This is a genomic window from Paenibacillus gorillae, assembly GCF_000513275.1.
Classification (GTDB): domain Bacteria; phylum Bacillota; class Bacilli; order Paenibacillales; family Paenibacillaceae; genus Pristimantibacillus; species Pristimantibacillus gorillae.
Window position 1 is genome coordinate 1 of the sequence record NZ_CBVJ010000102.1, and the last position, 57671, is coordinate 57671.

General features: G+C 50.9%; 57 protein-coding genes and 2 riboswitches (1 of these 59 running past the window's edge). Of the genes, 8 read left to right on the plus strand and 49 right to left on the minus strand.

Annotation, left to right across the window (positions count from 1 at the left end):
- Positions 1–368: 368 nt before the first annotated feature.
- The 3 genes from TY10_RS19060 to TY10_RS19070 all read right to left on the minus strand — a co-directional run bounded on the left by TY10_RS19060 (position 369) and on the right by TY10_RS19070 (position 2218).
- The gene (locus tag TY10_RS19060; RefSeq protein WP_042167000.1) at positions 369–1040 is read right to left on the minus strand and encodes a DNA alkylation repair protein; all 672 of its coding nucleotides are present in this window, start codon (positions 1038–1040) and stop codon (positions 369–371) included.
- 87 nt (positions 1041–1127) lie between these two features.
- Positions 1128–1721: a P-loop nucleotide/nucleoside kinase family protein gene (locus TY10_RS19065; RefSeq protein WP_042166879.1), complete on the minus strand. Its 594-nt coding sequence runs from the start codon at positions 1719–1721 to the stop codon at positions 1128–1130.
- Positions 1718–2218: a CYTH domain-containing protein gene (locus TY10_RS19070; protein ID WP_042166881.1), complete on the minus strand. Its 501-nt coding sequence runs from the start codon at positions 2216–2218 to the stop codon at positions 1718–1720. Before TY10_RS19070 ends, TY10_RS19065 begins: the two co-directional genes overlap by 4 nt.
- Positions 2219–2395: 177 nt before the next feature.
- Here TY10_RS19070 and TY10_RS19075 point away from each other — a divergent pair, with 177 nt between their 5' ends.
- Together TY10_RS19075 and TY10_RS19080 are read left to right on the plus strand one after the other, a co-directional pair.
- A complete protein-coding gene (locus tag TY10_RS19075; protein WP_202903205.1) occupies positions 2396–3250 on the plus strand; it encodes an SDR family oxidoreductase in 855 nt (284 codons plus the stop codon).
- Positions 3251–3331: 81 nt separating this feature from the next.
- Complete coding sequence (locus tag TY10_RS19080; protein WP_042167003.1) at positions 3332–3511, plus strand: hypothetical protein; 180 nt, start codon at positions 3332–3334, stop codon at positions 3509–3511.
- A gap of 62 nt (positions 3512–3573) precedes the next feature.
- Here TY10_RS19080 and TY10_RS19085 read toward each other — a convergent pair whose 3' ends face one another.
- The 19 genes from TY10_RS19085 to TY10_RS19175 form a co-directional block, all read right to left on the minus strand.
- Positions 3574–4098, minus strand: coding sequence for a hypothetical protein (locus TY10_RS19085; RefSeq protein ID WP_042166882.1), 525 nt, complete (start codon positions 4096–4098; stop codon positions 3574–3576).
- A 147-nt stretch (positions 4099–4245) separates the two neighbouring features.
- Positions 4246–6636: an ABC transporter permease gene (locus TY10_RS19090; RefSeq protein ID WP_042166884.1), complete on the minus strand. Its 2391-nt coding sequence runs from the start codon at positions 6634–6636 to the stop codon at positions 4246–4248.
- Positions 6633–7397 carry an ABC transporter ATP-binding protein gene (locus tag TY10_RS19095; protein WP_042166887.1) on the minus strand — a complete coding sequence of 255 codons (765 nt, stop codon included), beginning with the start codon at positions 7395–7397 and terminating at the stop codon, positions 6633–6635. Before TY10_RS19095 ends, TY10_RS19090 begins: the two co-directional genes overlap by 4 nt.
- 90 nt (positions 7398–7487) lie before the next feature.
- The gene (locus TY10_RS19100; RefSeq protein ID WP_042166888.1) at positions 7488–8945 is read right to left on the minus strand and encodes a sensor histidine kinase; all 1458 of its coding nucleotides are present in this window, start codon (positions 8943–8945) and stop codon (positions 7488–7490) included.
- Positions 8938–9660, minus strand: a complete 723-nt coding sequence (locus TY10_RS19105; RefSeq protein WP_042167004.1) for a response regulator transcription factor — start codon at positions 9658–9660, stop codon at positions 8938–8940. The genes TY10_RS19100 and TY10_RS19105 overlap by 8 nt, the downstream gene beginning before the upstream one ends.
- 198 nt (positions 9661–9858) lie before the next feature.
- Positions 9859–10071, minus strand: a complete 213-nt coding sequence (locus TY10_RS19110; RefSeq protein WP_042166892.1) for a hypothetical protein — start codon at positions 10069–10071, stop codon at positions 9859–9861.
- A gap of 384 nt (positions 10072–10455) precedes the next feature.
- Positions 10456–10878 (minus strand): VOC family protein, encoded by a 423-nt coding sequence (locus TY10_RS19115; protein ID WP_042166894.1) that lies wholly within the window; start codon positions 10876–10878, stop codon positions 10456–10458.
- A 62-nt stretch (positions 10879–10940) separates the two neighbouring features.
- Positions 10941–11765, minus strand: coding sequence for a bifunctional hydroxymethylpyrimidine kinase/phosphomethylpyrimidine kinase (gene thiD, locus TY10_RS19120; RefSeq protein WP_042166896.1), 825 nt, complete (start codon positions 11763–11765; stop codon positions 10941–10943).
- A gap of 31 nt (positions 11766–11796) precedes the next feature.
- Positions 11797–12909 (minus strand): glycine oxidase ThiO, encoded by a 1113-nt coding sequence (gene thiO / locus TY10_RS19125; protein ID WP_042166898.1) that lies wholly within the window; start codon positions 12907–12909, stop codon positions 11797–11799.
- A gap of 100 nt (positions 12910–13009) precedes the next feature.
- Positions 13010–13789 (minus strand): thiazole synthase, encoded by a 780-nt coding sequence (locus tag TY10_RS19130; RefSeq protein ID WP_042166901.1) that lies wholly within the window; start codon positions 13787–13789, stop codon positions 13010–13012.
- 4 nt (positions 13790–13793) lie between these two features.
- The gene (gene thiS, locus TY10_RS19135) at positions 13794–13991 is read right to left on the minus strand and encodes a sulfur carrier protein ThiS (RefSeq protein WP_042166904.1); all 198 of its coding nucleotides are present in this window, start codon (positions 13989–13991) and stop codon (positions 13794–13796) included.
- Positions 13992–13995: 4 nt separating this feature from the next.
- A complete protein-coding gene (gene thiE / locus TY10_RS19140; protein ID WP_042166907.1) occupies positions 13996–14619 on the minus strand; it encodes a thiamine phosphate synthase in 624 nt (207 codons plus the stop codon).
- 22 nt (positions 14620–14641) lie between these two features.
- Entirely contained in the window at positions 14642–15700 is a 1059-nt protein-coding gene (locus tag TY10_RS19145; protein WP_042166909.1) for a ThiF family adenylyltransferase, read from the minus strand.
- A gap of 55 nt (positions 15701–15755) precedes the next feature.
- Entirely contained in the window at positions 15756–16778 is a 1023-nt protein-coding gene (locus TY10_RS19150) for an ABC transporter substrate-binding protein (RefSeq protein ID WP_042166913.1), read from the minus strand.
- 45 nt (positions 16779–16823) lie between these two features.
- Positions 16824–17585: an ABC transporter permease gene (locus TY10_RS19155; protein ID WP_042166915.1), complete on the minus strand. Its 762-nt coding sequence runs from the start codon at positions 17583–17585 to the stop codon at positions 16824–16826.
- A complete protein-coding gene (locus TY10_RS19160) occupies positions 17582–18451 on the minus strand; it encodes an ABC transporter ATP-binding protein (RefSeq protein WP_238327790.1) in 870 nt (289 codons plus the stop codon). Before TY10_RS19160 ends, TY10_RS19155 begins: the two co-directional genes overlap by 4 nt.
- Positions 18448–19131: a thiaminase II gene (gene tenA / locus TY10_RS19165; protein WP_155985970.1), complete on the minus strand. Its 684-nt coding sequence runs from the start codon at positions 19129–19131 to the stop codon at positions 18448–18450. Before tenA ends, TY10_RS19160 begins: the two co-directional genes overlap by 4 nt.
- Before the next feature lie 93 nt (positions 19132–19224).
- A riboswitch (TPP riboswitch) is annotated at positions 19225–19334 on the minus strand.
- A gap of 262 nt (positions 19335–19596) precedes the next feature.
- The gene (locus TY10_RS19170; RefSeq protein ID WP_042166918.1) at positions 19597–20367 is read right to left on the minus strand and encodes a WGR domain-containing protein; all 771 of its coding nucleotides are present in this window, start codon (positions 20365–20367) and stop codon (positions 19597–19599) included.
- Positions 20368–20449: 82 nt separating this feature from the next.
- On the minus strand, positions 20450–20644 hold the full coding sequence (locus TY10_RS19175) for a DUF3934 family protein (RefSeq protein WP_042166920.1): 195 nt from the start codon (positions 20642–20644) through the stop codon (positions 20450–20452).
- A gap of 137 nt (positions 20645–20781) precedes the next feature.
- A riboswitch (ZMP/ZTP riboswitch) is annotated at positions 20782–20868 on the plus strand.
- A 78-nt stretch (positions 20869–20946) separates the two neighbouring features.
- Here TY10_RS19175 and TY10_RS19180 point away from each other — a divergent pair.
- The 3 genes from TY10_RS19180 (at position 20947) to htpG (ending at position 24950) form a co-directional block, all read left to right on the plus strand.
- Positions 20947–21807: a bifunctional 5,10-methylenetetrahydrofolate dehydrogenase/5,10-methenyltetrahydrofolate cyclohydrolase gene (locus TY10_RS19180; RefSeq protein ID WP_042166922.1), complete on the plus strand. Its 861-nt coding sequence runs from the start codon at positions 20947–20949 to the stop codon at positions 21805–21807.
- Positions 21804–22442: a cyclodeaminase/cyclohydrolase family protein gene (locus tag TY10_RS19185; RefSeq protein WP_042166925.1), complete on the plus strand. Its 639-nt coding sequence runs from the start codon at positions 21804–21806 to the stop codon at positions 22440–22442. Before TY10_RS19180 ends, TY10_RS19185 begins: the two co-directional genes overlap by 4 nt.
- Positions 22443–23069: 627 nt before the next feature.
- A complete protein-coding gene (gene htpG / locus TY10_RS19190; RefSeq protein WP_042166927.1) occupies positions 23070–24950 on the plus strand; it encodes a molecular chaperone HtpG in 1881 nt (626 codons plus the stop codon).
- Between the two features lie 119 nt (positions 24951–25069).
- On the opposite strand, the gene TY10_RS19195 is transcribed toward htpG, so the two are convergent.
- Positions 25070–25471: a VOC family protein gene (locus tag TY10_RS19195; RefSeq protein WP_042166929.1), complete on the minus strand. Its 402-nt coding sequence runs from the start codon at positions 25469–25471 to the stop codon at positions 25070–25072.
- 87 nt (positions 25472–25558) lie between these two features.
- Positions 25559–26470, minus strand: coding sequence for a cation diffusion facilitator family transporter (locus TY10_RS19200; protein ID WP_042166931.1), 912 nt, complete (start codon positions 26468–26470; stop codon positions 25559–25561).
- A gap of 354 nt (positions 26471–26824) precedes the next feature.
- Here TY10_RS19200 and TY10_RS19205 point away from each other — a divergent pair, with 354 nt between their 5' ends.
- Complete coding sequence (locus tag TY10_RS19205) at positions 26825–27568, plus strand: MBL fold metallo-hydrolase (protein ID WP_042166934.1); 744 nt, start codon at positions 26825–26827, stop codon at positions 27566–27568.
- Between the two features lie 75 nt (positions 27569–27643).
- Here the strand turns inward: TY10_RS19205 and TY10_RS19210 are convergent, their stop codons facing one another.
- From TY10_RS19210 to TY10_RS19270, 13 genes are all read right to left on the minus strand, one after another.
- Positions 27644–28465 carry an SPL family radical SAM protein gene (locus TY10_RS19210; RefSeq protein ID WP_042166937.1) on the minus strand — a complete coding sequence of 274 codons (822 nt, stop codon included), beginning with the start codon at positions 28463–28465 and terminating at the stop codon, positions 27644–27646.
- A 101-nt stretch (positions 28466–28566) separates the two neighbouring features.
- The gene (locus TY10_RS19215) at positions 28567–29115 is read right to left on the minus strand and encodes a methylated-DNA--[protein]-cysteine S-methyltransferase (protein WP_042166939.1); all 549 of its coding nucleotides are present in this window, start codon (positions 29113–29115) and stop codon (positions 28567–28569) included.
- Positions 29099–29701 carry a bifunctional transcriptional activator/DNA repair enzyme AdaA gene (locus tag TY10_RS19220; RefSeq protein WP_042166942.1) on the minus strand — a complete coding sequence of 201 codons (603 nt, stop codon included), beginning with the start codon at positions 29699–29701 and terminating at the stop codon, positions 29099–29101. Before TY10_RS19220 ends, TY10_RS19215 begins: the two co-directional genes overlap by 17 nt.
- A gap of 191 nt (positions 29702–29892) precedes the next feature.
- Positions 29893–31482 carry a helix-turn-helix domain-containing protein gene (locus tag TY10_RS19225; RefSeq protein ID WP_042166945.1) on the minus strand — a complete coding sequence of 530 codons (1590 nt, stop codon included), beginning with the start codon at positions 31480–31482 and terminating at the stop codon, positions 29893–29895.
- A complete protein-coding gene (locus TY10_RS19230) occupies positions 31457–33376 on the minus strand; it encodes a cache domain-containing sensor histidine kinase (protein ID WP_042166948.1) in 1920 nt (639 codons plus the stop codon). Before TY10_RS19230 ends, TY10_RS19225 begins: the two co-directional genes overlap by 26 nt.
- Positions 33377–33460: 84 nt before the next feature.
- Complete coding sequence (locus TY10_RS19235; RefSeq protein ID WP_042166951.1) at positions 33461–34825, minus strand: ABC transporter substrate-binding protein; 1365 nt, start codon at positions 34823–34825, stop codon at positions 33461–33463.
- A gap of 103 nt (positions 34826–34928) precedes the next feature.
- A complete protein-coding gene (locus tag TY10_RS19240; RefSeq protein WP_238327792.1) occupies positions 34929–35780 on the minus strand; it encodes a carbohydrate ABC transporter permease in 852 nt (283 codons plus the stop codon).
- A 16-nt stretch (positions 35781–35796) separates the two neighbouring features.
- The gene (locus TY10_RS19245; RefSeq protein ID WP_042166953.1) at positions 35797–36720 is read right to left on the minus strand and encodes a carbohydrate ABC transporter permease; all 924 of its coding nucleotides are present in this window, start codon (positions 36718–36720) and stop codon (positions 35797–35799) included.
- A gap of 110 nt (positions 36721–36830) precedes the next feature.
- Positions 36831–37931, minus strand: a complete 1101-nt coding sequence (locus TY10_RS19250; protein ID WP_063510452.1) for a LacI family DNA-binding transcriptional regulator — start codon at positions 37929–37931, stop codon at positions 36831–36833.
- 125 nt (positions 37932–38056) lie between these two features.
- Positions 38057–39400 (minus strand): ABC transporter substrate-binding protein, encoded by a 1344-nt coding sequence (locus TY10_RS19255; RefSeq protein WP_042166955.1) that lies wholly within the window; start codon positions 39398–39400, stop codon positions 38057–38059.
- A gap of 47 nt (positions 39401–39447) precedes the next feature.
- Positions 39448–40320 (minus strand): carbohydrate ABC transporter permease, encoded by an 873-nt coding sequence (locus TY10_RS19260; protein ID WP_042166957.1) that lies wholly within the window; start codon positions 40318–40320, stop codon positions 39448–39450.
- Entirely contained in the window at positions 40317–41213 is an 897-nt protein-coding gene (locus TY10_RS19265) for a carbohydrate ABC transporter permease (RefSeq protein ID WP_042166960.1), read from the minus strand. The genes TY10_RS19260 and TY10_RS19265 overlap by 4 nt, the downstream gene beginning before the upstream one ends.
- A 271-nt stretch (positions 41214–41484) precedes the next feature.
- Positions 41485–41880: a winged helix-turn-helix transcriptional regulator gene (locus TY10_RS19270; protein ID WP_042166962.1), complete on the minus strand. Its 396-nt coding sequence runs from the start codon at positions 41878–41880 to the stop codon at positions 41485–41487.
- A gap of 122 nt (positions 41881–42002) precedes the next feature.
- Here TY10_RS19270 and ahlS point away from each other — a divergent pair, with 122 nt between their 5' ends.
- On the plus strand, positions 42003–42851 hold the full coding sequence (gene ahlS, locus TY10_RS19275) for an AhlS family quorum-quenching N-acyl homoserine lactonase (RefSeq protein ID WP_042166965.1): 849 nt from the start codon (positions 42003–42005) through the stop codon (positions 42849–42851).
- A 73-nt stretch (positions 42852–42924) separates the two neighbouring features.
- Here ahlS and TY10_RS19280 read toward each other — a convergent pair whose 3' ends face one another.
- Positions 42925–43272 (minus strand): hypothetical protein, encoded by a 348-nt coding sequence (locus TY10_RS19280; protein WP_042166967.1) that lies wholly within the window; start codon positions 43270–43272, stop codon positions 42925–42927.
- A 185-nt stretch (positions 43273–43457) separates the two neighbouring features.
- Between TY10_RS19280 and TY10_RS19285 the strand changes: the two genes are divergently transcribed.
- Positions 43458–44405 carry a DNA-3-methyladenine glycosylase family protein gene (locus TY10_RS19285; protein ID WP_042166970.1) on the plus strand — a complete coding sequence of 316 codons (948 nt, stop codon included), beginning with the start codon at positions 43458–43460 and terminating at the stop codon, positions 44403–44405.
- 72 nt (positions 44406–44477) lie between these two features.
- Here TY10_RS19285 and melA read toward each other — a convergent pair whose 3' ends face one another.
- The 11 genes from melA to TY10_RS19335 form a co-directional block, all read right to left on the minus strand.
- A complete protein-coding gene (melA, locus tag TY10_RS19290; RefSeq protein WP_042166973.1) occupies positions 44478–45788 on the minus strand; it encodes an alpha-glucosidase/alpha-galactosidase in 1311 nt (436 codons plus the stop codon).
- A gap of 48 nt (positions 45789–45836) precedes the next feature.
- Positions 45837–46721 (minus strand): carbohydrate ABC transporter permease, encoded by an 885-nt coding sequence (locus TY10_RS19295; RefSeq protein WP_042166977.1) that lies wholly within the window; start codon positions 46719–46721, stop codon positions 45837–45839.
- Between the two features lie 15 nt (positions 46722–46736).
- Positions 46737–47636: an ABC transporter permease gene (locus TY10_RS19300; protein WP_042166979.1), complete on the minus strand. Its 900-nt coding sequence runs from the start codon at positions 47634–47636 to the stop codon at positions 46737–46739.
- Positions 47637–47709: 73 nt separating this feature from the next.
- Positions 47710–49233, minus strand: coding sequence for an extracellular solute-binding protein (locus tag TY10_RS19305; RefSeq protein WP_081735369.1), 1524 nt, complete (start codon positions 49231–49233; stop codon positions 47710–47712).
- On the minus strand, positions 49205–49369 hold the full coding sequence (locus TY10_RS30815) for a hypothetical protein (RefSeq protein ID WP_162160641.1): 165 nt from the start codon (positions 49367–49369) through the stop codon (positions 49205–49207). Before TY10_RS30815 ends, TY10_RS19305 begins: the two co-directional genes overlap by 29 nt.
- A gap of 268 nt (positions 49370–49637) precedes the next feature.
- The gene (locus TY10_RS19310) at positions 49638–50693 is read right to left on the minus strand and encodes a response regulator transcription factor (RefSeq protein ID WP_042166982.1); all 1056 of its coding nucleotides are present in this window, start codon (positions 50691–50693) and stop codon (positions 49638–49640) included.
- A gap of 2 nt (positions 50694–50695) precedes the next feature.
- Positions 50696–52411 carry a sensor histidine kinase gene (locus tag TY10_RS19315; protein WP_042166984.1) on the minus strand — a complete coding sequence of 572 codons (1716 nt, stop codon included), beginning with the start codon at positions 52409–52411 and terminating at the stop codon, positions 50696–50698.
- A gap of 166 nt (positions 52412–52577) precedes the next feature.
- Positions 52578–54674, minus strand: a complete 2097-nt coding sequence (locus TY10_RS19320) for an alpha-galactosidase (RefSeq protein WP_155985971.1) — start codon at positions 54672–54674, stop codon at positions 52578–52580.
- A 74-nt stretch (positions 54675–54748) separates the two neighbouring features.
- The gene (locus tag TY10_RS19325; RefSeq protein ID WP_042167019.1) at positions 54749–56380 is read right to left on the minus strand and encodes an ABC transporter substrate-binding protein; all 1632 of its coding nucleotides are present in this window, start codon (positions 56378–56380) and stop codon (positions 54749–54751) included.
- 105 nt (positions 56381–56485) lie between these two features.
- Complete coding sequence (locus TY10_RS19330) at positions 56486–57373, minus strand: carbohydrate ABC transporter permease (protein ID WP_042166987.1); 888 nt, start codon at positions 57371–57373, stop codon at positions 56486–56488.
- A gap of 26 nt (positions 57374–57399) precedes the next feature.
- Positions 57400–57671, minus strand: the final stretch of a protein-coding gene (locus TY10_RS19335; protein ID WP_052350648.1) for an ABC transporter permease. It continues 712 nt past the right edge of the window; the window shows 272 of its 984 coding nt (coding positions 713–984); its start codon lies off the right edge, out of view; its stop codon occupies positions 57400–57402.

A 57671-nucleotide genomic window follows, 5' to 3' on the forward strand; every position in this document is an offset into this window, starting at 1 on the left:
GTGACCGATTAAATCGGTTAATTGAAAGTCGAGGATGTTGATTGCTCATTACTTTGTTTTATCGCTTTTTCTTACGAATGGCGAACCATTCATAAGGGCAGTTTTGCTCGTTGTTCAGTTTTCAAAGAACAATTTCTTTTGTGACAACGAAAGTTATCTTACCACATCCGTTATCTCGATGCAAGCTTTTTTTTTCGAAAGTTTCAAGCCGTTCAGCTTGTCCCATTCGCTCTTGCTCGCCTCGCCGACCGCATCTCTCTCGGCCGGAATTAGAATATACCATAGATGAATTACACAATGCAACTGTTTTTTTAAAAAAAACTTTAAAAAAGTTAAACCGACACCTCTGAACCCTCATAATAGAAAGATTAAGCCTTTATATGCTTCAAGGCTTCCTTCACACTTAATGGAGACAACCCAGCTCCCTGTACATACCTTACTACAGCCTCTTCATCGCTTTTCGCATATTCGCGCAGCGCCCACCCAATCGCTTTCCTTATAAAAAACTCCTCTTCATGCTTGCAGCTTTCCATATAACGGAACAATCTCTCCGTATCTGTACTTTCCTTATATCTTAATTGATACAACAATGCCGTCCGGCGCAGCCACATATTGTCCGATTGAATCCATCTCTCGGTGTAGTCAGACACCAGCTCCGGATATTTACGCAATAAGCTGCCGATAGAATGAGCTGCAAGAATATCTACCGTATCCCACCACGAATGCTCGACGATGAGCTTTCCCAATACTTTAATGTCCGAGATCTCTGCCGTCTTCTTGCGTTTATCCAGCAAATTCAGCGCCGTGTAGTGAAACTCACGCTCGGGTAAACTCCACAGCTCTACAGCAGCAGTTAATAACTCCTCTCCTTTCGGTACTCCATGTTCTTTCCAAAATGATTTGACCAATTCTACCCGCTCCGGCGACTTTAACCCCAGGAATGGGAATTGATTGCGCATATACGCCTGCATCGGAACGGCTTGTTCCGGATTGGCATGCTTCCTCAACCATTGTTCTAATGCTTCTATATATTCACTCAAGAACAAGACACCTCGTCCTTCATTAAGCTTCTAATAAAAAGAGGACTCAAGTCCACACACAGCCCGAGTCTCTCACGATAAATCCTTTCAGCCTTCGCCATCAATAAAACCCTCCAGCCGCGCGATTGTCAACTCACTAAACGGTTCGGAGTTGTCGAACTGCAGAAGCGAGCTCTCTGGAAGATTCCAGGCGAGTTCTCTTCGTTCCAGAGACCGGCTAAATTCACTCCAATGCTCCAGCTTCCACTCATCCAGCTTCAGCCCCCGCTGACTGATTCTGCCACGGTAGCTCTCTTGATCGGGAAGATAGACGATGACGACTTTCACATCCACGTCTTCGAATGAAGCGCCTATGCTGGAAAGCTCCTGTTCGATCCATAGCGGATCATTTAATTCCTTTGTAAAAGGCCCGATGACAACCGTATCGGTTCCAAGAGCGACATTCTCCAGTGCAGCGTCCATCGTAATCCGGTAACCGAGATCTCTGCAAAGCTTCTTATATTCTGCAGAATCACGGTCATAAGGATCTAGGCCGGCGGCCGTCATAATTGCTTTAGCCGCAGGCTGCAGCAACGTATCCATATCGAAGAGCGCCATACCCCGCTTCCCGGCCAGGGCCTTGGCGAGCGTTGTTTTGCCCGCACCAGCCCCGCCTACGAAAAATACAAGCTTGCGGGTCATGCGAATCCGCCTCCGGCTTGCAGCTGCTTCCACACTGCCTTATTGCTGTATTGCCTTTCCGTGCTAATATCTTGTCCGAACCAATCCGGGGCTGCAAACGCGTTCGCCTGCTCGACGGAATCAAATTCCACCTCAGCCACCGTTAATTGAATTTGATCGTAGATGTCGATTTCAATGACGATTCCGTTCCACTCCGCCGTAATCCGGTTTTTCGTAAGCGGTACGGCACCAAATGCTTGAATGATTTGCGTATAGATCCCTTCCGAGATGGAATATTCAATTTCCTCGCGTGCGAGGCCATTGCCTTTTTTGAATGTATGGGTAAAAGTCACTTCGCCTGTTGCCAGATCCGTTATCCGCCGCACTCTCAGTTCCTGATTGGCGTCCAGCGCCAAATACGTTTGCTCAATTCGCTGCTCCGACCGTTTAACCAGCTTGTCCGCTATCGCTTCCAGCGGCTGTGCAAGCAGAAACTTCCGTTCAATCTCAAGTGCCATCTGTCATTCTCCTTCTTTATGAAATAACCTTATTCTCATCATATCATAACGCGGTTTTGGAACGTCAGCGCAATTGTACTATATATAGAAGAAGATGTCGTAAGCCTCTACTTCTCTCTATATAAATAGAAAGATTGAGACATTCATTCTTTAATAAAAGAAAGGAGAGCTGCTGATATGGGGTTGTTTGCAGACGATTTATTGCAGGACAAGGTCGTTCTGATTACAGGAGGCGCAACAGGACTAGGACGGGCCATGGCGGAAAAATTCGCAGCGCTTGGAGCAAAGCTTGCCATTGCAAGCCGGCGTGAAGAGACACTGCGGCAAGCAGCATTGGAGATGAGCACCGAACATAACCCGGTCTTCTATAAAAGCTGCGACGTTCGTGATCCCGCTCAAATTGAGGAGCTTGTTAAGGCGGTGGAGCATCATTTTGGCCGGATCGATGTGCTAGTGAACAACGCGGCAGGCAATTTCATCAGCCCAACGGAGAAGCTTTCACCACGCGCAGTGGATGCGGTATTGAACATTGTGCTGCATGGCACATTTTACACGACGCTTGAAGTAGGCAAACGATGGATTGAACAGGGGCATCACGGTACGATGCTCAATATTGTAACGACCTATGCCTCCACCGGTTCCGGTTATGTCGTACCTTCCGCTGCAGCAAAAGCCGGCGTATTGGCCCTGACCCGGTCACTTGCTGTAGAATGGGCGCGGTACGGCATTCGCCAAGCGGCAATAGCTCCAGGACCCTTTCCTACAGAAGGCGCATGGTCCAGACTGTCTCCCACACCTGAATTCGAGCAAAAGATGATCGCCCGCATTCCCCTTGCGCGTACCGGGGATAAGGAGGAGCTTGCGAATCTCGCAGCATACCTGATCTCTGACTATGCCTCCTACATTAATGGAGAAGTGGTCACTATCGACGGTGGCGAATGGCTTCAAGGGGCCGGGCAGTTCAACGGACTATCAGATGTAACCCCAGAGCAATGGGACATTCTCTCCGAATTAACGCGTAAAGGTAAATAGCCATCATCATCCCGAGCAGAAGCAGCAGGCAGCCGCTTTATGATATACTGCAAAATAAACGTGTATATGGAGGGTTTTAAGGTGAAAATTTATGTCATTCTCTCATTTAATGAAGAAGGGATGGACAATGTGTACGTCGGCGACGACGAGGAAAAGGCGCTGGCATTCAAACCGGCCGATTTCGAGAACTGCGATGCGCTATTCGTAGAGATATGGGAAGACGGCGAGAAGGTCGACGACTACCGCTTGGAGAACGAATAAACAGCCAAAGAGGAATGAATGGAGCTTAACGCCCCTTTCATTCCTCTTTTCTTCCCTATAACTCAAATTTCAGACACAGTAAGGAGAGCCGACAGCGTCTTCACCATATGCTCCAGCAGCTCCGGAATGTCCTCCATTTGATCCTCATTGATTTTACGCTGGAATGCCAGCTCGATTGTATTCGAATATTGAGGGATTTGCTGCCCGTAAGCGAATGACAAAGTTTGAACAGGCGGCTCTTCGGGCTGCCATATATCCTGAATGATCGCCTCGACTTGCGCGCACTGCCTGTCCACATTCTCTATCGGCATATGGAAAAACAAACGCAGCGTGCAGGCAGGGTTCTCGCCTTCCACCGCCAGCAGCTCCGAAGCCAAATCTTTCAATGAAGCCTCTAGCTGCAGCTCTGCCGATAAATCACTTGAATCGGCTAATGTAAACCGAAGGGCAAACAGCCTCGACATAATGGCCATCTCCAGCCGGTCAACCCGATGCGTAATCCGAATCGTGCTGTCGAGATTATCGAGATCATAAGCGTAATTTTCGATGGCCACTTTCAAATTATCGAACACGGTAGGATCGAACAAGCGCATCCTCTCCTTCAATGTAATGGATACCCGATTTGCTTAGCTAATAGTATAAATGCTGAGAAGCTAACTTGCATAAAAAAATAGAACCAAACCTCGCCCCTATCGGAACGATGTCTAGTTCTATTTCAGTAGCTAGTATTCCTTCTATTCAATAATTAATATTCTCGGAGAAGTCCGGGTCAGCCAGCGGGATGCATGCCATGCCCCAAAGCTGGCAGCAGCCGCGCTAACGACGGACGCCACTGCAATGCCAATCGGGGGTAAGATAAGCGGAAGCTTGGCGATACCGTAATCCAGCAGCAAAGATTTCAACAAGCCCGGCATGCCGAAAATGCCGATCACGATGCCTAGTCCCGCTCCAATAAGAGTCAGAATGGCGACGCCTAGTGTAATTGCACCTCGAATAGATGCATTCGTCATGCCCAGCGATTTATAGATGCCGTATGTTCCGCTTTCCTTCCATACTGCTATACGGCAAACGCTATAGATAATCATAAAGGTTACGCCTACGAACAGTAATGCAAGCATTCCTAAGGGGACAATTAATACGGCCGATGCCTCTGTGAATACCGAATCCAGCAGCGTCTGCTGCGTTGCGGCCGTGACGGATTGCGGGTATTTGCCGTTTAATTCGGTGACAACCTGCTCTGCAATCCGGTAATCATGCAGATTAATAAAAGCGACATCTGCGTCATGCTTCCCCGTCTCATCACTCGCATTCAATGCATCAGCCATTATTCTGGCCGAATTGGACATGTTGGCAATGGCCTGATAGATTCCGCTCACCAGCATCGTGTGCTTACGGCCTTCAATGTAAACGTCCATCGTATCCCCTACTTCTTTGCCAAACTTGCTGGCAACGTTAATGCCTATAGCCATCTCGTTCCTATGAACCGGATTGCTTCCCTCAAGCACGGTAAAACCAAGTTTATCGTAGCTGCCGTCCAGTACGCCGAGGGAGATGCTCGCCGCCCCCGATGCCCCTTTCTCCGATGGCAGAACACCATTCAGTAAAGTGAGCCAGCCCGCGTCTTTGACTCTGGCGTCTCCTCGCACAAACGTCTCAAAGTCATCGCTGGAATACGCCTCTTTATTGTAAAACGATACCGAAATATCGGCTGAATCATAGCCCCACTGGGCGGCGGTTTGCTGAATTGAGATGATGCTGTTGAGCAAAACGCAGCTAAAAACGAGGACCGCCGTCGTTACAGCTGCCAGCGCTGCTATGAGCACAGAGCTTTTTCCGTTTTTGACAATATGCTTAAAAGCGATGACAGCCTTAATCGGCCAACGTCCGAATGTTATGCCCACTCCAAGACAGCGGGCCATTCGGCCGCTTTGCGCCTCCGACATGCCATAGCGAATCGCTTGTGCAGGCTGGACCGACTTGATTTTCCCGCTGAAAGACAGCACACAACCAATTACAAGCAGCAGCAGGAATAATCCCGCGGCTATCGCGAGCCAGCCTCCCTCTTGTAGAGCCGCAGCATTGGATTCCGACGTTTTCAGAACCGATAACGAATTGTTAAGTATTAGCGCCGATGCGAAACGGCTAATTACAAGCCCCGGTATAATTGCAGCCGTCGCCAGAATAGCATATTGCAGCGCATAAGCTCCAACGATTCGAGCGGAGGACAAGCCTGTCGACTTCAGGACACCGATGGTCCGGTAATTAGATAGAATCGCATCCGAAATCGTATAGCCAATCGTAAACAACCCGATCAACATCATGACGATACCGAGACCCACCATTACAAAACCGATAATCCGGTTCAATATTAAGTAAAAGGCCGATATTTCCTCGAACTCCACTCTCTCTTCCAAATAAGGCATGCCGAAGTGCCCCTCGAAGCTTGCCCAATATTCACCTTGCCGCTCATAGTCTTGAAACCGCAGCCCCAGTATATAGTTGTCGCTGCCCTCTTGTCCCTCCATGATCTGCATGTAATCATTATGATTCATCCAAATGCGGGAGGTAGTCGCGAACGGGGCACCGTACGGGAGATCGATTACGACAGCAGATACCTGGAGCTCAAACACCCCGTTACCAGTCTTAAAAGACAGCATATCCCCGGCCTTGATCCCTTGCGTATAGGCTAAGGATGTAGGAATCCAAGCCGTTCCCGGCCTTGGAGCCTCTTCGCCTGCTCCATCTGCAAATAACAGCCGGTCTACAGAAGGAGGCTGCGCGGGCGTATCCATCATCATCACGTATAAATTGGGCAGCTCTTCTCCCTTATAGCTGACTCCTGACAAATAGCGGAACGGAACAGGTTCTGATGCCGCCACTCCCTCTTGCCCGTTCCACCATTGATAAAGCTGCTGCGGATCATGAAGGCCTTTCGTTATGGTCAAAATCTGATGAGCGCCATTCGTCCGCTTATGCACATCATTAAACAAATTGTCGGTATTCGACAGCACCGTTGCCGACGTGCCAAGCAGCAGAGCAGCGAGCAAAATGAGCAGCGCGATGAGACCGTTCTGCAGCTTTTTCCGGTACAGGCTTGCGCGGCAAAGCGCCCATACCGCCCTCATTGCTGCTCCCTCCCCGTCACATAGGCGAAAATAACACTTTCGCGCTGCTGCACGGCTTGCTCCTCATATTTGTCAAACTCCAATATGCCGCCAACCTTGCCATCGCGAATATAGATAAGCCGGTCGGCCCGGCAAGCCGCCTTGATATCATGGGTAACCATCACGATCGATTGTCCCTGACGGTTCCTCGCCGTCAAAATATCGAGAATCGCCATGCCATGCTCGTAATTCAAGCTGCCGGTGGGCTCATCAGCGAATAAAATATCGGGGGAATTTACGAGAGCCCGCGCAATTGCAGCCCGCTGCTGCTGGCCGCCGGAGGTCTGGGACGGCAGCCGATTGCGCTGGCCGTCAATTTCCATCGCTTCCATCAGCGATTGCGTTTTCTCCCGTACCGCTTTGGGCTCGCCGCCCGCAATATAGGCGGGCAAAGCGATATTTTCCATAATCGTCAAATCCGGCACCAGGTTGATGCTTTGATAAATATACCCCAGCTTGCTTGCACGGAACGCCGCCATCTCCCTCTCGCTATAGCCGTCGATCCGCTCTCCCCTGTACTGAACCTCTCCCGCCGTCAAAGCATCGAGGCCGCTCAGCAGATACAACAGTGTGGACTTCCCGGACCCCGAGTTGCCCATAATTACGGTGAAGTCTCCCTCATAAATCTCCAGATCAATATTGCGAATTGCATGATACTGCTCGCTCCCTGTCGAATAGGTTTTGCACAGGTTGCGGGCTTCTATTATTGCTTGCTTAGTCATTCATCAGCCCTCCGTCCGTCAATCTGACTCCATTCTAGCGGGCCAATCTATATAGACGCTTATCAAATTATGAATAAATCCTTACAGCCCTTACACCAGCGGAAGCGTAAATGAAAAAGCAGTTCCCTTGCCGCTCGCGCTTTGGAAATCAATATAGCCCCCGTGCGCCTCGACGATATGCTTACAGATGGATAATCCCAGGCCGCTTCCTTCGCTCACCTCACTCTGTCCGGCTTTGCCTTGATAATAGCGTTCGAATATAAACGGCATGTCCTGCGGCGATATGCCGGCTCCGGTGTCTGCTACCGTAATCCGCAGCTGCTCCTTGCCTTGAATGCTGGCTTGCTCAACGCTTATTGTAATCCGGTCGCCGGGCGACGTATGCTTCAGCGCATTCGCTACCAGATTGACGATCACCTGTTCAATTCGTACAGCGTCCGCACGGACCAGCACATCCGGAATTTCCTCTGCCTGCGGCGCGTCAACCTCGATGCCCGCCGTCCTTACATAATGAGCGTTCGGCTGAATGATCGGTGTCAGCAGCGCCCGGCTGTAGCTTTCTACAGGTACGACTGAAATTTGCCCCAGTTCCTTCAGCGCATGGAGAAGCAAATCGTCAATCAGCCTGGCCATCGTGTCTGCCTGTGTCTGCATAACTTCCATATAAGCCATCACCGATGGGAGATCTGGACATACGCCTGCCCGGATCGCTTCGATATAGGCTTTGACCGTCGTGAGCGGCGTTTTCAAATCATGCGAAATGTTCGTAATGAGCTCCTTCTGCGCCTGCTCCTGCTCTTGCTTGCGGAGCTGAAGATGCTGCAGCTCCAGCCGCATCTGATCGAACATCACGTACAGCTCGCCCCATTCATCAGCTTGAAGGCGCTCAATCTTTTGCTCATAATGCCCTCTCAGCATCGTTTCCGAATGGTTTTTCAAATCGGCAATTGGAGCTATCGCGTCCCGCTTCAGCTTCCGGTTCAATACGATAAGCAAAGCTAGCATCACGAAGAATAATATACATATAAGGACTAGGAGAGTGGTTTGCCGCGATGGCTGGGCACTCGGCTTCACCAGCACCTCCTCAGGCACTGTGAAAATCGCATTGGCGATTTGGACATCCGTCCCTTCCTCAATAACGGGAAAAGCGATCCGGTATTCGCCGTTACTGCTATTGGCCGCATAGAGATCGTAATGCAGCGAGGCTCGCAGATTGAGGCTGGACATCTCTTCCTCCGATGAATAGATGACCGTGCCGTCGAGAAGGACAACCGCTAATCCCATATCCGGCAGCTCCAGCTTGGATTGAAGGATCACGCTCGCCTTCCCGGATTGCCGAAGCTCAGTTAAGGCGCCTCGCTTCTCCAGCTCCAGCATCACGGCATTCGTCTTTAACCGCACTTCATTAATAACTAAACCGCGAGCCCTTGTCCGGCTGTCCTGCGAATTTGCAAGCAAATAGACGCCAATGCCCGCTATGCAGATTAAGATGAGCCATGACGCTGTCAGCCATCTTTTCAGCCAGACGCTCAAATAACCGTTATTCATCCTGAGCATCTTCCCTTGTGCTGAACTTATAGCCGACGCCCCAAACGGTCCGCAAGTAGATTGGTTTGGAAGGGTCTGCCTCCAGCTTCTCGCGAAGCCGGCGAATGTAGACGGTGATCGTATTCTCATCGCCATACGCGCCGTATCCCCATACCGCGTCAATCAGCTGGCTCTTGGAAAACACCTGCTCCGGATGCTCCGCCAGATGAAGCAGCAGCTCAAATTCCTTTGCGGACAACGAAATCTCCCGGTTATTCAATGTTACTCTGTATGCCCTCTTATCAATTGTGATCGCACCGCGCCGCAGCGAATCATCCTGCTCCTTCTGGATGCGGCTTATGCCGTCCAGCCGGCGCAAGTGCGCCTGAACTCTCGCGACAAGCTCGCTCAGCGAGAACGGTTTTGTCATATAATCATCGGCCCCGAAGCCAAGACCAAGCACTTTATCGGTGTCGCTGCTGCGGGCGCTTAACAATAGAAGCGGAGTTGCATACCTCTCGCGAATATGGCGGCACAGCTCCATCCCATCGGTATCTGGCAGCATAATATCTAATATAATGAAATCCGGCGCATACGTCTCAATCGCTTCTCTTCCCTCACGGCCGGTTCCAAACGTCTGAACCTCATAGCCGTTGACCGTCAAATAATCTTTAATAACACGCGCTATCGCCTCTTCGTCTTCGATGACCAGAATGCGCTTTTTCCCCTCGTTCATCATCGCTGCGTAGCTCCAATCTTCGAATTCGATCTCGATCCCATTTAGGCTACCATTTCGACAAATGGTGTGAATTTCCTGTATTGACGTTTACCTTTTATCCACCCTAGTAATGAATAAAAGTTTTATATAATGCCTCCTAATCTGGAGAAAATAAAAAACACCCACATCATGTGAGTGCTTTAGGTGACGCTATAGCTATATAGGTTTCATTTCAATTTCGCCGCTTTTGCATTTCCGGATAAACTCGCTCATAGCTGCCCGGGATTCAGGCGTATGCCCGCTGCGGGGATCAGTCAAAACACCAACAGGATCAATGATCCGAGCTTCGTTATCGCCAATAGCTCCGACAGTTACTCGTATAGGTTGTCCTTCAGCAGTAAGGACACCAGGCAATACTTTTCGTGTCATAAGATCACACCCTTTTACTTAGTACTATCACTAGCAACTAAATACCAATCTGACATGTCCCAACCCCCATAACTACGATCACACACAAGTCGAAACTATTATACAAATAGTGCCCCGCTCAAATTATGCATGGCGACATAGCCCATCCCTTCGTATCCGGCAGTATAATATCCAATATAATGAAATACATCGCTTCAATCCGCGAATTCGCTATCAATCTATGTTTAATCTAACTTTTCGACAAATAGCGTGAATTTCCTGTCATTGCATTGAGACCGCATATAAAAAAGGCTTTGCCGGCGGACTTGGAGGAGCGCCAGTTCTTCTCTGACCGGCAGTTCTCCACTGTCCTTCACGACAAAGCCTTCTTGAAATAACTCTCATTTATTTAGGCAGATTGAGCTGCCATGACACGCCGTACCGGTCCTGCACCCAGCCGAATTTTGCGCTAACCGGAGACTCTGCGAGCGGCATCAGCACGGCCCCGCCGACAGACAATTGGTCAAATACGCGCTCCAGCTCCTCCTCCGTGTCGCAAGTGACAAAGAGAGAAAGCGCCGGCGTAAACGAATGCTTATGCTGCTTGTCCAAATTGTCGATGCACATAAAGGACTGCCCCTTCAATGAAAATATCGCGTGCAGCACCTTCTGCTCTTCACCCGGCGCCACCGGAATGCCGACATCTCCGAAGCGGGTTACTTTATCGATTCTTGAATCGTCAAATATCGAGGTGTAAAGTTGAATCGCTTCCTCCGCCTGTCCGAAAAACATTAGAAACGGATTGATCTTCTGCGCTGTTTGTCCCATGCTTCTTCACCTCATGTACAGAATCGCTTTCGAGCACATGGTAGCATGAACGGCGGCCAAGCTCAAGACTGAGCGACCAGGCTGCGCCGGTAAGCCCAATGGTTGGTTGGTCCATGACCGCCGCCAATGGTGATCCCATCTTCAATTGCCGCTTGAATGAAATCTTTAGCTTGTCTCGCAGCTGCCTCTATATTAAGCCCTGCAGCCAAGCCAGCCGTAAGCGCGGCGGAATAGGTGCAGCCCGTACCATGCGTACGGGCTGTCTCCACCCGCTTGCCTGACAATTCGCTGAAGCTGCTCCCGTCATACAGCAAATCAATTGCTTCTTTGCCTTCCTCATGTCCGCCTTTAATAATGACATGCTTTGCGCCAAAGCCGGCAAGCCGTTTAGCTGCTTCCTTCTTATCGGCGCTGGTGCGAATCGGAATGCCTGCCAGCCGCTCCGCTTCCGGAATGTTGGGCGTAAGGACAGCAGTAAGCGGCAGCAGCTTCTCCGTCATAGCTCGAATTGCCTCTACCTGCAGCAGTGAAGCACCGCCTTTGGCAATCATGACGGGATCAACGACAACCTTCGTCCAGCCGAAGAAAGCGATTGCCTCTGCCACTGCAGTAATAATCTCGGCGCTGAACAGCATACCTGTCTTCAAAGCGTCCACGCCGATGTCGCTGCCGACGGAATGAATTTGTGCAGTAACAGCTTCCGCGGCAACGGGGAACACGCCCTGTACGCCAAACGTGTTCTGCGCCGTCAACGCTGTCAGCGCAGACATGCCGTAGACGCCAAGCTCCTGGAAGGTTTTCAGGTCAGCCTGAATACCAGCCCCGCCTCCGCTGTCAGAGCCGGCTATCGTCAATGCTCTCGCTACATAGCCCTCTATCTGCTCCATGTTTGTCCCCCGTTCCTATTTCTCTTCTTCATTAATAAGTAAATCGTCCGGGAGCAAAAGCCTCCAGCATATCCGAAACCTTATTGCCGTCGATGTAATCGGCCACGACTTTTGCCGTCACCGGGCTAAGCAAAATCCCGTTGCGGTAATGACCTGCCGCCATCAGAACGCGATCATTGCCCTCCAGCGGACCGAGCAGCGGATAGCCGTCCTGCGTCGAAGGACGAAGGCCCGCCCACCGGTGGAAAGGTGTTTGTTCCGCAAGAAACGGAAACGCCTGCTTATTCCAATTGCGCAGCCGTTCGATGCCGCGTTCCGTGACCGTTGTATCAAAGCCTGCTACATCCTCGGAAGCGCCGCAAACTAACGTGCCATTTTCCTTGGACACCAGATAGCCTTGATTGCTGAATACCATATGATGAACTGGCTTAATCTCCGCCTCATAGGCACAAATTTGCCCCCGAATCGGATAGACCGGAATGCGGATGTCCAGTGTCTCTTCTAATTCCTGCGCCCACGCCCCGGTGCATACGACCAGCCGGTCGCCGCCAAAACGCCGGCCGTCCTTCGCTTGAACAACGACCGTATTCTGCCATTCCGCAATCACCAGACTGCCCAATTGTTCATGAAAATGAACACCCGTCAGCCGGCATGCCTGCTCCAGCGCTTCCACATAATCAGGAGCATAAAGATGGCTTTCTGCCGGTGTATACAATGCCGCCTTTACTTGCCGGGAAAGGAACGGCTCCTTACGGAAGAGTTCATCTCCCTCCAGCAGAACACCGCCAGAGCCATGTTCCCTTTGCCATAGAAGACGACCCTCCAGCGCCAGCCGGTCCGCCTCATGATACACGATATAGAGGCTGCCGGAATCGCTGTACTCGAAATCATGTCCAGAGATCGACCGGATCATATCCCTCCATTCCGGATACAGCCGCAGACTTTCCTTGCCTAGATGAAAAAAAGCGTCCGGCCCCTCTACATTTTCCGAGAAGGGCGCCAGCATGCCCGCAGCCGCTCCCGATGCTTGACCGCCACAACGATTGATCTCAAGTACAATCGCTTGATGTCCTCGCTGCTGCAGCTCGAAGGCGCAGGAGAGGCCGATCACGCCTCCGCCCATAATGACTACCGTTTCCCCCATCGCAGTTCCAGCTTTCTGTCCTTAATTTCGCAGGCCATTGCTGGCCTCTTCTGGTTTTTGATAGATATATTTGCCTCAGTAATAGTTACTTCAATAATAGTTATTTCAATAGAAACTGCTCATGCCCGCTGCTAGCTGAGGCATAGCGTTTTTTCGCAATGCGGCCTGACAAGTACGACAATCTGCCGGCTTCTATCGCCAGCTTCATCGCCCTCGCCATGCCTACTGGGTCCTTCGCCTTCGCAACAGGTGTATTCATTAATACACCGGCTACACCTAGCTCCATCGCCTGCACAACATCACTGGCTGAACCAAGGCCAGCGTCAACGATGATCGGCACCTTCGCTTCCTCTACAATAAGTCCAATATGATAGGGATTAAGAATGCCCAATCCCGTCCCAATTGGGGCCGCGCCCGGCATAACCGCCGCTGCTCCCGCTTCCTCCAGCCTTTTGCACAACACAGGGTCATCTGAGGTGTAAGGCAGCACGGTAAAGCCCTCTTTGACGAGTATTTCCGTCGCCTTCAGCGTCTCCAGCGGATCTGGCAGCAGCGTGCGCTCATTGGCGCTGATCTCCACTTTGATCCAATCGCTAAGGCCCGATGCCCGGGCAAGCCTTGCTATGCGCACCGCTTCGTCGGCCGTGCTGGCACCGGAAGTATTCGGCAAGTAACGGAAAGCTTCACCTTCCACATGCTGAAGGATGGAATCATCCTCCGTAGAGGCCAGATTGACGCGGCGAATCGCAAACGTCAGCACCTCTGCCCCAGAGGCTCTAATCGCCTCCTTTTGCACATAAGGATTCGGGAAAAGTCCCGTGCCGATAAAAAACCGCGAATGCAGCTCATGTCCTCCAATTTGCCATGTATCCTTCTTCATGTGCTCAGCCCCCTCCGACAAAATGAACCAATTCGATCCGCATCATAGGTCGAACCTCAGCCGACGCCCACTGCTCCTTCGTCAGTACAGTTCCATCGGCCTCAACAACAACCGGCCTGCCTTCCAGTCCAAAATGGATAACGACCTCTTCAATCGTGCGGGCTTCCAGCTCCTGCTTTTGTCCGTTGACTATCAGTTCCATTCCGCTATTCCCGTCCTTCCAGCTTGCTTAGAAAAGCACGGCAAGTGCCGGCCACGTCCGCGCTGCCGACAATTTCGCTAACCGCACAAATTCTTGTCGCTCCCGCGGCAATAACTTCGTCCACGTTGCTCAGCTTAATGCCGCCAATGGCAACGAAAGGAATTCGAACCCGGCTTGCTACTTCTTGCACATAAGCAACCGTCACCGGATCAACGACATCAACCTTCGTCTTCGTCGCAAAAACCGGCCCGACGCCGATATAGTCGGCACCTTGTTCCTCGGCAAGCAGCGCTTCTCCAATCGCATGGGTGGAGATGCCAATTATCTTATCACCCACTAGCCCTCTAGCTTCCTGCAGCGACAGATCGTTTTGACCAAGATGAATGCCGTCAGCGTCTACCTCCAGCGCAATATCGATGTAATCGTTGACGATGAATGTTACACCATGCTTGCGAGTCAGCTCGCGAAGCGCCCGCGCTTTGCCCAGTACCTCTTCCCGGCTGCTGTCTTTATCACGCAATTGAATAATGTCCACACCGCCAGCAATGGCTTCCTCCATCACTTCCAGCAGATCACGTCCCGGGTGAAACTGCTCCCCAGTAATGGCATATAAGCGAAAATCCTTCATACGTTCACGCTCCTCTATTCATTTATGAACCGATATAACGGGCATAGATCGACTTGGCGCGTACGATATCTTCCGTTCCTTGCACAAGAACACGTCCGTCTGGAAACAGCACGAGGCGCTCTCCCTCCGGAAGCTCCGCCTTCAATAAATAAGCGTTCAGCTCCACCTTCACTGCCGCAGGCTCCAGACGTTTGCGCCATTGCTCCAGCAAAAGCGGGCCTCGCCCGGATATTTGCACCGTGCTTCGGCCGCATAACGATACGGTAGAATCCCGCTCCGTAATTTGCAATGCAGGATATTGCTTCAGCTGACAGCAGGCACACTGCTGGTTCGGCTCGCCAAGCTTCATCTCGAAATAGTGATTATTCCACACATCAAACGTCACGAGACTATGTCTTCTTGCTTCCTGCGCATCGACCAGAAACTTAAGCGCCTCAACGGCCTGATAAGAAGCGACAATATCAACGACCGGCGAAATGACACCGATCGTATCGCAGGTTTGTCCGGTGCTTTCCCCCGAGGACAAGAAGCAGCGCAGACAAGACGTCTGCCCTGGCACCAGAATGGCGCTCATGCCCCGTGAGCTGACAGCCCCGCCGTAAGCAAATGGAATACCTTTGCGAAAACAGGCGTCATTAAGCAAAAAACGGGTTTCAAAATTGTCAGTGCCGTCCAGCACCAAATCGATGCCATCCAGCAATTCATCGATATTGTGGACCGTAACGTCCGCCACAATCGCTTCGATTCGCACATCGGAATTGATGCGGCGAAGCTTCTTTTCAGCGGCAATTGCCTTCGGATAGCCCTGCTCAACATCCTCTTCATCGAAGAGCATCTGCCGCTGAAGATTGCTTTTCTCCACATAATCCCGGTCTACGAAACGTACTCGTCCAACGCCTGCTCGAACCATATGGTTCGCCAGCACCGTGCCGAGTGCTCCCATTCCAATAATAAGTACGGCACTTTCGCCCAGCTTATGCTGTCCGCTCTCACCGATGGGGGCAAACAGCATTTGCCGGGAGTACCGCTCCGGGCTGCCCTGCTGCTCTTGCTCCTCCCGTTGTCCTTGATGCTCTTCCATGCGGCCTGCCTCCGTTCATCGTTTTTGCATGGAATCAACCATGTCATCTCAACCTCTATAAATTGCGAAAGACATCTTTCGCCTCGTACGATTTTCTAATTTGTCCGCGTTCCTTCAGCCAGTCAATGACCGAATTCCACGATTGCTCGGATTGACTGCCAAACGGCTCGGAGCCGGCATCCATCAATGGAAGCAACACAGCCAGGCTTTGCTTCTCAATGTCCGGGTCGAGCGGAAAATCCTTGCTTTGCTGGTCCAGCAGCAGTCCAAGCGCTTCGTCCGGATGGCTCACCGTATAGGCCTGCCCTTTGGCCGCCGCCGCGATAAATTTCTTAATCGCGCCGCTTTTGCGCTCCAGCCCTTTCTCGCTTGCCGTCAGCACCAGCTCGTAATAGTCCGGCACGCCGTAATCGGCAGGATTGAAGGAGACGAGCTCAATGCCTTCTTTTTCTATCAGCAGCTTCTCATGATTAATATAGCCGCCGATGATAGCATCAACCTTCTTCGTCGCCAATGCCGGGATCAGATCCCAGCCTATATCGACATAACCAAGACTAGCGGGGTCACCTCCGTCTGCTTCGACCATCGTGTTGACCATCGCTTCATCCAGAGGAAGAGACGGATAGCCGATTTTTCGTCCAGCCAAATCTTTAGGCGTCTTTACACCGGAAGCAGCCGGAACAAACAGTTGATTGAGCGGGTGACGGACAATCGCCGCAACCGATACGACCGGAATATCCTCCGAGCGCGACACGGCCACTTGCATTTGATAGCTGAGCGCCAGATCGGCTTTGCCCGTTGCGACCAGCTTCAGGGCATCACTCGTATCCGCTGGGGTTTGAAGCTTCACCTTTAAGCCTGCTTCAGCGAAATAGCCCTGCTGCTCTGCGGCGTATAAAAAAGTATGAACAGCATTCGGATACCAGTCCAGCAGCACCGTCAGTTCTTCAGTCTTGCCTTCTGCTGCCGATTCTTTCCCGCTGTTAGAAGGGGATGAGCAAGCCGCTACAGTCAGCAGCAGCATTGCCGTTAAGCCTACGGCAAACAGCCTTTGTAATAATCGATGACGAAATAACATGAATGATTTCCTCCCGTTGATTCCAGCTAATGTAGTGAATTAACACTATGATTTATTCGTTCCACGATGACCCAGCATCATTTTCTCAACCGCTTGGGCAGCTGCGAATAATACGATTCCCATAAGCGACAGCAGCAGTACGCCAGCAAAAACATCGTCGCCCCGCAGCATGTTCGCTGCCCGTTTCGTGAACATGCCAAGGCCTGACTCTCCACCCAGCCACTCGCCAAGCGTTGCGCCGCCGACGCTGATCGCGGCAGCCATTTTCAAACCGGTGAAAAACGAGGGCAGCGCAGACGGTATTTTCCACTTTACGAATAAATCCCGCTTGCCCGCTCCCATCGTGCGGAGCAGATCGCCAATCTCAGTATCCGCCGCGCGAAAACCATCTGCTGTATTCATGGCAATCGGGAAAAAGGTAAACAAAATAACGACGGCTATTTTGCTTCCAAGATCATAGCCGAACCACATCACCATGATTGGCGACAATGCAATGATCGGAATCGTCTGTGAAGCTACGACCAGCGGATAGACCGTTTTGCGAGCCAGCGCCGAGCTGTCGATCCAGATAGCCGATAAGATGCCGCATACGATCGAGAACGCCAATCCAAGCAGTGCTTCGCCCAATGTAACGAAGAAATGCTTGCCCAGTACGTCCGCATTGTCGAAGATCGACTGGAGAACAGCCGACAGCTTCGGAAAAATATAATGCGGAATAGCGAACAGGTTCGTTGCAGCCTCCCAGCACACCGCTAGCAGAAGGATGAATAGCAGCACCGGCAGTTTCGCTTTCAGGCTGGTCTTCATCTGGCCGCTCCTTCCTGTAACCGGACACTTCGGCGTGAATCGGTGCCGGTACGATCAGCAGCTTCTCTCCCGTCGTCGGTCACAGAATTCAGACGGCCAAACTGCTCCATCAGCTCTCTCTTCAACGCAACGAACCGGGCGTCCAGCACTGTCTCGTAAGTACGCGGACGAGGCAGTTCAATCGGGATCGATTGAAGCTGCGTAATCGGTCTCCGGGCAGCTACGAGCACCCGATCGGATAACAGCAGCGCCTCATCGATATCATGTGTTATGAACAGAATCGTCTTTTTACGCTTCTCCCACACCTGAAGGAGCCACTGCTGCATACCGGTGCGCGTCATGGCATCCAAGGCGCTGAACGGCTCATCCAGCAGCAGTAAATCGCCTCCGCCAAGCAAGGAGCGAAGGAATGATACCCGCTGGCGCATACCGCCAGACAGCTCATGAGGATACTTCAACGCCGTTCCCTCTAATCCTAGCTCAGGCAGCAGCTCCAGCACCCGCTGGCGCGCTTCACGCTTCGAGCTTCCTTGAAGCTCCAGCCCGACTGCGGCGTTGTCCTGTACTGTTCTCCACGGCATAAGGCAATCGCGCTGCGGCATATAGCCGACAGCATTTTGCTCAGCTGTTGCGCTGCCGTTAACCGCGATCACGCCTGAGTCTGGTACGAGCAGCCCGGCAAGCAGCCGGAACAGCGTCGTCTTGCCCATACCGCTAGAAGCTACTATGCTGACGAATTCGCCTTTGTTGACTGAGAAGCTCAAATCGTGGAACAGCGGCTCTTCGTCTGGAAAACCATAGTGCAGCCCTTGAACGGACAGCGCATAATCCCGCGGGTCTTCCATCGCCTTCAGCCCCTTGCTCACACCGGCCACTCTTCCAGGCGGTACGCCATATCCCAAAACATATATTCCAGCTTGGATGCGATTAGAAAATGCCGCTCCAGCTTGGCAAGCTCGAACTCATTCAGCCCCTCAGCCAATTGGTCCATCACACCGATGCACCAATCAGTCAATTCACTGAATTCAGCCGAGCTGTACATGCGTATCCATTCTCCATAGAGCGGATGCTCCAGCGCTGCAGGATCTTGTGCAAACAAGACACCGATCTCCCTGTAGCTCCACATGCAGGGCAGTACGGCCGCCGTTACTTCGGCAAGCGTTCCTTGCGCTGCCACATCCAGCAAGTATTTCGTATAGGCAACCGTCGTTGGAGCAGGCTCCGTCGACTCCAATTGCTCCCGCGTCACGCCAAACTTTTCGGCATACTGCCGGTGCAGTCCCATCTCTACATTAAGCGTAGAGTTGCATAGCTCCGAGAACTTACCCATCATTTCGAGATCGCCGGCCTTGATGCTGCCGTAAGCAAACATTTTGGCATAATCGATCAAGTAGACATAATCTTGCATGAGGTAATATTTGAAGCGATCGGGGTCAAGCGTCCCCGCCTTAAGCTCCGCCAGAAACGGATGCCGGTGACTTTGCTCCCAAATCTCCTTCGAGCCTTCATACAATCTGTCGCTGAATTTCACACTTGTTTTTACCATTTTTCATCTGCACTCCTTTGCTTAGTAACCGTTGGTAACGTAAGCTAAGGCGCTCGAAACACAACAAAAAGCCATTCGAGAATAGACGAATGGCTTACAATTCGAAATGTTCTCTACGCCAGCATTACCTGGTTCAGATTAACGGTCAGGCAAACAAGTTGCCTATCTCAGCCGGACTTTATCCAGCACCCGCACTTCATATGCGATTTATCACCAATACTATAACTGATCATCCTCTATTAGGCAATACGAGCCAAAAAGTTCATAACAGCGGAATTTGATTTCCGTATAGAGAAAATAGTTCACTTAAAACCGCAGAAACCTGCATTTTGCTCGATTCCGGCCAGTAATTAAAGAAAATAGTTCAGTTAGAAGCCCTGTATTAGCGATAGGTTGAGCATCGGTGCTGCTCCTTCAAAACTTCCTGCACCGTGAAAAACAGCTGCAGCCAATATCCATTTTCCTCTAATGTACATCCGTATCAAAACTAGCTAAATCCTTCGCTATCTGCTCCCGGATCCATCGGCCCTCCTCCGTGTCACCTGTCAGCCGCTTCAACACAGCCATACGATCCAGCGACCGGAGCGCCTCCGTTCTCAGGGCAAGACTCAGCTCGCCCATAATCTTGATCCCACCTAATGCCGCCGCTACAATCACACGGTCGTTCAGCAGCAAAAGCTCCGCGTTGCTCATCCGGTCCAGCTTTGGCCCCTCCAGCAGTTTTTTCACAAAAGCTTCATCGCTCCGATGAGCCGGGACATACAGCATGTCCCAGTCCCTCTCGATCAGCAAATGCGGGAAAGACGCCGTCAACTCAACGTTCTCAACGTTCCCAGCCGCCTGCTCCCTTATCAACATTTCCAATGCGCGAAGCGCTTCAAGGCTTTCCTTCATGCCAAACGGAGCGTCCCCGTCGTCCGCCATGTAATAGAATGGCTGAGTGAAATGTCCCGTAAAACGAGGGTGTGAGGTATAGGCATTCAGCCCTTCATTTGGATCGTCATAGTAATATCCGCAGCGATCAAATGACGGGTCCGCCCAATAGCCCTTTTTCAGCTTTTGCGCAATGATCCGTTCCGCTTGGCGAAAGCATTCTTCCTCGCTCCTGAACCTTTTATCCAGCATTCTGCCGTTCGTGTTGATCCGTCCAAAATGAACGGTGTACACCGGGCCGTTGCATGAAATACGCCAAAATTTATTCGACCGCCCGCTTTGAAATATAAATGCGCGTTTCATAGCAGCCTCCCCTTGACAGCTCTATCTATCTGCGTAAAAAAAGACCATCCCCTCAGCTTTCCGGGAACGGCCCTTCGCTTGCTTAATTCGAGTCCTTCTTAACGCTTGCAGAAGCGCCTTCGCCGCCTTCATCCGCCTTCTTGCCGGCCGCGCCAGGCTTGGCATTTTTACTGAACACGCGCTTCGCACTTTTCGCTTTTGCTGCTTTATCCCAACGGCTCCAGCCTTTTTTGCCCGTTCCTTGCCCGATGCCGCTTTTCTTTTTTCCTTTGGTCAATCGTTACAGCTCCTCGTCTATCGCAATCTACTAAGAAGTATTGTACCAATAGCGGGTGATCAATAGCAATGATTCTCGCATAATGCTTTAACCCAACGCTTTCTTTTCCGACATCCTTTTGGTAAAATACATTCAATATCGCCGCATGCGACTGGCGAGATTCGAGTGGAATAAACCACGAGGAAGCATGCGGCTGCACCGTGCCGTTCGCCTGGGGAAAAGTATTTGCGGGTGCTCGTTTTTGACGAGCGCTCCGCGGATACTTTTTTTGCATTTTATCCCACACAAGGAGGAACAAAACAATGACCTTAATGATGAAAGCAAAAGAAGCGGCGGAGCTCGTCTACATCGGAATCACTTCACAAGTGGAAGGATGGAAACCGAGAGGGATTCAACCCTGTATCGCAACGCTGCTGGTTGAGGGCGATCCCGCTTCCGCTTACTACGCAGGGGCTAAACGCAAGCTTGCCGGCCGGTTAGGCATTGCCTTTCAATTGCACGCCTTCCCTTCCGATGCAAGCGAGGAGGAATTGTTGGAACGAATCCGTCTCCTTAATGCAGACGCCAACGTTCACGGCATTATGCTGGAGCTTCCTTTGCCCAAGGGGATCTCAGCCCGTACTGTTGAGAATGCAATCTCTCCCGCAAAAGACGTCGACGGCGTGACGCCAGCGAATAAGCTTGCCGTCGTCACTGGTGAGGACGGCTTATATCCTGCTACGCCGCAAGCCTGCATCCGGCTGCTCAAGCATTATGGCTATTCACTATCGGGGAAAAACGTAACGTTAGTCGGCAGAGGCCAGACGGTTGGTCTGCCATTATTCCATATGCTGCAGCGGGAGCAGGCCACTGTAACCGTCTGCCATTCCCGCACGCCGGACATCGCTTCGCATCTGCGGCATGCCGAGATTGCGTTCGTCGCCGTCGGCCAGCCAAACCTCGTTAGCAAAGAGATGATGCACGAGGGTTTGGCCGTCATCGATGCGGGAATAAATGAACAAGCAGACGGAAGAATCATCGGCGACGCAGCAACCGATATCGGAGATATAGCCGCCGCTGTTTCTCCTGTGCCTGGAGGCGTCGGTACGCTGACAACTGCCGTTCTGTTCGAAAATCTCATGAAAGCACTCGCTACGCAACAAGGGGAGGTTCAACCGCAATGACTCAAATAAACTGGGATCATTCCATCCGCGATTTTGTTCAGCAATCATCCAGCTCCAGCCCTACGCCAGGCGGAGGCAGTGTGGCCGCCCTCGCAGCAGCGCTTGGCGCCGCCATGACCTCCATGACTTGCAACCTGACGCAAGGCGAGAAGTATGCCAGCATCCAACCTCTTGTAACCGAGGCATTGGCGAAAATGCAGCATTTCATCGGGCAAAGCGAGACGCTGCTCGCCGCCGACATCGCTTCCTTCGATACGTATATGCACGCGATTAAGCTCCCTGCCGGAACGGAGGAGGAGAAAACGCTGCGCAAGCAAGCTATTCAACTGGCTGCCATCAAAGCAATTGATGTGCCTCTGGAATTGATGAAGGCATGCAAGAGCGGCCTTGAGAGCGCCGCAAGCATCGCTGACGCCGCCAACAAAAATGTCATCTCCGACCTCGGTATCGGCGCCATCATGATGAAAGCAGCTGCCGATTCCGCCCTATTGACCGTTCAGATCAATCTGAACAGCTTAAAGGACGCCGAATTGAACCGCCAATATAGCGATAAAGCGAAACGGCTCATGGAGGAGATCGGTACGCTCCACGCTGTGACTGTAAAAAAGGTTCAGGAGCGCATTTCTGGAAATTAATTGCTGTGCGGAAGACACGCCATGATTATCAGTGATTATGGCAGTCGCGTCATTAGCTACGTTAATTCTGCTTTGTACCGCAGTCATCCCATTAGCGATGTCAATTCCGCTTTGTACCGCAGTCATCCCATTAGCTGCGATTACAATGTCTCTTGCTCCTTCACAACCTGCCATAGTCGCAGCACAAACGGTTTCTTAGGTTGTCCGCCCATCGGTCGGCCAGCCTAAGAAGCCTTTTTAGCCAATATTGCAACTCCTATAGCCTCCTCGCAGCAAACAAAATGCAAAAGCACAGTTCATTTCCCACTATTTAGTAGAAAAATCACTTCAAAATGCAAATCTGCAGGTTGGATGCCGCATAATCGCCCAATTCAACCAGATTGGGCAAATCAAAATGTATTTTTACATTTTGAAGCGCAAATACAGCCTTTTTCCTCTTAACAACATGCACATTTGCATTTTGAATACGTCAGGCCGCTCCCAGCAGCCCCTTCATCTCCGCCCCAACACAGCTCCAACATTGACAGTGCAAATTGGGATATGGTATATAAAAGAAAGAATTAGCACTCGTACACAATGAGTGCTAAACTAAATCGAAAGCTTCCCCAAATCGAAAGGAGCTCCTTCATGTCAAAGAAACAGTTTCAAGCCGAGTCCAAACGACTGCTCGAGATGATGATCAACTCCATTTATACGCAAAAGGAAATTTTTCTGCGCGAACTCATTTCCAACGCAAGCGACGCCATCGATAAAATATACTATAAAGCGCTCACCGACGATCAGCTGAACTTCGACCGTGACAGCTATTTTGTGAAAATTACAGCCGACAAAGCAAACCGGACGCTGACGATCTCCGATACAGGTATCGGTATGACCGAAGAAGATCTGGAGAACAACCTCGGCATTATCGCGAAGAGCGGCTCCCTCGCATTCAAGAAGGAGAATGAAGCGAAGGACGGCCATAACATCATCGGCCAGTTCGGCGTTGGCTTCTACTCCGCCTTCATGATCGCCGATGAAGTGACTGTTGTCAGCAAGGCGCTCGGCAGCGAGCAAGCCTACAAATGGGAATCGACTGGTGCAGACGGCTACACGATCGTACCTTCCGAGAAAGCAACTATCGGCACGGACATTACGCTGAAAATTAAAGAAAACACCGAGGACGACCAATACGATGAGTATTTGGACGAGTACCGCCTGAAATCGATTATTAAAAAATATTCGGATTTCATCCGCTACCCGATCAAGATGGACATCACCAGCTCCCGTCCGAAGGAAGGCGAAGAGAACGAGTTCGAGAGCTTCACAGAAGAACAGACGGTCAACAGCATGATTCCGATCTGGCGCAAAAACAAATCCGAGCTGACGCCAGAGGATTATGACAACTTCTACTTCGAGAAGCGTTACGGCTTCGACAAGCCGATCAAGCATATCCATATCAGTGCAGACGGCGCGGTCGTCTACAATGCGATTTTGTACATTCCGGAAAACACTCCGTTTGACTACTATACGAAAGAATACGAGAAAGGCCTTGAGCTGTATTCGAACGGTGTCCTCATTATGGACAAATGCTCAGACCTGCTTCCGGATTACTTCGGCTTCGTCAAAGGGATGGTCGATTCGGAAAACCTGTCGCTCAACATTTCCCGTGAGCTGCTGCAGCATGACCGCCAGCTTCAGCTGATCGCGAAAAACATTAAAAACAAAATTAAAGGTCAGCTGCAAAGCTTGCTCAAGGATGAGCGGGATAAATACGAGAAGTTCTACGAGTCGTTTGGCCGCCAGCTGAAATATGGCGTATACAGCGATTACGGCGCAAACAAAGACACGCTGCAGGATCTGCTGCTGTTCTACTCCTCGAAGGAGAAAAAGCTCGTCACGCTGGACGAATACATCTCCCGTATGCCGGAAGACCAGAAGTTCATCTACTACGCTGCAGGCGAATCGATCGCCCGTATCGAGAAGCTTCCGCAAACGGAAATTGTATCGGACAAAGGTTATGAAATCCTGTACTTCACGGACGATATCGACGAATTCGCTGTGAAGATGATCGCAAGCTACAAGGAGAAGGAATTCAAATCGGTATCCAGCGGCGATCTTGGCATCGAGCCGGATGCAGACGATAAGGACAGCAATGCAGAGGAGAACGAGAACCAGGATCTGTTCGCGCATATGGCTGGACTGCTGTCGGGCAAAGTGACGAAAGTCAAAGCTTCGAAACGTTTGAAATCTCACCCGGTCTGCTTGTCCACTGAGGGCGAAGTGACGATCGAGATGGAGAAAATTTTGAAGGCGATGCCGAACAATCAAGATATTAAAGCGGAGAAGATTCTGGAAATCAACGTTAACCACCCGGTTTATGCCTCGCTGAAGGCTGCTTACGAGCAGGATAAAACGAAGGTCGACCTGTACACGAGCCTGCTGTACAACCAAGCGCTTCTAATTGAAGGCTTGCCGGTTCAAGATCCGGTTGAGTTCACGAACGATATTTGCAAAATCATGGTATAAGACTACGGCCTTGATTAAGGCTCAAAGAACGGCTGAACATTCAGCCGTTCTTTTTTTGTTCCAATGGGTGTAAAAAAAACGCCGGTAACCTTAAGCAGCAGGTGACCGGCGTTTCCCTATTAGCCTTTCGGCATTTTACTCTCATCCATATACAACAGGTTCCAGAGGTGACCATCCAGGTCGGCAAATCCTGCACCGTACATCCAGCCGTCCGTTTCGCTCGGCCTGCCAAAGATGCTTCCTCCGGCAACCTCTACCTTTTGAATAAAGGCATCTACTTCTTCTCTGCTATTAGCACCAATCGAAAATATCACTTCTGCGCTATGGGAAGTATCTGCGATTTTTGAACCTGTAAACTTCTCAAACACCGCATCCGGGAACAGCAGAATCGTTGTTTGGCCGATGGCAAGCTTGGCTCGCTCGTTACCAACACTTGCTGCATGGAATCCAATCTCATTGAAAAAGGCGGTTGACCTCTCAACATCTTTGACCGGCAGGTTAATCCAAATCTCCTGTGACATGGCTGCAGCCTCCTGGAATATATTTTCAACTATTACTATACTCTACTTCTGGCAGCAGAAGCGAATCTTATAAACAGACTGTTTCCTTTATTTCAATAGTTGTTCTTCTTCTTCATACCATGGATTCAAATGCACAAGCACTTCCTCGACATCATCATGCCGCTCCATAATCGTTGTTTTAATTTTTTTGGAAACGTCATGGCCCTCCTGAATATTCAAGTCTGCAGGAACGCCGACACGCACATCGATAATAATGTAATGGCCGTGCTCCCTTGCACGGATACGGTCGATTCGCTTTACCTCCGGTACCGATAAGACGAGATTCTCGTACAGATCCAATTTCTCCTGCTCCACCATTTTATCCATGAGGATATCAATCGCTTCTTTCCCCATATGATAGGCTAGCTTCAAGATGAAATAAGCGACAATAATTCCGGCGATAGGATCGCCATAACTGAGAAAAGCGATGCCAAATTGGTCACCGATCAGCGCAGCTCCGACACCTACAACCGCTGCGATCGATGCATAAACGTCGGCAAGGTGATCGTACGCAGTAGCAATTAAGCTCTTGTTATTCATTTGCTTGCCCAGCCGCATGCAATACAGGTACAGCCATTGTTTCCATACCAATGAAACCGCCGCCACAGCCAATGCTAAATAACTTGCTTGCACAGCAGGATGGAAGAAGGATTCAACAGAATGATAAGCAATATAAAAAGCCGCAATAATCATAATAACGGCAACGATGGCGGAGCCGATAACCTCGGCTTTGCCATGTCCATAAGGATGGTCGTTATCTCTCGGTTTTCTGGCAATAATCGTCGCGCTAAGAGCGGCTGCCGCTGCTACCACATCTCCGGCATTATGAATGCCGTCTGCCAGGAGCACCTGGCTGCCTACCATCAGACCTATCGCTAACTTTAGAATCGTTAATAGTAAATTGCTGATCAGGCTGATTGCAATTGCAAACGTACCTGTCGAATTGCTCTTTTGATTCATGCTGCGTAAACCCCTTTTATTCATTCACTGTCCATAAGCTTTTTTTGACACTTGACCATTATACAAATGGGGATACGTGTGGGTCTAGAGAAACAGTGTTGCTTAAATCTAGCTTTGTTACGGCGGGGCAATACACTTTGGACGGGCTAACTATTTTGCAATGGGGCAAAACTGGACGAATTAAAGGCTATGGATACCCTGCCAATCCCCTCGTAACCCTCAGCTCCAGACTATTGACAAATAATTATTTTTGTGATATAATAATTTATTTTACATTTGACTTTTATTTTCAATATATGAGATAACTATAGTGATTTCAAGTTTAGATGGAACCGAAGAGGAGGCTGATTGGCAATGAAAATTGCAAACGGAGTCGAAATGCTGGAAATTCATGTGATGAGCCCTCGTGGACCTATGGTGCTCAATCCGACATTGATTTATGACGGAAATTCAGCCATTTTAGTCGATGCTGGAATGCCTGGTCAAAGCCAGCTGATCGTAGAAGCGATGAGTAAGGCCGGTGTAGCGCCATCGCAGCTGCAAGCAATTATCCTTACGCATCAGGATCTGGATCATATCGGAGGGGCTCCCGAAATCATTCAAGCAGCGGGCAAATCGCTTCCCATCTACGCCCATAAACTCGATCAGCCGTATATGGAAGGCAAGCTTCCGTTAGTGAAAGCCAATCCGGAGCGGATGGCTAAACTACTCTCCCATCTGCCAGAAGAAGAGCTTCGCCAAGCGCTTGAGGTTTTTCAGAATCCGCCTAAAGTACCCGTCGATCAGCTTCTGGAGGACGGACAAGTATTGCCGGTCTTCGGAGGCATTCAAGTCATATTTACTCCTGGCCATACCCCCGGACATATCAGCCTCTACTTGCAGGAGAGCAAGACGCTTATTGCCGCTGACGCTATGGTGTCCTCTGCAGGCAAGCTGCACGGACCTGTCGAGCAGAACACGCCGGATATGGAGACGGCTGTTCGTTCTCTGTCCAAGTTTCTGGAGCTAGACATCGAGAACGTCATTTGCTACCACGGCGGCCTGAGCCAATCTAACATAAGAGAGCAGCTTCTTATATTGACACAGGGAAGCAATTAACGAGTGTAACCCTCATTTAACGTAAAAACGACCCGAAGCGCTCCCCGCCTTCGGGTCATTATTTATTTATTGACATCACGGCTCAAAACCTCGTTGGCCAATCAACACTTGCCCGGCAGAAAATACGTGCAGCAATCTCTCGTATACGATCTTATATGCAGCAGGATCATACCATTCCTCCAGTCCAAGCTCCTCGTATAAGGAGCGGATGCCCAGCTTTCTCGTCCGTCTGCCTCCGCTGCCGTCACCCATGAAATAATCATCCACACATACACGCTGAACCAGCGGCTTCAGCAGCTGTGCGAATTGCTCCGTGCTCGGCAGCACAGGGGCGATTGTCGCTTGGGCAGCTACGCCAGCCTCACCCAGCAGCCGCAGCGTGTCCAGTCTTGCCGCAATAGGCGGCGCACCCGGCGTGAAATGCTTGCGGATATCTTCGCGGTCGGTCTCGATCGTCATACTCACTCTAACCCGCTCTCCCAGCTTAAGAAGCAAATCGATGTCTCGTCTAACGAACGGACTCCGGGTTTGCACGAGCAAGAAATCAGGCGGCTCCTCTACCATCACCTCCAGCAGCGATCTCGTGATCCGCTCCTTATATTCAATCGGCTGATACGGATCGGTGCTCGACGACATAAAGATCGTTACTTTGCCTTTAGCTTTTGCACGCCGCAGCTCCTTGCGTAAAAGCTCGGCGGCATTTTGCTTCACATCAATCCATGAGCCCCATTCCCCCTCATGAAACAGCGCCACCGGCATCTCCCGGACGTAGCAATACGAGCAGCCAAAGACACAGCCTCCATAGGGGTTCAAGGAATGGGTATAACCCGACAGCAAGCCGGTTCCTTTATTGAGCAGCGTTTTCGCATTTTTGTATAAAATCTCACTTTGCGTCATGAAAAATCACTCCCAGACTGAATTACTTAAGCCATTGGTACTGACGCCATGGCGCAGTGTCGTCCTGTAATAGCCGCACTTCCTTTGGAACGGCCAACCCATCAGACATACTGAACGCTCCTGTCCGCAAGAAGGCTCTCCCGCTCCAGCCGGAGCAGCTCAGTCTTCATCTCCAGACCGCCGCGGTAGCCGGTAAGCGTACCGTTCTTGCCAATGACTCGGTGGCAAGGCACTGTTATGAGAATCGGATTGGCACCGATCGCTGTCCCAACTGCCCTGACAGAGGAAGGCTTGCCAATCTGCTCCGCGATATCCGAATACGAGCAGGTCCGGCCGTACGGAATATGCCGCAGGGCCTCCCATACGGCACTCTGGAACGGAGTTCCGCCCGAATCGAACGGAATCGTAAATTCTCTGCGGTCTCCGTCCATGTATTGTTTTAATTGCAGCATATAGGGCTGCACCCTATCGTCGCTTTGCTCCCACTCGTGGCGAGGATAACGTCGGCTCACTGACTCGCTCATTTCCTTATAGGGCTTGCCGGGCGAACCGACATAACAAAGTCCGTCCGGCGTTGCCGCCACATATAGCCTCCATTGTCCATGAATCAAGAAAGCCCAGTAAATGATCCGTTCATTCGCCTGTTCCATTCTCCATCACCTCTCCCATCTCATTGAGGCTGCCGCGCAGCCGATATTCCACAGGCGTATAGCCGGTCGTCTTCTTGAACAGCGTTATAAAATAAGCGACATTCGGCATGCCGACAGCCGCTGCGATTGCTGCAACCGATTGGGTTGTGCTGGCGAGAAGCTGCTCCGCCTTCGCTACTCTCGTCTTTTGAACATAACCAGAAGGCGAAACGCCCATGATCCGCTTAAACGTCCGCTGCAAATGATAGGGGCTGCCATGGCAGGCCTCGGCTATCGTCTGCAGCGGAAGCGGACCGGTATAGTGATTGTCAATGTATTGCGCTGCGATGGCAGCCCACTCCTGATCCGGCAGCCGCTCACCTGTCGGCTTGCAGCGTTTGCACGGACGGAAGCCGGCGTACTGCGCCTGCTTCGCATTCGCGTAGATCCGGACATTTTCCCGCTTAGGTATTCTGGATTTACAGCTTGGCTTGCAAAAAATGCCCGTCGTCTTGATCGCATAAATAAACCGGTCATTATAGGCCGTATCATTGCTTACAATTGCTTGCCATCGCTCATCCGTCAACGGCTTCTCATTCTCGTTCATGGGCTTCACCTCGCCTATAGTATAGCCTCGAAAACGGCCGTTTGTGTGATTTCGGGAATAGAATAGCAAGATATCGAAACTCGGCCTCTCGAGCTTTATGTTATAACAGGAGAGTAGAGTTAGACAGAGGTACACTTTGGAATCCAGATGAAAAAAGCTGCTTCAAGAAGGAAGCAGCCCATTGATCCTAACTACACATATTTGCTTGGCAGAACGCCGTAATGCTCTTTGAACAGCTTGACGAAATAGCTCCTGTTCTCGTAGCCGAGCTGCTGCGCCACTTGCTCCATCGTCCGGTCCGAGCCGTTCAGCAGCTCCCGCGCCTTCTCCATCTTGCTGCGGGTCACATATTCGATGAAGTTTTGCCCCGTCTCCTTCTTGAACAAACGGCTGAAATAGCTGGGATTCAGATGCAGATGTGCAGCTACTTCCTCCAGCGAAATTTTCCGGTCGAGATGCTGCCTTACAAACTTTTGCGCATCGACAATTTCAACCTTTTTGCTTTGCTTGGCAATCTGCTCCATCAAGCCGACTGCTTCCTGCACAAAGCCGATCAGCCACTCCCGAAGCTCGCTGACGTTGCCTAGCTGATCGAGCTCGTTCTGCACTTTTTCATTCGTGTAATGGCGGGTATCCTTCAGCTTCATCATCGTGTCCAGCGCCAGCTTGAAGACGAACCGCTTGACCGCCTTCGGCTCGAATTTATGAATCGATATAAAGTGAATAAACGGTTCGACGGCCTCACGCACCTCGATATTCGCTTCAATGATTGTCCGGTTGATCCGCTCTGCGTATTCGTAATAGAAGGCTAGCGGCTCCTCCTCGTGAAAAGTAAGCCGGCCGACTTCCTCCATCGTCATAAACTGCGGCTCCCTTAAATAAAAGAACCGGTCCGTCGCTTGCAGCATGCAGCCGATCTGCCGCCTGACGCCGGAGCGTTCCGCTTCGATACCGCCAATCAGCACGGAATAGCGCAGCTTGACTATCTGCTCCAGCTTCTGCTGAACCAGCTTAGCAAGCGCCCGAATGCGCTCATAGGGATTATGCTTTAATTCTTTGCTGCAGTTGAACAAGATGCAGAACTCTCTTGCGGATACGCTAATGAACAGCGCATTCGCCTCACTCCCCAATAGCTCCTCCGCCACATTCTCGACAATGAACTTTACCGTATCCTCGCTCTCATAACGCTTCCAGGCCGCATTGACCTCATGAAGCCGTCCAACGACAGGGATGAAATAGGGCAATGCCATCCGAATACCGAAAGGCTGCAGCGCGTCCGTCCATACGGGACTATCCGGCACAGGCGATGACAGCAGCTCTCGCAGCCACTGCTCTTTGAGCAGCGATTTGCTCCGATGCGCCCGGCTGTGCAGCATCTGCAGCTCGTCGTGCAGCTGGCGCTCCGCGCTAATCTTCTCCTGCATTCCAGCGATGAGTACTGTTAGCGCCTCAGGGTCCATCGTTTCCTTCAAAATATAATCCTGCACGCCAAGCTGTACAGCCTGTTGCGCGTAACGGAAATCATCATGGCAGGAGAGGATGACGAACCTCGGCCGCTGGCTGAGCTCCTTCACCGCCCGAATGAAAGCGACCCCGTCCATCACAGGCATCCCGATATCGGTAATGATCAAATCCGGCATCAGCCCGGCACAGGCGTCCAAAGCCTCCAGTGCATTCGTGCTGGCATGTGCGACCCGAAAGCCATAGTCGGCCCAAGGAAGCATTTTCTCCAAAAACTCTAGTACAGCGACATCATCATCGACCAGCGCTACGGTATTCATCTTCCACCGCCTCCTGCCCCATTGAAATCGGAATGCGTAGCACCAGCTTCAAGCCCCCGCCTTGCGGGCTTTCAATCTGCAACTGATAGACCTCACCGTAAATCATCCGCAGCCGTTCATGCACATTCTTCAGGCCGATGCCGCTAACAGGACTTCTCTCTCCGCCCCGCGGCCCGGGGGTATGAGAACTCTCATGTCCCTCTTGCCGGGGTGATAGAGAATGTTCCTGTCTCTCCCGTTGCGCCTGCTGCTCGGAGTACCCCGATAGTTCCGATAGTTCCGATAGCTCCGCCAGCCGTCCAAGCAGCGCTTCCTGCTCCTCCTCCGTCATGCCGATTCCGTCATCTTGGATCGAAATATAGAGCAGATGCCCCTGCTTCCAGGACTGCACATCGATATGTCCTTCTTTATGTCTTAATCCGTGCATGTAAGCGTTCTCGATTAACGGCTGCAGCGTAAACCGCGGAAGCATCGCCAGCAGCGTATCAGAAGCAAGGTTGCTCGTCAGCTCCACCTTTTCCACATGGCGGAAGTTCATCAGGCGCATATACTCCTTAACGGTGGCGACCTCCTCGTAGAGCGTAATATATTCATTGTTGCGGTTAATCGTCATACGCAGCAGTGTCGACAAGGAGCCGACGATTTCGGCGATATCCTTCTCACCCTTCATCAATACCCGCAAGCGAATAGAGTTCAGCGTATTAAACAGAAAATGCGGGTTAATCTGCGCCTGCAGCAGCTCCAGCTCCGCCATCCGCTTCCTGTCCTGCTCGCGCTTGATCTGATGAATCATCTCCTTGATCCGGTCCAGCATTCGATCGAACGAAGCACCAAGCCGCCCGACTTCATCCTGACCGCCAAACCGGGAACGGGCATCCAGATTGCCGGCATCGACCCGCTCAGCGATCTTCGCGAGCTGTACGATCGGCCTTGTAAGCTGGCGGAGCAGATAAATTAATACGGCTGAGAACAACAGGAAAAACAGCACCTGTAAAATAATCAAATCGTTAAGAAAGCCATTAATATTGCCCGCTGCCACTTTGTACGGCGTTAGACTGACGATGCTCCAGCCTGCATAGGATAACGCATGCTCGACACGGATATAATCTCTCAGCGCGGGAACTGGCGAAGCTTCAGCCCTCGGATCAGGGGACAAAGCTGCCTCTATCGAACCGCCTATTGCCGCAGCTTCAGGATGAGAGATAATACGGCCTTCACCGTCCACCAGCATCATCCTCTGATCTGCCGCATATTTGCTGAATATTTCGTGGAACTGCTCCTCCGGCTTGCTCAGTACAATATACGCTTTGCCTGTATTGGCAAACAGCTGAAAGCTGCGAATAATGGTCACGACATTCGGGTTGTCGGCGGCATCCGCATGGACATAATTTGGCTGCGTGCCGAGCCAATAAGTCGTATTTACGGGCTCAAGCGCCATATCGTCAACCCAAGGCTCCTTATACATATAAGCCAGATCATTGCGATAAGTGGAATAGTTCGTAAAGATTAAGCCGCCCGGCAGCAGAATCGTCACATACGTCTTGCCGCCGAAGAATGTAAGCTGGTCCAGTTTCTCCGCTACCGGCTTATAAGCGAAAAAATCAAGCTTGCCGTCCCCGCTTTTCCGGTAGCTGCTCCAAGCCGTACGCATCGCCGTCATCATCTCGCTGTCGTATTGCAGCGTATTGGACGCCTTCAGCATATCCGTTACCAGATTGGATACATATAGATCAGCTACCTCCAGCGACTGCTCGGCCTTAACGACCGCCTTCTCCTTCAGCTCATTCCTCGTATTCAAGCCGGTAATCAGCAGCGTAAGCAGCGATGGAATGAACAAGCACAGCAACGCGGACGTAATCAGCTTCTTGCGCCAGCCGAAGGAAGATAAGCTCATCTCAAAGGCCCCTTTCTTCTAAAAGGTGAAAGGGATGCCCCGCTTGCGCGCAGGCATCCTCTTGTCTAGATCATTATAAGGAAACTATTTCTGGTTTGCATCGATAATTTTTTGGAGATTTGTCTTGATGCCCGCGATCGTCGCGTCGATATCCGCCGTGCCCAAAATATACTTCTCTGCTTCGGCAATATACGCTTTCTCGATATCGGCCGCGTAGGAAGGAGCATTAGCCGGCTGCGGCAGCTTCGATACGTTGAGCGTATTCAGAAGCGAAGCTTTATCGATCATGTCCGGCGTCATCGTCGATGCCACGATCGCATCAACCTCGCTTGCCACATCGGCTTTCTTCCATGCGCTAAGCTGCTTCGTCAATGCCATCCCTTCCGTCGACAGGAAGCGGATGAATTGATACGCGGCTTCCTTGTTCTTCGACTTCGACGAGATAACGAGCGAGTCCGCGCCGCCAAACGAGTAGTTCTCATCGCCCTTGGCATTGGTCGGCCATGGTGCAAATGCCGATACGAAAGTTGCCGGGATTTTTTCCGTGCCGCCCGCTTCGGCAATCATCCATGGACCGGTAGGCAGCATCGTTGCTTTGCCCTGGAAGTATTCGTCGCGGTATGGGATCTTTTGCGTTACGATATCCTGATACGGCGTTGAGCTTTTATCCTCATGCTCCATCGCATAGCGAAGCTCCAGCGACGCTTTCATCAGCGGATTGTCCGCGTTCAAGTTCATTCCGTCATCCTTCATAATGCCTTGATCCTGAGCTGCGCTGTACTGCTTCAACAGGAAGTAGTCCTTCCACGTATGGAAAAAAGCGCCGTACTGCTTGCTCGGTCCTTCACCCTTCGTCAGCTGCTTCGCATAATCGCGGAATTCATCCCACGTCCAGCTTTGCGGAACCTGCAGTCCGGCCGCATCAAGCTGCGACTTGTTCAACAGAATGAACCAAGGCCCGAACTTGCCCGGCAGCGAGTAACGTTTGCCGTCCAGCTTCATCTGCTCCGCCTTATACTCATCCTCGAACTTCACACCTTCTTTGACCAAATAATCGTCAAGCGGCTCCAGCATGCCATTAACCGCTCTTTGGCTGAAATTCGGCACCGAGTTCAGCGAGAATACGTCAAATTGCTCTCCGGATGCATACATGATGTCGATCTTTTTGATCGTCTCATTAGAGTCGTTCTCGACGACCGGCACATACTCGACTTTAATATTCGGGTATTTAGCTTCAAACGCATCGATTGCCGGCTGATACACCTCAGCCTTCTCCCAGTTCAAGAACTTGATCTTCACTTGCGGCGCACTTGTCGTCTCTGCGCTCCCATCCGGCTTTGCTGTCGATCCGCTGCCGCCATTCCCGTTGCCATTGCCGCCAGAGCAGCCTGCGAGCAGCGTCGTTAGCACAATAGCCGAGATTGCTGTAGACATCCATCTCTTCTTCATCTGTATGCCTCCCTTTATAATAAAGCGGTTCCATTTGCTATTTAAACTTACCATTCCGTTTTTCGCGCTCACAGTTACGATTTTTACCGATTCGAAACTATTTTTACCCTTTCACGCCGCCAAGGGCAATTCCTTCAATGACTTGCTTCTGCCCGAAAATAAAGATGATAAGCAGCGGCAATATCGCCGACACAGTGCCTGCCATAATTAAAGAATAGAAGGCTCCGCTCTCTGATGCAAACTTCTGAATGCCGATCTGGACGGTCATCAGCCGGTCGCTTCTTAGAAAAATTAACGGGTTGGCATAGTCGTTCCAGGTCCATATGAACCGCAGGATCGCGTAGGTTGCAAGCGCCGGCCGAACGAGCGGAAGCGCTATGCGGACAAACGTCGTGAACGTGCCGGCCCCGTCAATGAATGCGGCATCCAGATAATCCTTATGCAATCCCATGAAAAACTGGCGCAGCATGAACGTTCCGAGCGCACTGAAGGCCCCCAGCATAATAAGTCCCAAGTGGCTGTCGAATAAATCGAGCCAGCGGAAGATCATAAATTGAGGCACCATAATGGAGTAGCTTGGCACCATGAACGTCATCAGCACAACCCCGAACAGCAGCTTTCTTCCGCGGAACTCTACATGAGAGAAAGCAAAGGCAGCCATTGCAGACACAAACACGGAGACGATCGTCGTCACGACGCTCACTTTAATCGAGTTCCAGTAATAGAGGGCAAATGGATGATCGCCCACCCATACCTCCCTATAATTTTCGAAAAACTGCCACTTCACCGGAATCCACTGGATCGGGTATTTAAACACATCGATTTCCGGCTTCACGGAGGCCGATAACATCCAGATGAAGGGTAGCAGGAAGCCAATCCCCAAGAGCAGCATCGCAAGCGTAACCGCCGCTTTTCCTATCTTTCTTCTTATTCGCACATTCATCGTTGTTCGCATATGCAGTCCTCCGTACTTAATAGTGAACCCACTTCTTCTGACCGTACAGCTGGATTAGTGTAATAAGCAGTACGCAGCCGAACAGCATCCACGCAATGGAAGAGGCATAGCCCGTCTTCAAATTCTCGAATGCCGTCGTGTACAAATAGTAGGTGACGACCGAGGTAGAATAGGACGGCCCGCCCTCCGTCAGCACCTTAATAACATCAAATGATTTGAAGGAGCTGATTAACCCTGTAACGAGCAGGAAGAAGGTTGTTGGCGTTACAAGCGGCAGCGTGATGCGCCGAAATCGCGTCCATACGCCAGCCCCGTCGATATCGGCCGATTCATAGAGATCCTTCGGAATGGCGTTAAGCGCCGCCATATAGACGACCATGCAGAAGCCGATGCCGACCCAGATCAGAATAATCATGACCGAAGGCAGCGCGTAATGAAGATCGGCAAGCCACTTCGGCGGGTTGGCGATGCCCAGCGAGCGAAGCGTCTCGTTCACCGGACCATAGGACGGGTGAAACAACAGCTGGAACACGATCGCGACGGCAACCATGCTTGAAATATACGGCATGAAAAACATCACTTTAAATAAACCTTTGCCGTACACATACCGTTCAATGACGACGGCGAGCACAAGTGAGACGATCAATTGAACGGGAACGACAAGCAGCAAAATCAAATTGTTTCTCATCGAGGTCAGAAATACCTGATCATCGAACAGCTGCTTGAAGTTGTTCAAGCCGACAAACTTCATCTTCTGAAGATCGGCGATAAAGCTCCATTCCGTGAAGCTGAGCACCAGGGAGATGAGCGTCGGGATAACGGTGAAAATAAACAATCCGAGCAGCATCGGCCCCGCCAGCACATAGCCGGCGATTTCCTCCCGCTGCTTGCGCTTCAGCTTAGGCAGCGCCTGCTGCTGCTGAACTTCGTTTCCTTGCATGTGTAGTCACCTCTTCATCTAAGCTGGTATCTTCGTTTCTACTTCTTATTTAACCGTGTTGAGACAGCTCCCGGAAGAAACGGATTTGACCGATTCGGAAAAAAATTTGACTACCTTATGCACGCTGATGCAGAACTGCATAACGAAAAAAATGAGTTCCGGCCGCTAAGCGGCTGGAACCCTTTTACATACTTATAACGAAACGATAATGAAGTTATTTTTGGGGTCGGCGCTGTCGACTCACGGATAATTAGTTCCGGCTCGATCTGCACTGTCGCATTTTTCGTGCTGGTATTCGAAATAGCTGCCAGCAGCAATTCTACGCCCATCGCTGCGATTTTATCGGCAGGCTGTCTAATGGTTGTCAGCAGCGGACGGAATTCAGAGGCCAGAATTTGATCGTCAAAGCCCACGACCGAGATATCGCGCGGAATGCGCACGCCTTCGTTCAAGCAGGCGTCCATAATGCCAAGCGCGATGTTATCATCGCCTGCGAAAACTGCTGGTGGGAGCTTGTCCGAGGCAATCCAATCCATGGCGATATGATAACCGGTCGAGATTTCAAACGTACCGCGCTCTATGCAATAGGGCTGCAGGCCGGCTTCCTCCAGCGCAGCTTTAAATCCGCGCTCCCGCTCCCTGCTGCTGAGGAAATGGTCAGGTCCTGCGATATGAGCGATTTCCGTGTGCCCCAGCTCAATCAAATGCTTGGTCGCTTCGTAGCCGCCTCTGAAATTATCAACGATAATGGAAGTCACTTGCGGATTCTTTTTCGAATTATCAATCATAATGAACGGAATTTGCTTCTTCTTCAGCTCGCTCACATATTCGTCTTCATCAAAGGGAGAGAGCAGGATGACGCCATCTACGCGATCCTCCTGAAACAGGGAGCGGTGAAAGGCATCCTCGTAGCTTTTCGAAATCGAAAGCGCCAAATAATAGCCATGCTCAGCCAGCCTGTCATTAATCTCATTGACGACCGCATCAAAGAAAGAGTCATGCAGCGTCGTCAGCGTCAGACCGATAATTCCCGTCTTGCCCCGCGCAAGGCTGCGGGCGGAGGCATTGGGATGATAATCAAGCTCCCGCATCGCTTGCAGTACTCTCTCTTTATTTTTCTGACGAACGGAAGACGAATTGTTCAGCACTCTTGATACCGTTACGACCGACAAGCCCGACTTTTTGGCTACATCAAAGATACTGACCTTCATCGTTTTAGCTCCTGTAATAAAAAAAGTATTTATTAACGAATACCATATTTGAGCCAAAACAGCAAATAGGCAAGGACGGGAGAGACCCGGATTAAACCCCGTTTCTCCCCCGATTTCGCCTTGCGTTATTTGTTCAAGCGCTCAAGCAGTGCTTTAAGCTTCGTCTCAATAACCGGTAATACATCTTCTACCTTCTTATCTCCATTCTCCACGCTAGCCAGCTCGTTGATGAACAACTCGTTGATTTGCGAATAGTTGGAGATCAGATGGTTGTAGGATTCAAAACCGTATTTATAAGCGCCGTCGAACACTTGCTTAATGTGCTCCGGATCGATGCCTTCGAAGTTGCTGTAATATTTCTCAGCCGCTTGCTGGTTGACCGGCGGGTTGCCGCCGCTAAGCTCGATGGATTTCTCTTGCACTTCCGCCGTAACGAGATACTCGATCCACTCCAGCGCCTCTTTCGGGTGCTTGGAATCCTTCAGAACGAACAATGGATCGACATACAGCACGCTTCTTACTTTCTCGTTCGGGCCTTGCGGCACCGCAGCTACGCCTACGTTGAAGCTGAAGTCGCTGGAAGCGGCCAAGCTCCACGAGCCGACTACAGACATGCCGATTTTGCCGGAAAGGAACGGATCACCGAATTGTCCGGATACCGATTTCGAGAATGCAGGTGTCGGGGAAACCTTTTGATCATAGATGAGGCCGTAAACCTTCTTAAACGCTTCCACAACTTCCGGTTTCGTCAGATTAATCTCGGAAGGCTTGCCGCCATTCGTCCATGTATCATCGGAATAGACATTGCCGCCGAAGTATTGCGGCCGTTGATCGCGTTCGCCAAAGCCGAAGTCCACGCCGTATTGCGCTTCGTTCAAGTTTTTGGAGTCTACCGTCAACGCTTTTGCGTACTCTACCATTTTGTCGAACGTCCAGCTTTTGTCCTCATAATCCGATGGCGGATACGGAAGGCCGGCTTTATCGAACAAATCTTTATTGTAGAGCATTACAGTTACATAGCTGTTAACCGGAATGCCGTATGTCTTGCCGTCTACTTTGTAAATGTTCATAACGTCTTCCGGGATATTGTAGTCGGATGCTTTGAAGTCCGTCAGATAAGGCGACAGATCCATCAGCATGCCTTTGTTGTAATATTCCATGAAGCCGCCATAGCCCCAGTGCGAAGTCACGTCCGGTGCATTTTTAGCTGCGATGGCCGATTGAAGCTTGGAGTCGAATTGCTCGTAAGGCGCCTTTGTTACTTTGACCTTAATATTCGGGTGCTTCGCCTCGAAGTCTGGAATCAGCTTTTCCACAAACGTGCGGTCCGGCGAATCGATTGTGTAATGCGTAATCGTCACGATGTCTCCGTCTTTGCCGCCATCCTTGCCGCCGCCTGTACATGCGGACATGACCATCGAAAATACGAGAATGAGACCCAGTAAAAGCTTTCCTTTGTTCCTGTTCATTGTGTATCCCCCTTGTTTTTTAATTGGCTTAAAGCTCTATGTGGACTTTACTTGATGCCAGTCAGCACGATGCCTTCGACAAAACGTTTTTGCGCGACGGCAAACAACGCGACAATCGGAAGGACCGACAGCAATGAGGCTGCCATCATCAGGTTCCAAGGCGCAATCCGGAACTTCGACGACAGCATGGCTGCCATCCCGATCGGAAGCGTGAAGTTCTCCTGCGAGTCCAGATAAAGAACTGGCGCAAGCAAGTCATTCCAGCTCCAGATGAAGGAAAAGATCGCAACCGTCGCAAGTACTGGACCTGCGAGCGGAAGCGTCAGCTTCCAATACAGGCCAACCTCCCGGCAGCCGTCGATTCGTCCCGCATCATAAATCTCATTGGGAAGATTGGAGAAAAACTGCCGCAGCAAAAAGATCATGTAAGCGGAACCGAAAAACGCTGGCAATATCAATGGGAGAAGCGAGTCATGAAGCCCCAGCTTCGTAAATAGCAAAAATTGCGGAATCATAATTGCCGGATAAGGCAGCATAAGCGTTCCCAGCACCAGCATGAACATCAACTGGCTTCCTTTAGCCCGGTATCTGGCGAAGCCAAATGCGACGAAGGAAGAGGAAAGCACCGTACCGATAACAGTAGCAATAGAAACGATCAGACTGTTGCCATACTGCCTGCCGAATTTAATCTCGTCATTAATGAACAGCTCTTTGAAATTTCCCCAAGCGAATTGCTCCGGAATAACAGTCGGAGGAAAGACGAGCATTTCCTTCGTCGTCTTCAATGAGGTCGAAATCATAAAGCCAAAAGGCAAGATCATGGCGATCGTAACAGCTAACAAAATGATGAACCCGATAATCGGGGCGATGTCGAGTTTCGTTTTTTTCTTCGGTTGACCGGTGTATGCGGGCTGGCTCATCGTTCGCTCCCTCCTTCGTAGTAAACGTAACGGTTCGACAGCTTCATAATGGCGTAAGTTATAATCATGACCGCGATCAGAAGAATCCACGACATCGCCGATGCATAGCCGTAACGGAAGTTTTTGAACGCATTGACGTAAATGTTATAAACGTAGAACCAGGTCGAGTAGTTGGGACCGCCTTGTGTAATAGTGTACGCTTGCGTAAACACTTGGAAGGATTCAATCAAGCCCATGATGAGCTGAAACAGAAATACCGGCGAGATTAGCGGCAGCGTTACGTTCCAGAAGGAACGAAGCCGTCCTGCGCCATCCAGTTTAGCAGCCTCCAGCAAGCTGCTCGGTACGCCTTGCAGTCCGGCCAGGAAAATAAGCATGCCTGCTCCCATTCCCCAGAACGACATGATGATCAGCGCCCAAATGGCATAATTCTCATCGAGAAACCAAGCGATTGGCTCTACTCCGAAAATAGAAAGCACATAGTTGAACAGCCCGGCTTGCGGATTAAATACCCAGAACCACAGCAATGCCATGGATACACCGGAAATCATGCTCGGAAAGTACATCGCCGTCCGGAAAAAGCCGCGGAACGGAATTTTCTGATTGATAAGAATCGCGAAAAACAAAGAAAGCAGAAGTGTTAACGGTACGCTGATGAACGTGTACTTCAACGTTACCTTGATCGAATTCCAAAACTGCTCGTCTTGGAAAAGCTCCTGATAGTTGCCTGCTCCGATAAACTTCGGCGCGTGGATAATATCATACTCCGTGAAGCTGTAGTAAAGAGAAGCCAGAACCGGGAATAGCGCAAATACGACAAAACCAATTAACCACGGTGAAATGAAAAAATAAAAATTCCTTCCCTCACGCCGGCTTTCTTTCGTTGACCTCACTCAAGGGTCCCCCTTCTTCGTACGGGTAGGTGTCCTGCTTTGTCCCATAAGTTTAAGCGCTTTAACTTATAGAACAAAAAAATAATCCATACTTCATCGATTATGAATGCGGTTACTGCAATGTCCTTACTTTCGCGAAAGTTAAAGCGGTTAAACTTTGAGATCATTATAATATGAATTCTGCTCGATTGACAAGAGAATATTTTACTTTATCCTCCACGGATGGAATCGCATTCAACGGAACAAGAATGCGACTCCCTGCATGGCAGCTCTACTCCAGCGAATCTGGATTGGAAGTAAAATCATACTGCATTCTTGCGGCCTCGACATGCATATAATTGTCTCTCCCCCATTGCCGCAGCTCCCTCATCGGACGCAGCAAAGTCTGGCCTAGCAGCGTAAGGGAGTATTCCACCATAGGCGGCACAGACGGGGTAACATGACGCTGTACCACGCCATCACGCTCCAGCTTTCGCAGCGTTTGCGTGAGCATTTTTTTGGAGATGCCTGCAATTCTTCTCTCGATTTCCCCGTATCGTATACTTCCGTTTTCAATGGCATAGATAACGAGAGCTGTCCATTTATTCGAGATGATTTCTATTACTTTGCTGTAACCGCATACCGCGATGGAAATATCTGGCTGTTTTGTTTTCGCCGAAGCTGTCATATGAATTCCCTCCTACGCACCTTAAAGTTCCCAGTACACCTTAAAGTGCCTACTTACGCAGTTTTAGTTTATGCATTATTGTAGGACTATATCATCCTTAAACACAAGGGAGGCCGCTTCGCATGTCATCGATCATCAAGCCCCGTCCAAAGCTGTATGTGCTCGACAATGGACGGATGAGCATGGACAAAAACTGGCTGATTGCCATGCATAATCCAGCAACATTAAACAACCCTAACGCACCTGCTGAATTTGTAGAATTCCCCATTTATACCGTGTTGATCGACCATCCGGAAGGAAAAATTTTGTTCGATACCGCCTGCAATCCGAATTCGATGGGCGCGGAGGGGCGCTGGTCTGAATCAACCCAGAAGTCCTTCCCATGGGTGGCGAGCGAGGAATGTTACTTGCATAACCGGCTGGAACAGCTTCGCGTAAGACCTGAAGAAATCAAATACGTCATCGCCTCTCATTTGCATATGGATCATGCCGGATGCTTAGAGATGTTCACGAATGCAACGATTATCGTGCACGAGGATGAGCTGAACGGTGCGATGCAGAGTTATGCCCGTCATGAAAAGGATAGCGCCTACATCTGGGCAGACATCGATGCATGGATTAAAAACCAGCTGCAATGGAGAACGGTCAAGCGTCATGAAGATCATCTGGAGCTGGCCGAAGGCATCCAGATCATTAACTGCGGCAGCGGTCATGCTTGGGGCATGCTGGGGTTGCATATTGAAATGCCGGATACAGGCGGAATCATCCTCGCTTCGGATACGATTTATACAACAGAAAGCTTCGGCCCGCCTGTAAAACCGCCAGGGGTTATTTATGACTCTATAGGTTACTTGAATTCAGTCGAAAAAATACGAACGCTGGCCCACAGGACCAAATCGCAAGTCTGGTTCGGACATGACGGGAATCAATTCCAGCAATTGCGTAAATCAACCGAAGGCTATTACGAATAATGTCTTGCATTTCGGATCAAGCCCCTTCTCAGCAGCGTGAGCTCCATAGCTGAAAAGGGGCTTTGCTATAGGATTATTTCTTGTCTACATGCAGCAGAGATACACGTTTTACGGAATAGGTGTCCCTGATTCGATCCTCCGGAACGACGTTCAGCTTAATAAGGCTTGCGACCTTGGAGGCATCGGCCTTGGAGAGCAGGCGCCAAACTTCCGGATCGGGTATCGCCTCGTACAGCTTGTCGTCATCATATTCCTTCCGCTCCTGTAAGACGAGCCTCACCCTGTAGCTCTTCGTCTCCAATTCGGATAATTGCTGCTCCTCGCAATGATTCAATATTTCCGCCCGCAGCTCGCTGAGCTCTTGCTCCAGTTCCTTTTGCTTCTGCTTCAATTGGTAATACCGCCTCACGGCCTTGTCCACAAACGCTCACGCTCCTTTTGTAGCCAATTTATGCCGATGGTGACGATTTAAGACGATTAAAAATCAGCTCGTTATGTCATTCCCTATACTCTCGCAATAAAAGAGCAAGATCCCGAAACTGCGGCAGCCAATTTTATGGTAAAACTATAACTAATACAATTCGAAGAGAGGAGTAGTAAAGCAAAATGAACAATCAAATACGTTATGCCGTTTCGCCGGACGGCCGGGAAATCTGCTTGCCGCTTCCCGCATTATTTAGCTTTAAAGAAAATGTAAGTTATTTGGCACGGTCGGCGGGCGAGTGCATGCATCAGGTGCTCGACGAGCGAATCCGGAAAGCGATACCGGTAGATGGAGAGTTCGAAGGAGACGGCTCCGCTGTTGTGGAGGTATTCGCAGCTGAGCCTGATACGCTAAACGTGCGGTTTCTAACACCTGATGAGCCTCCGTCTGTGCAAGTCCTAGATGCAGTGGCCAGCTATACGAGAGAATGGTTTGATCTGGATGCCAACCTGGCTCCCTTCTATTCTATGGCAAGCAAGGACCCCCTGCTGGAACTGCCAGTCAAGAACCACTATGGCCTGCGCACAATCGGCATACTCGATTTATTCGAAGCGCTCTGCTGGGGAATTATTGGTCAACAGATCAACTTGCCGTTCGCTTACATTTTAAAGCGGCGCTTCGTCGAACGTTACGGAAGATCGCTGGAATACGGCGGAGAAAGTTATTGGCTGTTTCCCTCCCCTCAAGACATCGCCGGATTGCCGGTCAAAGAGCTGACCGATCTAAAGATGACGACGAAAAAAAGCGAATATCTAATCGGCGTAGCGGGTCTGATCACAGACGGGCAGTTGACGAAGGAAAAGCTGCTCCGCGCCGGAGGCTTAAAGCAAGCGGAGAAAATGCTTACCAGCATTCGCGGCATCGGACCTTGGACTGCCAATTATGTGTTGATGCGCTGCCTGCGGATGCCCTCAGCCTTCCCGATTGATGACGTTGGCCTGCATAACGCAATTAAGCATGTGCTTAGTCTCGACCGGAAGCCTTCGAAGGAGGAGCTGATGAAGCTGTCAGCCGATTGGGCAGGCTGGCAATCCTATGCCACCTTCTATCTATGGAGAATGTTGTATTAGAAATACAAGAAAGGCCAGCTTCCATCGCGATGATCGGAAGCACGGCCTTTCTTTACTCTCTAATTGAACTACTTAGATTTCGAACTGCGGCAAGTAGCTGCGGTTCGCTTCAAGCAGCTCGCCTACCATGCTGCGGATATCCGCGATGCTCAGCTCAGCCGACGTATGCGGGTCCAGCAAGGCGGCATGATACACATGCTCCTTATTGCCTGTCAACGAAGCTTCGATTGTCAGCTCCTGTACATTGATATTGGTACGGTTGAGGGCAGCCAGCTGCGGCGGCAAATCTCCAATGTAGCAAGGCGTAATGCCGCTGCCGTCTACCAGGCAAGGAACCTCAACGTTGACACCATCCGGCAGATTCGTAATTAGGCCGTTGTTCATGACATTGGCGCCAATCTTGTAAATGTTGTCCGTCAGAATGGCTTCCATAATATAGGACGCGTATTCATGTGTACGCTCATGCGACAGCCCTTTGTTGCCCAGCAGCTCATCCATCGCCTTTTGCCAATAGTCGGCTTGCGATTGTCCCCAGTTTTTGTACATCATCGTATGAACGCCGTATTCATCCAGCAATTCCGGATACGCATTCTTGATAAAATAAGGCACGTATTCTGCCGTATGCTGCGTCGATTCCGTTACGTAATAGCCGAATTGATTCATAATCTCGTAGCGTACTTTATCGTCATGCTGCTCCGACGCCTGCCGCTCCAGTGCTCTGCGCTTCACTTCCGGATACAGATCCTCGCCGTCGCGATGAACGTCCAGCAGCCATGCCTGGTGATTGATGCCTGCGATTTTGGACTTCACGTTCGTATGATCCATGCCCAGTCCTTCGAACAGGTCGCGGACGCAAATTTGCACGCTGTGGCACAGGCCGACCGTCTTAATGCTGGTTGCCTTCTGAATAGCGCCAGTCACAATCGCCATCGGATTCGTATAGTTCAGAAGCCAGGCATCCGGACATACTTCCTCCATATCTTTCGCGATCTGGAGCATAACAGGGATCGTACGCAATCCCCGGAAAATACCGCCCATGCCGAGCGTATCTGCATAGCTTTGCTTCAGCCCATACTTCAACGGAATCTCGAAATCGTTAATGACGCAAGGGTCGTAGCCGCCTACATGAATTGCGTTGATGACGAAATCTGCATCTCGGAGCGCTTCCCGCTGATCGTCATACGCTTTAATTTCCGCTCGGCCCTCGTTAATGTTGTTGTTCAACTGCTTGAGCATTTGCTCGGATAAGCGCAGCTTTTCCTTGTCGATATCCAGCAGTGCGATATGCGCGTCTCTCAGCGCCGGGGTCAGCAAGCAATCCCCGATCAAGTTTTTAACGAAAATAATGCTGCCTGCTCCAATAAATACAATTTTAGCTGCCATGATGATAGCCTCCGCTTTCTGATAGGAAGTAGATTGATAAAATGCTGATTAGCCTTTGACGCTGCCCATTACGATGCCTTCAGTGAAATATTTTTGCAAAAACGGATAGACGCACAGCACCGGAACGGTAGCCACGAATACTTGCGCCGCTTTCGTCGTCCGGTCAGAGACGAGCGCCAGCGCCTTCCAATCGGTGGACGTCGCTAGCGACATGTCCCGGTTGACGATGACCGTCTGCAAATACGATTGCAGCGGGTAATGGCTAGGATCGTTCATGAGGATTAGCCCTTCAAACCAGGAGTTCCAATGCGTCACGATGCAGAATAGCACTAGTGTCGCAATCGCCGGCGCAGACAGCGGAACGAATATTTTCCAAAGCACCTTCCACTGCGTCGCCCCGTCCATAAACGCCGCTTCCTCGATTTCTTTGGGCAAGGAACGGAAAAAGTTAAGCAATAATATAACGTTAAAGATCGGTACCGCCCCCGGAATAATGAGCGCCCAGAAGGAGTCGATCAAGCCGGTCGCCTTGATCGTCAAATACCACGGAATCAGTCCGCCGCTGAACAGCATCGTGATGACGAAAAACCAGACATACACGCCTCTCCAACTGAACTGCTGCTTTTCCTTCGATAACGGATAGGCGATCAGAATCGTCAGCAGCATATTAATCGGCACGCCCGCCAGCACCCGCTTTACAGCGATGATGAAGGAGGTCATAAATTCCGGCTTTTCCAGCACAAAAGCATACGATTTAAGCGTAAATTCAACTGGCCAGAACTGTACTCTCCCCGAGCCGACCGCCGAGCTTGAGCTAAAGGATATCGCCAGTATATTAATGATCGGAAGCAGGCAGATGAGCGCTGCGCCAATAAGAATGGCGTAATTGCTAATGACAAACACCTTTCGGCCCATTGTAGCTTTCCTGAACATATGCAGTCTCCTCTCTTAAAAAATACGGTAGTCCGAATAACGCGTGGCGAGCCCGTAGGAGATGCCGATGAAAAGGAACGACACGGCCGACTTGAACAGGCCAACTGCCGTCGCTACCCCGTATTGCGCGTCTTGCATCCCGATGCGGTAGACGAGCGTATCGATAATATCGCCCGACTGGTACACCTGGGGGCTATATAAATTGAATACTTGGTCGAAGCCCGCATTCAATACATTTCCTAAGCTCAAAATCGTCATCAGCATAATCATTGGAATCAGTCCCGGCAGCGTAACGTGAAGCGTCTGCTTCCAGCGTCCCGCTCCGTCCATCACTGCAGCTTCATACAACGTCGGATTGATGCCGGTCAGCGCAGCCAGATAGACAATGGAGCCGTAACCGAAGCCCTTCCATACTTCCGAACCTACCAGAGTGACGGGAAACCAGCTGTTATGTCCCAGAAAATAGATTGGCTCCAGCCCGAGCCAAGTTAGAAAATGATTCACGATCCCTGTTGATGGCGACAAAATATCGATGAAAATGCCGCCTAGAATGATCCAGGATAAAAAGTGCGGGAAATAGACAATCGTCTGCACGCTCCGTTTGACGAGCCGGTTTCTGGCTTCGTTAAGCAGCAAGGCGAACAGCACGGGCGCGATAACGCCGGCAATGATTTTCATCAGCGATATATAAATCGTGTTCCAAAGCACTTGATAAATATCCGGCATATTGAGCAGGTACTGAAAGTTATCCCATCCGATCCATGGCGAGCCGAACATGCCCTTGGACGGTACAAACCGTTTGAACGCGACGACAATGCCTGCCATCGGAATGTAATTGTAGACGAGTACGATCAATATGCCCGGCAGCAGCATGAGGTGAAAGGGTATCTCACGTAAAAATCTTCTATTCTCCATCTGCTCCTCCACTTCACCAGCATGATTTAGTTGAGAGAAGGAATGGCTTCCTTCTCTCTGCCAGACTTGTTCTCTAGTTTTGACTCCAGTCGTTGACTTCCTTCGTCATTTGCTCTCCGCCCTGCTTATTCCAGGTCGATACGAAAGCATCGAACTGATCAATCGATCCGCCCATGATGATGCTCGTGAACGTCTGAACCTGCTGCTTCTGCAGCGTGCCCTCGCGATCCACCATCGTTTGTGTCGGTGCGCCAAAAAATTGATTATCCATCGTCAGCCCTTTTTGCATGAAAGCATCAAGTACGCTGAGCGAGCCTTCCGGTCCGTACATCTTCTCTGCGCCCCAGAAAGCCGTATCGCCGCCGCGGTATTTCATAATGTTGTCGTAATAGCCCTTCTCCTCCAAATTAAGCGAGGACGGGTCATTCGACGACAGCGCGCTCTTGATGTGCAGCATCGCATCGAGGTTTTTGCGCGGTGCTTCGCCGTAGAGCAGCGTGTAGCTGAATGCAGACATGCCATCCTTGTCGACGTTATAGATTTCAGGCTCCGCCGTTTCACCGTAAATTTTCTCAAGTGCCAGATTCAGCATTTTAACAGCTGCTTCCGGATGCGCACTGTCCTTCTTCACGGTGTAATACGTGCTGATAGCAAACGGCACTTGCGATTTGGCCGCTTCTCCGTCGATAGAAGGAATTTCGATCGCCTTCCACTCCATGTCCGGATTATTCGTCTTGCCGTCCTGCAGCCAGCCGCTGTTCCAGAAGAAGCCGAAGAACATGCCGACTTTGCCCGCGTTTGCATCCTCATTCACTTTGGAAGCGTCACGCGTTCCGAATTCCTTATTCAGCACACCCGATGCGTACATTTCCTGAAGCTTTTGCAGCGCCTGCTTCATTTCCGGCTGCACGCTTCCGTAGACCAGCTTGCCGGACGCATCCTTAACCCAAATGTTCGGATAAGCGTGGAAGCCGTTAAAGAAGCCCTCCAGTCCTGCGTAAAAGCCCCACAGATCCTTGTTGATCCCCAGTCCGTACGTATCGGCAGCTCCATTGCCGTCCGGGTCCTTCTTAGCAAACGCTTCGGCTATAGCCAGAACGTCCTGCATTGACTTCGGCTCTTCCAGATTGAGCTTTTTCAGCCAATCTGTCCGCACCCACAGCACTTGGGATTGACCGATGCCGGAGCCCATTTTTGGGATGGCATACATTTTGCCGTCGAAGGTCGAGGACTTAATCGCATTGCCGCCATCCTCGGACAAAATCTTCTTCGTGAGCGGCGAAGCATATTGCTCGTAGACAGAAGTCAGATCCTGCAGCTGGTCATCCTCAATCAGTCGCTTCAGTTGTGCAGCGTTCACCTCAGCAATGTTCGGCATGTCATCCGACGCTATGGCGATGTTGATCTTCTGTGCATATTGCGCATCCGGTGTCGTCCAGAGATATTTGATCTTGATGCCGAGATCCGCTTCGTACGCTCTTGACCATGCATTGTTGTCCAGCGACTCTCCCGACTTATACTCCATCCCTTCGGAAATCGGCCGGACAGCCGTCACTTCAATTGGCGGATCATACTTGCCAAGCGGGCTCGTATCCACCGTTTGAGTACCGTTGCCTTTTTCCCCCTTCCGGCTGCTTGGCCGGATTGTTATTGCCCCCGCTGCTGCAAGCGTTCATGAGCAGCGCTGTGATTAGCAGTGTACTGCCTAACAAACCCCATTTTTTCATCCCCATGTTGTATCGCTCTCTTTCAAGTGGATTGTAAGCACTTTCTTTCTGACTTAATTATAGCAACGGTACCCGTCCCGCCGTGTGCGGATTTTTTGCCGGGCACCTGCGATGTTTTTGTCCAAGTATCGCTTTCGTGCAAAAATAACATACCTTTACAACAAAAAACCGCCCCGGCTAATGCGAAGGGGGACGGTGTGAGAGTCACTTTCGTATGAGTGGAACGGTCATTGACCAAAAGAGTCATAGCAGCTTTTTAAGGAAGGAGCAATGTTTAAGATCGGCTGGTATCTGCTTCCGCATGCTGGCTTTGCCTATATTGAGTAGGCAGCATACCCGTCATTTCCTTAAACATTTTGCCGAAGTACCGCGTATCGGTAAATCCGCACTGCTCGGCGATCCAGTAGACAGGATGGTTCGTCGCGGACAGCATCCGCTTCGCTTCCTCAATGCTGCGGATCTGAACGTAGCGGACGAACGAGATGCGCAATATATCTTTAAAGCTCCGGCTGAAGTAGCTTTTGCTAATGTTCACCTGTGCACAAATGCCGCTTTGCGACAGATCTTCAATCGCCTGAGCATCCATATAAGCCAGCGCCTTCAAGATACCGTGAATCATATCCTCCGAATAGCCGGACTGCCGCAGCCACTGCTGCAGCTTGGAGCGGGTATCGGTCAGCCATGACCTCAGAGCTGAAGCATCGCTTGGCAGCAGCCCCCAGCCCGGAAATTGCGGGAACAGCGCCTTCCATTTCTGCAAAGCCTGCTCCGCCCATTCCTCCGGTATGATTGCCTTCACGTCGGCCAGCATGTCCACCATCCGCTGGAAGGACTCGTCCTCCCATACCCATAAGGGATGAAGCCAGCCCTTCTCGAAAGCCTCACGCGTCCACGCCGCTGTCGTGGCACCCGTCCCGGTCTGTGCCGCGGCCGCCGGAGCTTTGTCCTCCGTCACCTTAGCAGCAATCCGCTCCAATAGCTCATCGAGATCCTGTGTCTCCAGCTGCGTCTTGACGATGTAGTCAATCGCACCGATACGCAGCGCCTCCTGGATATAATCGAAATCCTGGTGGCAGGTCAGGACGACCATCTTGATACTTGCATCAAACTCCCTAACCCAATGCATCAGCTCCAGCCCCGTCATGCCCGGCATCGTAATATCCGTCACGAGCAGCTGCACCGTATTCGGATGCTCCTGCAGATACAGCTTCGCCCGATCGCCGGAAGCTGCTTCGCCGATAATTTCAATTCCGTATTTCTCCCACGGAAAAATCATTTTCAGCCCTTTGCGAACGAGACTCTCGTCGTCTACGATATAGGCTTGAATCATCGCTACTCCTCCACCTTCACCTGATCCGGCATGTCGATCGTGATTGTCGTTCCCTCTCCCGGTGCGCTGTGAACGGAGAATAGCGCCTCAGAGCCGTAGTATACTTCCAGCATCTTCTTCACATAGCGCAGCCCAATGCCGAGACCGCTTCGCTGCCGCTGCTCATCCAGCTCGAACAGCTCATGCATCCGCTCCGGCGGAATGCCCTGCCCGTTGTCCCGAACGACAATTTGCATACGGTCCCCTGGAGCCAGCCGGATCGTTACCTCAATCTGTCCCTCTTCATTGTCGAAGGCATGATACAGGGCGTTCTCCACCAGCGGCTGCATAATAAACCGGGGGATCGCAATGGGATCAGCGGCTTCCTCCGCGTGGACGTTAACCTGAAACTTATGGTCATACCGGATGCTTTGCAGCTCGATATAGTCGCGCAGCGCCTGCACCTCATCCCGGACGGTCACGATAATGCTCTTTTTCCCCAAATTATAATGCAGCACTCTTGTAAACACGGCGACAAGATTCGCAATATCCTTCTGCCCGTTCATCCGGGCAAGCCATTGCACCGTATTAAGCGTGTTATGCAAAAAATGCGGATTGATCTGCACGAGAAGCTTCTCTACCTCAAGCTGGCCCTTGCGCTTCTCCTTCTCCTCAATGTCCGCTATAAGCTCCATAATCCGGTTTTTCATGTTCTCGAAGTTGTTCAAGACGTTATCGAACTCAACCGTTCCCGTCGTTGCCAGCTTCCGTGACTCATTCCCCTGCCCGATCTGAAAATGATGAATCTCGCGATTGATGACCCGAATCGGTCCGTATACCATTTTCCATATAAACCAAGCCAGCAGAAAGCCGATAAGCAGCGAGAGCAGGGCAATCGCAATGAACTGATAAAACCATTTATTAATTTCACGGTTGTACTCGCCAAGCGGAACAAAGTGAATATACGTCCATCCGTTCCGGCTTGTCGCGGCAAAAGCTTTCGTCTCCTCCGGAGGTTCCCCGTATGCCTCGCCGATCTTGTAAGGCGATTCGCTATGGCTGTACAGCACTTGTCCCGAGCTGCTGACGAGAATGTCCCCCGGACGGCTTGCGATCATCAAATCCGAAATATCCCGCTCGATATAGATCGACAGCGGCATACCCTCCTCGTTCTCCACTTCCCGCCACAGCGAAAGCACCAGCACTTTGTTGTAGACGCGGACGGAGGGATGGGGGCCGTAATATTCGAACTTGTTTTTGGAATACATCGTCTGCCCCGGATGCAGCAGCAGCTCCTGCTCCACCTTCATATTAGGAAATAAGAACGGGTCCTTGTACGTCGGAGCATAGTAGAGCATAACGCCCAGACTTGGATTCGCAAAATTAATGTTCGAGGTCGACTGCAGTATTTTATCGTAGAGCCTCGTCTTCTCATAAGCATCCTTGGAGGAAATGAACGTCATGACGTCCTGTCCGATCCCGCCTTCGCCCACAAGCAGTTGCGATACACGGCCAAGCTCGTCGAGCCGCTTCTCCATCTCCTGCTGTTCCCGTTCCACCTGATTCTGTATATCCTGTCCGATGCGGCCGATCTGAATATCGTAAATCCAATAATACGACACCAGCCCGATCAATACGATTGGAATAGCCGTAGCAAGTACAAGAACGAGCGCCAGCCGGCCTTTTAGCGTATGCGGTACGATTTTGCCGGATTGCACGGCGTTCATCCTGTCTCCCATCTCTGCCACCTCCAGGTTAATCGCTTACATTTCGTTCATTCTTAAAGATGGTTGTATTATAATACAGTTTCCTTGCCTTTAAAAATAAAAAAAGAAACGGCTCCTTCCGGCGAATGCCGGCCGGTAGGAGCCGTTTCTTCGTATGAATATAGCTTCTTCTAGTGACCTAGACGTAGAAGAGCAGCTTCGATTCCCCTGGCTCCAGCGCCAGAACATGCTCCGCTGCACCCGGCTGCAGGCTGTAGGACTCGCCGCTCCACAGATCGCGAACCGTCAGTCCCTTCGAGCCATTGATGCCAACTCGGGACAAGTCGATTGCCTTTGACTTGCCGTTCACTTCGTCGAAGTTGAAGACAGCAATATAGGTGCCGCCATCGCCATCCAGCGAGTAAAGATCCTCGCCGCCTGTGCCGCTGCGTCCTTCCGCCGGACGGAACGTCTCGCCGCGCTTCGCCAGCGCCATAACCTCTTTGTTAGTCATCCATGCCTTCGCACGGCTGGCCGCTTCCTCCATCCGGTAGTCGTCGCCAAGCAGCAGCGACGTGCCGGAAATAACGCCTGAATTCAAGCGGCTGCGCCCTTCATGCTCGGAGATTGCCCGTTGGTTGTCGCTCTTATACAACACGATGTGATCCGGATCATTGAAGCGGTACAGATTGTCGCTGATCCACCAGCCGTATGTGAGTGCGTTCAGCATATATTCCGTATCGGCAATTGTGCCGAATGCATCGCAGGAAACGCGTCTGCTATGCGCATAGCCATGCGGGAACAGCGGCGCGATTGACAGATTGATCAGGAACGGACGGCCCAGACGTTCAGGACTAAGCGCTTCCGCAATGGCTGCCATGCCGTAGTTATAGGCTTGAATACCAGTGCGGATAGACGGATCGTAATGCACGCCTTCCATCGCGCCATGCGCCAGAAAATCCATCTTCAAATACTCAAAGCCGATTGAAGTGACTTCATCCAGCTTGCGCATAATGCGCGCGATCGCTTCCGGATGCGACGGATCGATTGGGAATGCGCCGTCGAGCTTCGGCAGCGGTTTGCCTGCCGCGTCCTTCAGCAAAATTTCCCGGTACAGCACAGTACCGTCTGTACCTTCCACCGGTGTGTCCGGGTCGCTTCCCCAGAACGCAAACGGCGTATAGTACGTCCCCGGTTTCTGGCCATTTGCCTTCACGCGGCGAACAGCATCCTCAAGCTGGCCTTCCTTCAAATTGTCCGAGAACGCATCGAAGTTGACATACAGGCTGCCTTCAAAGTCAGCAAAGCCGTCTCCTTGAATTTCTTTGGCAAAAAAATCAGATGTATAGGTATATACTTCATAATCGAGCTTCGCCATAACGGCCGACCAGCTGTTCCAGCCAACCGGAACGCCGCTGGACCATGTAAGCGCAGGCTGAATGACCGCATTAGCCCCGCCGTAAGCTTCCATCCCTTCGCGGTAGTCCGTGTATGCGCCTACAAAGATCGTCGGCGATACGATGGACGTGCCGCGCAGCGAGCCATGCGGTACGGTATCGCGGGTTTGCAGATCCGCTGCGCCGGCAAATACCCGCAGACGGCCAATCGCTTCGGAGAAGGTTCCTTCCACGTCGATAGCTGTTTTCCATGTATCATGCGTAACCGAGCCAATGACGAAGCCGCGGCGGGATTCCGCCCGGTAAATAGCCGTTACTTCATAGCTGCGTACGCTGCCAGGATTCGCCTGGGAACCGAACCGTACCCATTTGTCATTGTCGTACGGAATGAACAGCGAGCGTATCTCCTCTTTAGAGCCGTCTCCGAAATCAAGCAAGCCGTCATCATTCAGGTAGGAGGCAAGCGGAGTCAGCTCATTCGTCTCCCATTCCTGCTCAGCTTCCGCTTCCAGCTCAATCAATGCGTAAGGCAAGTCTTTATACAGACGGATTAGCTGCCGCAGTACCGGCTTGCCCGGTTCCGTATGCTCAAAGCTGAATCGGAGCCCTTCTCCGAAGCCGTCCTCAATTGCCTGCACCGATGCTTCTGGAACGGAATGCGTCCCATAGTAGGAAGAGCGGGCGATTTCTGCGCCCACACGGGCTTCCGCATAGAGGCCGGACATCGTTTGTCCGTCCTTCCAGGCGAGCGCCAGTGTGCCCTCTTCCATATTCGCCGTCACTTTCAGCAGGCCATTGTCTGCCGTAAACGTTCCGGATGCTTGCTCCAGCTTGAATTGTCCAATATCGGTCGTCATGATTTCATCCGCTCCCATTCTGCTATTGGTTCTCATGCTCATTTTACCTTGCTCTATTATCCAATGAAAGGAAAAGGCCAGCTCAGCTGGCCTTCTCGGCAAATCCGGTTATGCGATTAGTTCCACAGCTCTTTGCGTGCTGCATAGTTGCTCGAGTAGACCGCTTCGACTTTTTCGTCGCCAGCAGCTTTCATATCGGAAAGCATTTTGTCAAAAATCGAGCTTGATTCTTCAGCAGAAGGAGCCATGATTGCTTTCGTCAAAGCTTGCTTCGTGATGTCGTTGATTTTTTGCTCATTCAACGCTTCCGGCGTTCCGCCTTGCGGGTTCAGACCATCGTAGATTGCGGTATCATAAATAGTGTCCGACAAGTTTTTGATCGCCATTTTATCAATTGGCGAACGCTCGTAACGGCCTGGAAGGTCGTACGGCGTGCCGTCTGCGCCTGGTCCGTTTTTAATAAACCAAGTCCATTTGCGAATGCCTGTTTCTTTCGTATAAGCAGCCCAGTCGTCTTTGAACGCTTGCAGTGTTTCTGGACGCGGCACATGCTTGCCGTCCTTCATATCCCAGTGCGTGCCTTCAATACCCCACATGAGCAAGTATTGACCTTCTTCACTAGCAAGGAAGTTAATGAATTGCATAGTGCGTTCCGGATTTTTGTTCTTCTTCGTGATCGCAATCGCATCCCAGCCCAAGGAGCTGCGGCCGCCGAATGTTGTTTTTGCAGGATCAACGCCGTCTGCAACTACTTTATAAGCGAACAGCTGCGATTCCTCGCCTTTGTCTTTCTTCAGGATCGTGTTGGAGTTGCCCAGATCCCAGTATGCGCCGGTCGACGAGAGAATTGTGCCTGTCGCGATTTTTTGCTCCCATACTTGACGTTTGTTGATCGCCCATTCTTTGTCCATCAGGCCGGAGCGGTACAAATCATTCATGTACAGAATCATATCTTTATATTTCGGATCCTTCACATCATATTGGAGCTTTCCGTCATGCTCATAGTAGCCAGACAGGCCGAACATGCCTTTGAAAGTACCCATCGTGCCGCCCCAGTTCTCGCCGTCCATCGTCAGAGCGATGGAGTTCTTGCCGTCGATTTGCGGATATTTCGCTTTGAAATCAACAAGCAGCTGCTTGAACTCGCTTTGTGTGAATGGAACGCCGCCTTCCGCTTTATCCGGTGCCAGTTCCTTCACGATATCCTTGCGCATATTGAAGCCGAATACCGGTTCATGCTCCAAGCCATACCAGTTGGACAGGTAGTAGTTGTTGCCGTCTTTATAACGCGTTTTGTTCAATACGTCGCCATACATAGTCGTTACGTCCGGACCGTATTGGCTGATCAGATCATTCAATGGAACGATTGCTTTCGCTTCAATGTATTTCGCAACCAGGTCACTGGAGCGGTCGAACATAATCATGTCCGGCAAGTCCTCACTGGCCAGCATCAGGTTCAGCTTCTCCGTCGGATTGCCTGTCGGCTGCTGAATTTCGATCGTTACACCTGTGCGCTTTGTAATTTCTTTCGCGATGGCGTTATCGAATTTATCTCCTGTGTTTTTATCGAAAAACGTAATCTTGATGGGGTCCGTGCTTGGCTCTTTCGTGCCGCCCTCTGTACCGCTATTCGGCTTATCCGTACCCGTGTTGCTCGGTTTATTTGATGAATTCGAAGCACAAGCAGACAATAAGGAAATCAACATTACCGCTGTCAGCAGAGACAGCATCCATTTTTTTGCGTTCATCCAAAAATCCCCCTTATTCATAATCGTATGCTTATCGAAAAGACTGTTCGGCATTCATCCGGCCGACCGCAACACCTCCTGCAAGTAATCTAGAAGGACGGCAGATTAGCTCTTAACTGCGCCCAGTGTCATGCCTTTCACGAAATATTTTTGCAGGAACGGATAGACCATAATGATCGGCAGCGTTGCAACCATCGTCGCCGCCATACGGATCGTATCCGGCGATACCGCCATACGTTTAGCCGAGTTTGCCATTGCCTGCGCGTCACCGACCATGGAGCCCGTCTGATACTGGTTCAGAATTTTGACGAGTACGGCTTGCAGCGTTTTCAAATCCGGATTGTAAGTGAACACGTACGAATCGAACCAGGAATTCCAGTGGCTGATTGCCGTAAACAATCCGATCGTCGCCAGCACTGGCGTCGTCAGCGGCAGGATGATGCGGAAGAAGATCTGGAGGTAGTTCGCTCCGTCCATCTTCGCTGATTCATCGAGCTCCTGCGGCAGTCCTTGCATAAAGGTCCGAACGATGATCATATAGAACACGTTCATCAAGCCTGGTACGACGAAAACCATGAAGTTGTCGATCAGATGATAGCTTTTGAGCACCATGTAGTAAGGGATAAGTCCGCCGCCAAAGTACATCGTGAAGACGAAGTACAGCGTCCAGAAACGGCCTGCGACAAGCTCTTTTTTACTGAGTGCAAAGGATAGCATGCTGATTGTGATGACGGCAAGCGGCGTGCCGATGAGCGTCCGAAGCAGCGTGATCCGAATAGCCATCCATATTTCGCTGTCCGTCAATATTTGCTTGTAGCTCGCTAAGCTGAACTCCCTCGGCCATAAATATAAATGGCCCCGCAGCGTATCCTCCGCGCTGTTCAAAGAAATAATGAAGATATTCCAGAACGGATAGAATGTAACAATAAATATCGCAACAATAAACGCGTAAACGACGGTCATAAAGAGAAAATCTTTTTTGTCTTTCACCATGGCGTGTTCTCCTCTTCCGTTTTGTTCTAGAACAGTGACTGTTCTTCCATTTTTTTAGCCATCTGGTTGACGCTGATGACGAGTATGAACGCCACGACCGATTTGAACAAACCGACGGCAGCACCGTATGAGAACATGCCGTTTTGCAGACCGTATTTGTACGTATACGTATCGATGACTTCTGAGTATTGCATAACCGTGTTGTTCTGGAGCAGGTACTGCTGGTCGAAGCCGGCATTCAGAATACCGCCGACTGCAAGAATAGCCAGAATGATAATCGTCGGCTTGATGGATGGCA

Bases quoted from the DNA above. Each gene is read 5' to 3' on its own strand.
- TY10_RS19065 (WP_042166879.1), bottom strand. From the start codon at position 1,721: ATGACCCGCAAGCTTGTATTTTTCGTAGGCGGGGCTGGTGCGGGCAAA.
- TY10_RS19070 (WP_042166881.1), bottom strand. From the start codon at position 2,218: ATGGCACTTGAGATTGAACGGAAGTTTCTGCTTGCACAGCCGCTGGAA.
- TY10_RS19075 (WP_202903205.1), top strand. From the start codon at position 2,396: ATGGGGTTGTTTGCAGACGATTTATTGCAGGACAAGGTCGTTCTGATT.
- TY10_RS19090 (WP_042166884.1), bottom strand. From the start codon at position 6,636: ATGAGGGCGGTATGGGCGCTTTGCCGCGCAAGCCTGTACCGGAAAAAG.
- TY10_RS19095 (WP_042166887.1), bottom strand. From the start codon at position 7,397: ATGACTAAGCAAGCAATAATAGAAGCCCGCAACCTGTGCAAAACCTAT.
- TY10_RS19100 (WP_042166888.1), bottom strand. From the start codon at position 8,945: ATGAATAACGGTTATTTGAGCGTCTGGCTGAAAAGATGGCTGACAGCG.
- TY10_RS19105 (WP_042167004.1), bottom strand. From the start codon at position 9,660: ATGAACGAGGGGAAAAAGCGCATTCTGGTCATCGAAGACGAAGAGGCG.
- TY10_RS19110 (WP_042166892.1), bottom strand. From the start codon at position 10,071: ATGACACGAAAAGTATTGCCTGGTGTCCTTACTGCTGAAGGACAACCT.
- TY10_RS19115 (WP_042166894.1), bottom strand. From the start codon at position 10,878: ATGGGACAAACAGCGCAGAAGATCAATCCGTTTCTAATGTTTTTCGGA.
- thiD (WP_042166896.1), bottom strand. From the start codon at position 11,765: ATGGAGCAGATAGAGGGCTATGTAGCGAGAGCATTGACGATAGCCGGC.
- thiO (WP_042166898.1), bottom strand. From the start codon at position 12,909: ATGGGGGAAACGGTAGTCATTATGGGCGGAGGCGTGATCGGCCTCTCC.
- TY10_RS19130 (WP_042166901.1), bottom strand. From the start codon at position 13,789: ATGAAGAAGGATACATGGCAAATTGGAGGACATGAGCTGCATTCGCGG.
- thiS (WP_042166904.1), bottom strand. From the start codon at position 13,991: ATGGAACTGATAGTCAACGGACAAAAGCAGGAGCTGGAAGCCCGCACG.
- thiE (WP_042166907.1), bottom strand. From the start codon at position 14,619: ATGAAGGATTTTCGCTTATATGCCATTACTGGGGAGCAGTTTCACCCG.
- TY10_RS19145 (WP_042166909.1), bottom strand. From the start codon at position 15,700: ATGGAAGAGCATCAAGGACAACGGGAGGAGCAAGAGCAGCAGGGCAGC.
- TY10_RS19150 (WP_042166913.1), bottom strand. From the start codon at position 16,778: ATGTTATTTCGTCATCGATTATTACAAAGGCTGTTTGCCGTAGGCTTA.
- TY10_RS19155 (WP_042166915.1), bottom strand. From the start codon at position 17,585: ATGAAGACCAGCCTGAAAGCGAAACTGCCGGTGCTGCTATTCATCCTT.
- tenA (WP_155985970.1), bottom strand. From the start codon at position 19,131: ATGGTAAAAACAAGTGTGAAATTCAGCGACAGATTGTATGAAGGCTCG.
- TY10_RS19170 (WP_042166918.1), bottom strand. From the start codon at position 20,367: ATGAAACGCGCATTTATATTTCAAAGCGGGCGGTCGAATAAATTTTGG.
- TY10_RS19180 (WP_042166922.1), top strand. From the start codon at position 20,947: ATGACCTTAATGATGAAAGCAAAAGAAGCGGCGGAGCTCGTCTACATC.
- TY10_RS19185 (WP_042166925.1), top strand. From the start codon at position 21,804: ATGACTCAAATAAACTGGGATCATTCCATCCGCGATTTTGTTCAGCAA.
- htpG (WP_042166927.1), top strand. From the start codon at position 23,070: ATGTCAAAGAAACAGTTTCAAGCCGAGTCCAAACGACTGCTCGAGATG.
- TY10_RS19195 (WP_042166929.1), bottom strand. From the start codon at position 25,471: ATGTCACAGGAGATTTGGATTAACCTGCCGGTCAAAGATGTTGAGAGG.
- TY10_RS19200 (WP_042166931.1), bottom strand. From the start codon at position 26,470: ATGAATCAAAAGAGCAATTCGACAGGTACGTTTGCAATTGCAATCAGC.
- TY10_RS19205 (WP_042166934.1), top strand. From the start codon at position 26,825: ATGAAAATTGCAAACGGAGTCGAAATGCTGGAAATTCATGTGATGAGC.
- TY10_RS19210 (WP_042166937.1), bottom strand. From the start codon at position 28,465: ATGACGCAAAGTGAGATTTTATACAAAAATGCGAAAACGCTGCTCAAT.
- TY10_RS19215 (WP_042166939.1), bottom strand. From the start codon at position 29,115: ATGGAACAGGCGAATGAACGGATCATTTACTGGGCTTTCTTGATTCAT.
- TY10_RS19220 (WP_042166942.1), bottom strand. From the start codon at position 29,701: ATGAACGAGAATGAGAAGCCGTTGACGGATGAGCGATGGCAAGCAATT.
- TY10_RS19225 (WP_042166945.1), bottom strand. From the start codon at position 31,482: ATGAATACCGTAGCGCTGGTCGATGATGATGTCGCTGTACTAGAGTTT.
- TY10_RS19230 (WP_042166948.1), bottom strand. From the start codon at position 33,376: ATGAGCTTATCTTCCTTCGGCTGGCGCAAGAAGCTGATTACGTCCGCG.
- TY10_RS19235 (WP_042166951.1), bottom strand. From the start codon at position 34,825: ATGAAGAAGAGATGGATGTCTACAGCAATCTCGGCTATTGTGCTAACG.
- TY10_RS19240 (WP_238327792.1), bottom strand. From the start codon at position 35,780: ATGCGAACAACGATGAATGTGCGAATAAGAAGAAAGATAGGAAAAGCG.
- TY10_RS19245 (WP_042166953.1), bottom strand. From the start codon at position 36,720: ATGCAAGGAAACGAAGTTCAGCAGCAGCAGGCGCTGCCTAAGCTGAAG.
- TY10_RS19250 (WP_063510452.1), bottom strand. From the start codon at position 37,931: ATGAAGGTCAGTATCTTTGATGTAGCCAAAAAGTCGGGCTTGTCGGTC.
- TY10_RS19255 (WP_042166955.1), bottom strand. From the start codon at position 39,400: ATGAACAGGAACAAAGGAAAGCTTTTACTGGGTCTCATTCTCGTATTT.
- TY10_RS19260 (WP_042166957.1), bottom strand. From the start codon at position 40,320: ATGAGCCAGCCCGCATACACCGGTCAACCGAAGAAAAAAACGAAACTC.
- TY10_RS19270 (WP_042166962.1), bottom strand. From the start codon at position 41,880: ATGACAGCTTCGGCGAAAACAAAACAGCCAGATATTTCCATCGCGGTA.
- ahlS (WP_042166965.1), top strand. From the start codon at position 42,003: ATGTCATCGATCATCAAGCCCCGTCCAAAGCTGTATGTGCTCGACAAT.
- TY10_RS19285 (WP_042166970.1), top strand. From the start codon at position 43,458: ATGAACAATCAAATACGTTATGCCGTTTCGCCGGACGGCCGGGAAATC.
- melA (WP_042166973.1), bottom strand. From the start codon at position 45,788: ATGGCAGCTAAAATTGTATTTATTGGAGCAGGCAGCATTATTTTCGTT.
- TY10_RS19295 (WP_042166977.1), bottom strand. From the start codon at position 46,721: ATGTTCAGGAAAGCTACAATGGGCCGAAAGGTGTTTGTCATTAGCAAT.
- TY10_RS19300 (WP_042166979.1), bottom strand. From the start codon at position 47,636: ATGGAGAATAGAAGATTTTTACGTGAGATACCCTTTCACCTCATGCTG.
- TY10_RS30815 (WP_162160641.1), bottom strand. From the start codon at position 49,369: ATGGGGATGAAAAAATGGGGTTTGTTAGGCAGTACACTGCTAATCACA.
- TY10_RS19310 (WP_042166982.1), bottom strand. From the start codon at position 50,693: ATGATTCAAGCCTATATCGTAGACGACGAGAGTCTCGTTCGCAAAGGG.
- TY10_RS19315 (WP_042166984.1), bottom strand. From the start codon at position 52,411: ATGGGAGACAGGATGAACGCCGTGCAATCCGGCAAAATCGTACCGCAT.
- TY10_RS19320 (WP_155985971.1), bottom strand. From the start codon at position 54,674: ATGAGCATGAGAACCAATAGCAGAATGGGAGCGGATGAAATCATGACG.
- TY10_RS19325 (WP_042167019.1), bottom strand. From the start codon at position 56,380: ATGAACGCAAAAAAATGGATGCTGTCTCTGCTGACAGCGGTAATGTTG.
- TY10_RS19330 (WP_042166987.1), bottom strand. From the start codon at position 57,373: ATGGTGAAAGACAAAAAAGATTTTCTCTTTATGACCGTCGTTTACGCG.